The organism is Luteimonas terrae, assembly GCF_004358165.1.
Lineage (GTDB): Bacteria > Pseudomonadota > Gammaproteobacteria > Xanthomonadales > Xanthomonadaceae > Luteimonas > Luteimonas terrae.
In genome coordinates this window covers 673,593-731,263 of sequence record NZ_SMTG01000002.1, presented here as the reverse complement: position 1 = coordinate 731,263, position 57,671 = coordinate 673,593, and the positions used below count along the sequence as shown (strand labels likewise).

General features: G+C 68.3%; 50 protein-coding genes (2 of these 50 cut by a window edge). 16 read left to right on the top strand and 34 right to left on the bottom strand.

Annotated features, from left to right (window positions below; genetic code table 11):
* The 4 genes in view from E2F49_RS03610 to ndk are tightly spaced (each overlapping or abutting the next) and all read right to left on the bottom strand, a layout consistent with a single transcriptional unit that may run on beyond the window.
* Positions 1-91, bottom strand: partial view of a helix-turn-helix domain-containing protein gene (locus tag E2F49_RS03610; RefSeq protein ID WP_133392644.1) — the beginning only. 755 nt of this gene lie to the left of the window's left edge; 91 of the gene's 846 nt are visible here — the first part of the coding sequence; its start codon is at positions 89-91; its stop codon lies beyond the left edge, outside the window.
* A complete protein-coding gene (pilW, locus tag E2F49_RS03605; protein WP_165971109.1) occupies positions 88-906 on the bottom strand; it encodes a type IV pilus biogenesis/stability protein PilW in 819 nt (272 codons plus the stop codon). Before pilW ends, E2F49_RS03610 begins: the two co-directional genes overlap by 4 nt.
* On the bottom strand, positions 887-2,074 hold the full coding sequence (rlmN, locus tag E2F49_RS03600; protein ID WP_133392642.1) for a dual-specificity RNA methyltransferase RlmN: 1,188 nt from the start codon (positions 2,072-2,074) through the stop codon (positions 887-889). Before rlmN ends, pilW begins: the two co-directional genes overlap by 20 nt.
* Entirely contained in the window at positions 2,071-2,496 is a 426-nt protein-coding gene (gene ndk, locus E2F49_RS03595) for a nucleoside-diphosphate kinase (protein ID WP_133392641.1), read from the bottom strand. Before ndk ends, rlmN begins: the two co-directional genes overlap by 4 nt.
* Before the next feature lie 212 nt (positions 2,497-2,708).
* On the opposite strand from ndk, the gene E2F49_RS03590 reads away from it, so the two are divergent.
* From E2F49_RS03590 to E2F49_RS03580, 3 genes are all read left to right on the top strand, one after another.
* Complete coding sequence (locus E2F49_RS03590; protein ID WP_133392640.1) at positions 2,709-3,329, top strand: TetR/AcrR family transcriptional regulator; 621 nt, start codon at positions 2,709-2,711, stop codon at positions 3,327-3,329.
* Positions 3,330-3,381: 52 nt separating this feature from the next.
* The gene (locus E2F49_RS03585; protein WP_133392639.1) at positions 3,382-5,754 is read left to right on the top strand and encodes a 3-hydroxyacyl-CoA dehydrogenase/enoyl-CoA hydratase family protein; all 2,373 of its coding nucleotides are present in this window, start codon (positions 3,382-3,384) and stop codon (positions 5,752-5,754) included.
* A 91-nt stretch (positions 5,755-5,845) separates the two neighbouring features.
* Complete coding sequence (locus tag E2F49_RS03580) at positions 5,846-7,051, top strand: acetyl-CoA C-acyltransferase (RefSeq protein WP_133392638.1); 1,206 nt, start codon at positions 5,846-5,848, stop codon at positions 7,049-7,051.
* A 222-nt stretch (positions 7,052-7,273) separates the two neighbouring features.
* On the opposite strand, the gene E2F49_RS03575 is transcribed toward E2F49_RS03580, so the two are convergent.
* The 3 genes from E2F49_RS03575 to E2F49_RS03565 form a co-directional block, all read right to left on the bottom strand.
* A complete protein-coding gene (locus tag E2F49_RS03575; RefSeq protein WP_055249815.1) occupies positions 7,274-7,951 on the bottom strand; it encodes a YiaD family glycine zipper/OmpA-like lipoprotein in 678 nt (225 codons plus the stop codon).
* Between the two features lie 148 nt (positions 7,952-8,099).
* Entirely contained in the window at positions 8,100-9,563 is a 1,464-nt protein-coding gene (locus E2F49_RS03570; RefSeq protein WP_133392637.1) for a WS/DGAT/MGAT family O-acyltransferase, read from the bottom strand.
* Positions 9,564-9,616: 53 nt separating this feature from the next.
* Positions 9,617-11,032 carry a cryptochrome/photolyase family protein gene (locus E2F49_RS03565; protein WP_133392636.1) on the bottom strand — a complete coding sequence of 472 codons (1,416 nt, stop codon included), beginning with the start codon at positions 11,030-11,032 and terminating at the stop codon, positions 9,617-9,619.
* 185 nt (positions 11,033-11,217) lie between these two features.
* On the opposite strand from E2F49_RS03565, the gene E2F49_RS03560 reads away from it, so the two are divergent.
* On the top strand, positions 11,218-11,658 hold the full coding sequence (locus E2F49_RS03560; protein ID WP_165971108.1) for a SufE family protein: 441 nt from the start codon (positions 11,218-11,220) through the stop codon (positions 11,656-11,658).
* Positions 11,659-11,660: 2 nt separating this feature from the next.
* Positions 11,661-12,920, top strand: a complete 1,260-nt coding sequence (locus tag E2F49_RS03555) for an MFS transporter (protein ID WP_425481353.1) — start codon at positions 11,661-11,663, stop codon at positions 12,918-12,920.
* Between the two features lie 281 nt (positions 12,921-13,201).
* On the opposite strand, the gene dksA is transcribed toward E2F49_RS03555, so the two are convergent.
* Positions 13,202-14,212 carry an RNA polymerase-binding protein DksA gene (gene dksA / locus E2F49_RS03550; protein ID WP_133392634.1) on the bottom strand — a complete coding sequence of 337 codons (1,011 nt, stop codon included), beginning with the start codon at positions 14,210-14,212 and terminating at the stop codon, positions 13,202-13,204.
* Between the two features lie 112 nt (positions 14,213-14,324).
* On the opposite strand from dksA, the gene yidD reads away from it, so the two are divergent.
* The 3 genes from yidD to E2F49_RS03535 all read left to right on the top strand — a co-directional run bounded on the left by yidD (position 14,325) and on the right by E2F49_RS03535 (position 16,823).
* A complete protein-coding gene (gene yidD, locus E2F49_RS03545) occupies positions 14,325-14,561 on the top strand; it encodes a membrane protein insertion efficiency factor YidD (protein WP_133392633.1) in 237 nt (78 codons plus the stop codon).
* The gene (locus tag E2F49_RS03540; protein WP_133392632.1) at positions 14,558-15,910 is read left to right on the top strand and encodes a dihydroorotase; all 1,353 of its coding nucleotides are present in this window, start codon (positions 14,558-14,560) and stop codon (positions 15,908-15,910) included. The genes yidD and E2F49_RS03540 overlap by 4 nt, the downstream gene beginning before the upstream one ends.
* 76 nt (positions 15,911-15,986) lie before the next feature.
* Positions 15,987-16,823: a M23 family metallopeptidase gene (locus E2F49_RS03535; protein WP_133392631.1), complete on the top strand. Its 837-nt coding sequence runs from the start codon at positions 15,987-15,989 to the stop codon at positions 16,821-16,823.
* Positions 16,824-16,984: 161 nt separating this feature from the next.
* Here E2F49_RS03535 and folE2 read toward each other — a convergent pair whose 3' ends face one another.
* From folE2 to efp, 7 genes are all read right to left on the bottom strand, one after another.
* Positions 16,985-17,899, bottom strand: a complete 915-nt coding sequence (gene folE2 / locus E2F49_RS03530; RefSeq protein WP_133392630.1) for a GTP cyclohydrolase FolE2 — start codon at positions 17,897-17,899, stop codon at positions 16,985-16,987.
* Positions 17,900-18,032: 133 nt separating this feature from the next.
* Positions 18,033-18,707: a hypothetical protein gene (locus tag E2F49_RS03525; RefSeq protein ID WP_133392629.1), complete on the bottom strand. Its 675-nt coding sequence runs from the start codon at positions 18,705-18,707 to the stop codon at positions 18,033-18,035.
* The gene (locus tag E2F49_RS03520; protein ID WP_133392628.1) at positions 18,704-19,387 is read right to left on the bottom strand and encodes a phosphoglycolate phosphatase; all 684 of its coding nucleotides are present in this window, start codon (positions 19,385-19,387) and stop codon (positions 18,704-18,706) included. The genes E2F49_RS03525 and E2F49_RS03520 overlap by 4 nt, the downstream gene beginning before the upstream one ends.
* Positions 19,384-20,094: a bifunctional 2-polyprenyl-6-hydroxyphenol methylase/3-demethylubiquinol 3-O-methyltransferase UbiG gene (ubiG, locus tag E2F49_RS03515; RefSeq protein WP_133392627.1), complete on the bottom strand. Its 711-nt coding sequence runs from the start codon at positions 20,092-20,094 to the stop codon at positions 19,384-19,386. Before ubiG ends, E2F49_RS03520 begins: the two co-directional genes overlap by 4 nt.
* Before the next feature lie 10 nt (positions 20,095-20,104).
* Complete coding sequence (locus tag E2F49_RS03510) at positions 20,105-21,448, bottom strand: TRZ/ATZ family hydrolase (RefSeq protein ID WP_133392626.1); 1,344 nt, start codon at positions 21,446-21,448, stop codon at positions 20,105-20,107.
* A 2-nt stretch (positions 21,449-21,450) separates the two neighbouring features.
* Positions 21,451-22,212: a PA3715 family protein gene (locus E2F49_RS03505; RefSeq protein WP_243713394.1), complete on the bottom strand. Its 762-nt coding sequence runs from the start codon at positions 22,210-22,212 to the stop codon at positions 21,451-21,453.
* Between the two features lie 150 nt (positions 22,213-22,362).
* On the bottom strand, positions 22,363-22,929 hold the full coding sequence (efp, locus tag E2F49_RS03500; RefSeq protein ID WP_133392625.1) for an elongation factor P: 567 nt from the start codon (positions 22,927-22,929) through the stop codon (positions 22,363-22,365).
* A 93-nt stretch (positions 22,930-23,022) separates the two neighbouring features.
* Here efp and epmB point away from each other — a divergent pair, with 93 nt between their 5' ends.
* Together epmB and E2F49_RS03490 are read left to right on the top strand one after the other, a co-directional pair.
* Positions 23,023-24,066, top strand: coding sequence for an EF-P beta-lysylation protein EpmB (gene epmB / locus E2F49_RS03495; protein WP_133392624.1), 1,044 nt, complete (start codon positions 23,023-23,025; stop codon positions 24,064-24,066).
* A 24-nt stretch (positions 24,067-24,090) separates the two neighbouring features.
* Complete coding sequence (locus E2F49_RS03490) at positions 24,091-26,172, top strand: EAL domain-containing protein (protein WP_133392623.1); 2,082 nt, start codon at positions 24,091-24,093, stop codon at positions 26,170-26,172.
* A gap of 30 nt (positions 26,173-26,202) precedes the next feature.
* On the opposite strand, the gene E2F49_RS03485 is transcribed toward E2F49_RS03490, so the two are convergent.
* Positions 26,203-26,667 carry a nuclear transport factor 2 family protein gene (locus E2F49_RS03485; protein WP_133392622.1) on the bottom strand — a complete coding sequence of 155 codons (465 nt, stop codon included), beginning with the start codon at positions 26,665-26,667 and terminating at the stop codon, positions 26,203-26,205.
* Between the two features lie 154 nt (positions 26,668-26,821).
* Here E2F49_RS03485 and E2F49_RS03480 point away from each other — a divergent pair, with 154 nt between their 5' ends.
* Positions 26,822-28,501: a long-chain fatty acid--CoA ligase gene (locus E2F49_RS03480; RefSeq protein WP_055247994.1), complete on the top strand. Its 1,680-nt coding sequence runs from the start codon at positions 26,822-26,824 to the stop codon at positions 28,499-28,501.
* Positions 28,502-28,667: 166 nt separating this feature from the next.
* On the top strand, positions 28,668-29,582 hold the full coding sequence (locus E2F49_RS03475) for a crotonase/enoyl-CoA hydratase family protein (protein WP_133392621.1): 915 nt from the start codon (positions 28,668-28,670) through the stop codon (positions 29,580-29,582).
* A gap of 20 nt (positions 29,583-29,602) precedes the next feature.
* On the opposite strand, the gene E2F49_RS03470 is transcribed toward E2F49_RS03475, so the two are convergent.
* The 4 genes from E2F49_RS03470 to prfB form a co-directional block, all read right to left on the bottom strand.
* On the bottom strand, positions 29,603-31,756 hold the full coding sequence (locus E2F49_RS03470) for an ATP-binding protein (protein WP_133392620.1): 2,154 nt from the start codon (positions 31,754-31,756) through the stop codon (positions 29,603-29,605).
* A 10-nt stretch (positions 31,757-31,766) separates the two neighbouring features.
* On the bottom strand, positions 31,767-32,900 hold the full coding sequence (locus E2F49_RS03465; RefSeq protein ID WP_243713393.1) for a response regulator: 1,134 nt from the start codon (positions 32,898-32,900) through the stop codon (positions 31,767-31,769).
* 89 nt (positions 32,901-32,989) lie between these two features.
* On the bottom strand, positions 32,990-34,510 hold the full coding sequence (lysS, locus tag E2F49_RS03460) for a lysine--tRNA ligase (RefSeq protein WP_133392618.1): 1,521 nt from the start codon (positions 34,508-34,510) through the stop codon (positions 32,990-32,992).
* 133 nt (positions 34,511-34,643) lie between these two features.
* A protein-coding gene (prfB, locus tag E2F49_RS03455) for a peptide chain release factor 2 (protein WP_133392617.1) occupies positions 34,644-35,772 on the bottom strand; the annotation gives its coding sequence in 2 pieces (ribosomal slippage) (positions 34,644-35,696 and positions 35,698-35,772; 1,128 coding nt in all).
* A gap of 135 nt (positions 35,773-35,907) precedes the next feature.
* Here prfB and E2F49_RS03450 point away from each other — a divergent pair.
* Positions 35,908-37,878: a GGDEF domain-containing protein gene (locus E2F49_RS03450; RefSeq protein ID WP_133392616.1), complete on the top strand. Its 1,971-nt coding sequence runs from the start codon at positions 35,908-35,910 to the stop codon at positions 37,876-37,878.
* 33 nt (positions 37,879-37,911) lie between these two features.
* Here the strand turns inward: E2F49_RS03450 and E2F49_RS03445 are convergent, their stop codons facing one another.
* The 11 genes from E2F49_RS03445 to hrcA form a co-directional block, all read right to left on the bottom strand.
* Positions 37,912-39,243, bottom strand: a complete 1,332-nt coding sequence (locus E2F49_RS03445; RefSeq protein WP_133392615.1) for a hypothetical protein — start codon at positions 39,241-39,243, stop codon at positions 37,912-37,914.
* A gap of 122 nt (positions 39,244-39,365) precedes the next feature.
* On the bottom strand, positions 39,366-41,096 hold the full coding sequence (gene recJ / locus E2F49_RS03440; protein WP_133392614.1) for a single-stranded-DNA-specific exonuclease RecJ: 1,731 nt from the start codon (positions 41,094-41,096) through the stop codon (positions 39,366-39,368).
* Positions 41,093-42,055: a phosphoglycerate mutase gene (locus E2F49_RS03435; protein WP_133392613.1), complete on the bottom strand. Its 963-nt coding sequence runs from the start codon at positions 42,053-42,055 to the stop codon at positions 41,093-41,095. Before E2F49_RS03435 ends, recJ begins: the two co-directional genes overlap by 4 nt.
* A 4-nt stretch (positions 42,056-42,059) precedes the next feature.
* Positions 42,060-42,536: a transcription elongation factor GreA gene (gene greA, locus E2F49_RS03430; RefSeq protein ID WP_055247976.1), complete on the bottom strand. Its 477-nt coding sequence runs from the start codon at positions 42,534-42,536 to the stop codon at positions 42,060-42,062.
* Between the two features lie 13 nt (positions 42,537-42,549).
* Positions 42,550-45,810 carry a carbamoyl-phosphate synthase large subunit gene (carB, locus tag E2F49_RS03425; protein ID WP_133392612.1) on the bottom strand — a complete coding sequence of 1,087 codons (3,261 nt, stop codon included), beginning with the start codon at positions 45,808-45,810 and terminating at the stop codon, positions 42,550-42,552.
* A gap of 1 nt (position 45,811) precedes the next feature.
* Positions 45,812-46,933, bottom strand: a complete 1,122-nt coding sequence (gene carA, locus E2F49_RS03420) for a glutamine-hydrolyzing carbamoyl-phosphate synthase small subunit (RefSeq protein ID WP_133392611.1) — start codon at positions 46,931-46,933, stop codon at positions 45,812-45,814.
* A 151-nt stretch (positions 46,934-47,084) separates the two neighbouring features.
* Positions 47,085-47,810, bottom strand: a complete 726-nt coding sequence (gene dapB, locus E2F49_RS03415) for a 4-hydroxy-tetrahydrodipicolinate reductase (protein ID WP_133392610.1) — start codon at positions 47,808-47,810, stop codon at positions 47,085-47,087.
* A 1,028-nt stretch (positions 47,811-48,838) separates the two neighbouring features.
* A complete protein-coding gene (gene dnaJ / locus E2F49_RS03410; RefSeq protein ID WP_133392609.1) occupies positions 48,839-49,972 on the bottom strand; it encodes a molecular chaperone DnaJ in 1,134 nt (377 codons plus the stop codon).
* A gap of 150 nt (positions 49,973-50,122) precedes the next feature.
* Positions 50,123-52,039, bottom strand: coding sequence for a molecular chaperone DnaK (dnaK, locus tag E2F49_RS03405; RefSeq protein ID WP_133392608.1), 1,917 nt, complete (start codon positions 52,037-52,039; stop codon positions 50,123-50,125).
* Between the two features lie 133 nt (positions 52,040-52,172).
* Positions 52,173-52,706, bottom strand: a complete 534-nt coding sequence (gene grpE, locus E2F49_RS03400; RefSeq protein WP_055247965.1) for a nucleotide exchange factor GrpE — start codon at positions 52,704-52,706, stop codon at positions 52,173-52,175.
* Between the two features lie 64 nt (positions 52,707-52,770).
* Complete coding sequence (gene hrcA / locus E2F49_RS03395; protein ID WP_133392607.1) at positions 52,771-53,814, bottom strand: heat-inducible transcriptional repressor HrcA; 1,044 nt, start codon at positions 53,812-53,814, stop codon at positions 52,771-52,773.
* Between the two features lie 128 nt (positions 53,815-53,942).
* On the opposite strand from hrcA, the gene recN reads away from it, so the two are divergent.
* The gene (gene recN, locus E2F49_RS03390) at positions 53,943-55,628 is read left to right on the top strand and encodes a DNA repair protein RecN (RefSeq protein ID WP_133392606.1); all 1,686 of its coding nucleotides are present in this window, start codon (positions 53,943-53,945) and stop codon (positions 55,626-55,628) included.
* A 70-nt stretch (positions 55,629-55,698) separates the two neighbouring features.
* Here the strand turns inward: recN and fur are convergent, their stop codons facing one another.
* Positions 55,699-56,103 (bottom strand): ferric iron uptake transcriptional regulator, encoded by a 405-nt coding sequence (fur, locus tag E2F49_RS03385; RefSeq protein ID WP_055247960.1) that lies wholly within the window; start codon positions 56,101-56,103, stop codon positions 55,699-55,701.
* 133 nt (positions 56,104-56,236) lie between these two features.
* On the opposite strand from fur, the gene E2F49_RS03380 reads away from it, so the two are divergent.
* A complete protein-coding gene (locus E2F49_RS03380; RefSeq protein WP_133392605.1) occupies positions 56,237-56,626 on the top strand; it encodes an outer membrane protein assembly factor BamE in 390 nt (129 codons plus the stop codon).
* A gap of 7 nt (positions 56,627-56,633) precedes the next feature.
* Here E2F49_RS03380 and E2F49_RS03375 read toward each other — a convergent pair whose 3' ends face one another.
* Complete coding sequence (locus tag E2F49_RS03375; RefSeq protein ID WP_425481328.1) at positions 56,634-56,909, bottom strand: RnfH family protein; 276 nt, start codon at positions 56,907-56,909, stop codon at positions 56,634-56,636.
* Complete coding sequence (locus tag E2F49_RS03370; RefSeq protein ID WP_055247954.1) at positions 56,906-57,337, bottom strand: type II toxin-antitoxin system RatA family toxin; 432 nt, start codon at positions 57,335-57,337, stop codon at positions 56,906-56,908. The genes E2F49_RS03375 and E2F49_RS03370 overlap by 4 nt, the downstream gene beginning before the upstream one ends.
* 38 nt (positions 57,338-57,375) lie before the next feature.
* Between E2F49_RS03370 and smpB the strand changes: the two genes are divergently transcribed.
* On the top strand, positions 57,376-57,671 hold the 5' portion of the coding sequence (gene smpB, locus E2F49_RS03365; protein ID WP_055247952.1) for an SsrA-binding protein SmpB. It continues 211 nt past the right edge of the window; 296 of the gene's 507 nt are visible here — the first part of the coding sequence; its start codon is at positions 57,376-57,378; its stop codon lies off the right edge, out of view.

Here is a 57,671-nt window from a genome sequence, read left to right as displayed (position 1 = left end):
GCACCGACAGCCCGGCCTCCACGCGCGCGTCGCGCAGGCGTTCTCCGACCCCAGGCGATTCCGCTGGCATGGTCTGGTGCGAAGAACTCATGGTGCAGTGGTTTCCCTTGGCTGGAGGTTCGACGCGTGCGGAAACTCCGCCCGGAGACGTCGCTGGTATCGGTCGGCGGCCCCTGAATCGCCGAGCGCGGTCTCGATCTGTACCGCGAGTTGCAATGCTGCCGCAGTTGCGGGGGCGGCGGCAAGATGTCGTTGCGAAAAAGCACGCGCATCGAAGTAGCGCCGCTGTGAAAACAGGTAGCGCGACATCGCATCAAGCGCGACGACGTTCCCCGGATCACGCTCCAGCGCCGCGCGCAGGTCGCGTTCGACACGCGCGGTGTCGCCCGCGGTGATCGCGCAGGCACCGGCATTGGCGAGCGCACCGGCCGGATCGCCGTAGCCCGGATCGCGCAGCGCGGCATCGAAATACCCCAGCGCTTCGACGGCCCGACCATTGCGGCACAGCCACGTGCCGTAGTTGTTGAGGTAGGCACCGGATTCGGGCGCGCGATCGACGGCGGCCTTGTAATGCGTACCGGCCGCGGCGCCACGACCGCGCCGGTCCTCGATCACCGCCAGCAGCGTGTGCGCGTCGGCCGCGACCGCCTCGCCGCGCAACGCGGCCTTGGCGGCACTGGCGGCGGCGTCGAGATCACCGGCGCCGTAGTCGCGGCGGGCCAGCGCAAGCTGCTCGCGCGCGGCCTCGTTGCGACGGGATTCGGCCGTGCCGCGGGTGTTGTAGGTCTGGACTTGAGGCTTGTAATCGCTTTTCGCGCTTGGCTTGATAAACGAAAGCCGTGAACAGCCGGCCACGGCCAGCACCAGAAAGACGAGGACGACCGCCTCAGGCAGCCGCGTCGACACCCTTACCGCCCTGCGCTTCGATGCGCTTGAGATGTTCGGCCTGCCGGCGGGTCCGGTCGGCGACCTGGCCCTTGAGCTGGCCGCAGGCCGCGTCGATGTCGTCGCCGCGCGTCCGGCGCACCGGTGCGATGCGGCCCGACTCGTTGAGCAGCTTCTGGAACCGGCGGATCGTCGAATCGTCCGGGCGCTGGTAGCGCGTGCCCGGGAACGGATTGAACGGGATCAGGTTGACCTTCGCCGCGTCCTTCATCTGCAGGCGGTTGTCGAAGTCGCGCATCAGCCGGGCCAGCTCGCGCGCATGCTGCGGCTGGTCGTTGACGTCGCGCATCAACGTGTATTCGAAGGTGATCGACTCGCCGCGCTTGCGCTGCGCATAGCGCGCGCAGGCTTCCATCAGCTCGGCGATCGGGTATTTCCTGTTGAGCGGCACCAGCTCGGTGCGCAGCGCGTCGTTGGCCGCGTGCAGGGACACCGCCAGCGAGACGTCGCTGACCTCGCCGAGCTTGTCGATCATCGGCACCATGCCCGCGGTCGACAGCGTCACACGCTTGTTCGCCAGGCCGTAGCCGAGGTCGTCGCGCATGATGCTCATCGCGCGGACCACGTTGTCGAAATTCATCAGCGGCTCGCCCATGCCCATCATCACGACATTGGTCAGGCGGCGCTGCTTGTGCGGCACGTTGCCCAGGTGTCGCGCGGCCACCCAGACCTGGCCGATGATCTCGGCGGTCGACAGGTTGCGGTTGAAGCCCTGGGTCGCGGTGGAACAGAACTGGCAGTTGAGCGCACAGCCGACCTGCGAGGACACGCACAGCGTGCCGCGTCCCTTGTCGGGGATGTAGACGGTCTCGATGGCGTTCTTGCCGTCCATCGCGATCAGCCACTTGTGCGTGCCGTCGGCCGACGGCTTCTCGAACTGGATCTGCGGCACGCGCACTTCGGCATGCGCCTCGAGCTTGGCGCGCAGCGCCTTGCCCAGGTCGGTCATGTCGTTGAAGTCGGTGACGTACCGATGGTGGATCCACTTCATGATCTGGTGGGCACGGAAACGCTTTTCGCTGAGCACCTCGGCGAAAAAGCGCTCCATCCCCTCGCGGTCGAGGTCGAGCAGATTCTGCTTGGCGACGGCAACGTCGATGGCGACCCCGGTCACGATGGCATCACTCAGCGCGAGACGACTTCGTCGTTCTTGAAGAAGTACGCGATCTCGGTCTGCGCGTTCTCGACCGAGTCCGAGCCGTGGGCGGCGTTGGCGTCGATCGAATCGGCGAAGTCGGCGCGGATCGTGCCCGGCGCGGCGTCCTTCGGGTTGGTGGCGCCCAGCAGATCACGGTGCGCGGCGACGGCGTTCTCGCCTTCCAGCGCCTGGATCATCACCGGACCGGAGGTCATGAACTCGACCAGCGCGCCGAAGAACGGGCGCTCCTTGTGCACGGCGTAGAAGCCTTCGGCCTCTTCGCGGGTCAGCTGCTTGTACTTGGCGGCCACGATCTTCAGGCCGGCCTTCTCGAAGCGGCTGTAGATTTCGCCGATGACGTTCTTGGCAACGGCGTCGGGCTTGACGATGGACAGGGTGCGCTCGAGCGCCATCTGGATTCTCCGAAGAATGAGGCCGTCCGCTCCGGAACGACCGAGTGTATATGGAAAAACCCGCGAGGGGACGCGGGTTTAGCCAACAAGGCTGCGGCAATTCTAACGTATCTCACGCAACTTCCACACCCGCCCGTCCCGATCCGGTCATTGACGCGTCAGGCGCCCGCGCCCTAGCATCAAACAAGCGTTTGATCGGAGCAGGATCCTCGATGACGGGCACCGCCCAGTTCTCCACCAAGGACAAGATCCTCGGCGCCGCCGAGGAACTGTTCGCCACTCATGGCTTCGCCGGCACCTCGCTGCGCCAGGTGACCAGCCGGGCGGACGTGAACATCGCCGCCGTCAATTACCACTTCGGCAGCAAGGAGAACCTCGTCAACGAGGTGTTCCGCCGCCGCATGGACCAGATGAGCGCGCAGCGTCTCGCGCAACTGAAGAAGGCGCTGGCCGACTCCCCGGGCGAGATCGAGCCGATCATCGCCGCCTTCGTCGAGCCGGCGCTGGACATGGCCAGCGGCCGCGCCGGCAGCGGCGCCTTCGTGCGGGTCATCGCCCGGGCCTATGTCGAGAAGAACGATGCCTTGCGCAAGTTCCTCTCCGAGCAATACGGCCACGTGCCGCGCGAGTTCGCCGCCGCCCTCGCCGCCTGCGTGCCCGGTCTCGGCAAGGCCGAGCTCTACGGCCGCCTGGATTTCCTGGCGGGCGCGCTGACCTACGCGATGGCCGATTTCGGCCTCATCAAGCGCCCACCGGGCACCACCGAACATGCGCACCGCACCCGTATCGCCGGCGAGCTGATCCGCTTCGCCGCGGCGGGTTTCCGCGCCTGACCACCAGCCCGGCACGCGCCGGGTTTCCTTTCGAAACATAGGGATGGAGCAAATGTCCGAGAAATTGCTTGTACGTCGTGCCGCGGTCCTGGGCGCGGGAGTCATGGGCGCGCAGATCGCCGCGCACCTGACCAACGCCGGGATCGACACGGTGCTGTTCGATCTTCCCGCCAAGGAGGGAGACAAGGACGGCATCGTGCGCAAGGCACTGGCGAACCTGGCCAAGCTGAGTCCCGCGCCGCTGGCGAGCAAGTCGCTGGCCGAGGCCATCGTGCCGGCCAACTACGAGACCGGCCTGGCCGAACTCGAAAGCTGCGACCTGATCATCGAGGCGATCGCCGAAAAGATGGACTGGAAGCAGGACCTCTATCGCAAGATCGCCCCCCACGTGCCGGCGCATGCAGTGCTCGCCAGCAACACCTCGGGCTTGGGAATCAATGCCCTGGCGGATGTTCTTCCAGAAGAACTGCGCCATCGATTCTGCGGCGTGCACTTCTTCAACCCGCCGCGCTACATGCATCTGGCCGAACTCATTCCGGCCAGGACCACCGACAAGGCGGTGCTCGAAGGCCTCGAAACCTTCCTGACCACCCAGCTCGGCAAGGGCGTGGTCTACGCCAAGGACACCCCGAACTTCATCGGCAACCGGATCGGCGTGTTCTCGATCCTGTCGACGATCCACCACACCCAGGAGTCGAAGCTCGGCTTCGACGAGGTCGATGCCCTGACCGGCCCCCTGCTCGGCCGTCCGAAGTCGGCGACCTACCGCACCTCGGATGTGGTCGGTCTCGACACCATGTCGCACGTCATCAAGACGATGGCCGACACCCTGCCCGACGATCCCTGGCACCAGTACTTCAACGCGCCCAAATGGCTGACCGCGCTGATCGACAAGGGCGCGCTGGGCCAGAAGACCGGCGCCGGCATCTTCCGCAAGGCCGGCAAGGAAATCCTGGTCCTCGATCTCGAGAAGCAGGACTACCGCGCCGCCGACCGCCAGGCCGCCGACCAGGTTGTCGCGATCCTCAAGAACAAGAACCCGGCCGAGCGCATGGCCCAGCTGCGCGCCAGCGAACACCCGCAGGCGCAGTTCGTCTGGGCGATCCTGCGCGACCTGTTCCACTACAGCGCCGTGCATCTGGAAGACATCGCCGAGACCGCGCGCGACGTGGACCTGGCGATCCGCTGGGGCTACGGCTGGCAGCAGGGCCCGTTCGAACTGTGGCAGGCCGCCGGCTGGAAGCAGGTCGCCGACTGGATCGCCGAGGACATCGTCGCCGGCAAGACCATGAGCAGCGCGCCGCTGCCCGACTGGGTGTTCGACGGCCGCGAAGGCGTGCATGCCGCGGAAGGCAGCTACAGCCCGTCGCAGAACGCCAAGCTGCCGCGCTCCTCGCTGCCGGTGTATCGCCGCCAGCGCTTCCCCGACCCGCTGCTGGGCGAGCGTTTCGAGCCGGGTGAGACCGTCTACGAGAACGATGGCATCCGTCTGTGGACCGACGGCGACGACATCGGCGTGATCAGCTTCAAGACCAAGATGCACACCGTCTCCGACCACGTGCTCAACGGCATCCAGGAAGCGATCGGCATCGCCGAGCAGAAGTTCAAGGGCGTGGTGATCTGGCAGCCGAAGGAGCCGTTCTCGGCCGGTGCCGATCTGGCCGGCGCGCTGGGCCTCCTGCAGGCCGGCAAGGTCGACGCGTTCGAGGCGATGGTCGAGAACTTCCAGAAGACCAGCCAGCGCATCAAGTATTCGCTGGTGCCGGTGGTCGCGGCCGTGCGCGGCCTCGCGCTGGGCGGCGGTTGCGAGTTCCAGATGCACAGCGCGCGCACCGTCGCGCATCTCGAAAGCTACATCGGTCTGGTCGAAGCCGGGGTCGGCCTGCTGCCGGCCGGTGGCGGCCTGAAGGAGCTGGCCGTGCGGGCCTCCGCGGCTGCGGGTCCGAACGGGGACGTGTTCGCCGAGCTGAAGAAGACCTTCGAAACCATCGCCATGGCCAAGGTCTCCAACTCGGCGGTCAATGCCAAGGAACTCGGCCTGCTGCGCGAGGACGACATCGTGGTCTTCAACGCTTTCGAACTGCTGCATGTGGCCCGCCAGCAGGCGCTGGCGCTGGCCGAAGCCGGTTACCGCCCGCCGCTGCCCGCACGTGCGATCCGCGTCGCCGGCGACGTCGGCATCGCCACGTTCAAGATGCTGTTGGTCAACATGCTCGAAGGCCGTTTCGTCAGCCCCTACGACTACGAGATCGCCGAGCGCATCGCCACCGTGCTGTGCGGCGGCGCGGTGGACCGCAACGCGGTCGTCGACGAGGACTGGCTGATCCGTCTGGAGCGCAAGCATTTCGTCGAACTCGCCCAGCAGGAGAAGACCCAGGCGCGCATCGGCCACATGCTCAAGACCGGCAAGCCGCTTCGGAACTAGTGAGGACGTCAGGCGCGCTGCGCGCGCGAAGCGTCAGTCGAAGCACACCGGCTGACGCCCTCACCCCCTCACCTACTTACGAGACCATTCCATGAGCAAGCAGATCCAGGACGCCTACATCGTCGCCGCCACCCGCACCCCGGTGGGCAAGGCGCCGAAGGGCGTGTTCCGCAATACCCGTCCCGACGACATGCTGGCGCACGTGCTCAAGAGCGTCGTCACGCAGGCACCGGGCATCGACGTCAACCGCATCGACGATGCCGTGATCGGCTGCGCGATGCCCGAAGGCGAGCAAGGCATGAACGTGGCGCGCATCGGCGTGCTGCTGGCCGGCCTGCCCGATACCGTCGCCGCGCAGACCATCAACCGCTTCTGCTCGTCCGGTCTGCAGGCCGTCGCGCTGGCGGCCAACGAGATCCGTCTGGGCAATGCCGACCTGATGCTGGCCGGCGGCACCGAGTCGATGTCGATGGTGCCGATGATGGGCAACAAGGTCGCGTTGAGCCCCAGCGTGTTCAAGGACGACCACGTCGCGATCGCCTATGGCATGGGCATCACGGCCGAGAAGGTCGCCGAGGAATGGAAGGTCTCGCGCGAGGACCAGGACGCATTCGCCCTCGCCTCGCACCAGAAGGCGATCGCCGCGATCCAGGCCGGCGAGTTCAAGGACGAGATCAGCCCCTACGAGATCGTCTCGCACCAGCCCGACCTCGCCGGCAACACCGTGCAGCTGAAGAAGCTGCTGGTCGATACCGACGAGGGCCCGCGCCCGGATTCGTCGATCGAAGGTCTGGCCAAGCTCAAGCCCGTGTTCCGCAACGGCCAGTTCGGCGGTTCGGTCACGGCCGGCAACAGCTCGCAGATGAGCGACGGTGCCGCCGGCATCCTGCTCGCGTCCGGGCGCGCGGTGCAGGACTACGGCCTCAAGCCGCTGGCGCGCTTCGTCAGCTTCGCCGTCGCCGGCGTGCGCCCGGAAGTCATGGGCATCGGCCCGATCGCGGCGATTCCCAAGGCGCTGGCACAGGCCGGACTCACGCTGGACGACATCGACTGGATCGAACTCAACGAAGCCTTCGCCGCGCAGGCGCTGGCGGTGATCCGCGACAGCAAGCTCGACCCGGACAAGGTCAATCCGCTGGGCGGCGCGATCGCGCTGGGCCACCCGTTGGGCGCGACCGGTGCGATCCGCACCGCGACGATCGTCCACGGCATGCGCCGTCGCAAGAAGCGCTACGGGCTGGTGACGATGTGCATCGGCACGGGCATGGGCGCTGCGGGTGTGATCGAGGCGCTTTGAGCGTCCCGGCGTTGAAGTCCTGAAGATCAAAATGGGCCCCAGCTTGACCAGACATTCGTCTGTTGAAAGCCGCTGGGGCGATGTAGGGAAATTCGGACCACAGATGCCTTTACGCCGTCATCCCAGCGCACGCTGGGATCCATTTTGGCTTTCGCATCCATCTCGCAGAGACGAAAAAAGCCCCGGCAATGCCGGGGCTTTTTTTGTGAGAACCGCAGTCCTTTACGACTGCAGCGGAATCACGCGGATCTCGACGCGACGGTTCAGCGCGCGGCCCTGCTCGGTACTGTTGTCGGCCACCGGGCGGGTCTTGCCGAAACCGACGATCTCGAAGCGCTGGCGCAGCAGACCCTGACCGATCAGGTAGTTGCCCACCGAGTCGGCGCGCTGTTGGGACAGACGCTGGTTGACCGCGTCCGAACCGACGCTGTCGGTGTGGCCCGAGATCTCGACGATGGTCTGGTCGTACTCGGCCAGAGTGCGGGCGACATTGTTGAGCGCCGGGTAGAACTGCGACTTGAGATCGGCCTTGCCGAAGTCGAAGGTCACGCCGTCGGGCAGGTTGAGCTTGATGACGTCGCCGTCGCGGTCGACCTGGATACCGGTGCCCTGGGTCTGGCGGCGCAGTTCGGCTTCCTGGCGATCCTGGTAGACGCCGATCGCGCCACCGGCCAGGCCACCGACGCCGGCGCCGACCATCGCGCGCTGGCGACGCTCCGTGGCATCGCCGCCGCTGAGGAGGCCTGCGACGGCACCGATGCCCGCGCCGATCAGCGCGTTGTTGCGAGTGCGGTTCGGATCGTCCGGTGCGTTGGTCTGACCGGTGTACGTGGCGCAGCTCGAGAGCAACAGGGTGCTGGCGAGCGCGGTGGTGAGGCCTGCAGTGGTGAGTCGGCGCATGGTGTCGGTCTCCTGGTGTCCGGTGCGGGCGTGGATGCCCGAACGCTTGAAAGCGGGGCCGAAACTAGCGTGTTCAGAATGCACACGGGGTGACGGGTCGCGTTGCCGGACGGGCAGTGTTCAGCGCGAAAGGCGCAACCACGCGGCGCTAATCGAGCAGTGCCTCCGCCGATTCCGCGTCCAGCGCCCGCGCCCAGTCGCCCATCATCGCCAGATACAGCAACGCGTCGAACTCCTTGCGGAAGTGCGCGATCGCCGCGTCCGGATCGGGCACCAGCCGCGCGTCTGCGACCAGTCCGAAATGCACGCGGTTGTCGTAGCTGAGGATCGACAGACCGATGCCGATCGAGCCGGTCTGCGGCACCCAGAACATCATCTCGCGCAACGCGCAGCCGGCCAGATACAGCGGCTGCTGCGGGCCGGGCACGTTCGTCGCGACCGCCGAGGCCTTGCGGCTGAAGAGCTCCAGCGCGAGGCTCTGCGCCGATTGCGGCGCCATGCCCAGCGCAGCCAGCAGGCCGAAGGCGACGATCGCCTGCCGCGAGTCCTTGAGTTCGCGCATGCACTGCGCCACGCGTTCGAGCCTGCGCGCGGGATTCGCTTCGCCGACCGGCAGATCGAGAAACACGAGTCCGAAATGGTTGCCGAGCTTCTTCGCATGTTCGAGCGGCCGCAGGTTCACCGGCACCGTCGCGCGCAGGGTCAGGCCGTCGGGATCGTCCCCGCGCCCGCGCATGTAGCCGCGCAGTGCACCAGCCGCTGCCGCCATCAGGACATCGTTGACGGTGCAGTCGAAGGCGCGACCGACCGCCTTGACCTCGTCCAGGCACAGCGGCTCGGCCCAGGCCACGCGCTTGCTTACGCCCAGTTCGCCGCGCAGCAGGGACGGCGGATCGTCGGGCAAGGCCAGCGCATACAGCAGCTCGCGCGCGATCTCGCCGCCCTCCTTCGCCAGCACGCTGGCCAGCGTCGGATCGCGGTACATCGCCATGCCGCGATCGAGCACCTTGCCGCCGAGTTTCGTGTACCGCGCCACCGCGCCGACGCGTCGTTCGACACCTGCGCCATCGGTCTTGAGCCATGCCTGCGGCAACGTTTCGGCAGGTGCGGGGTGGCGTTCGGTATCGGTCAGCGACAGCAGCACCTGCACCAGGGCGATGCCGTCGGCGTAGCAATGGTGGATGCGCGCGATCATCGCCGAACCGCCGGCGTAATCCTCGACCAGATGGAACTGCCAGCGCGGCTTGCCGGGGTCGAGCGGCGTCGAGGCGAGTTCACCGGTGAACGCTTCCAGCGCGCGCTTCTCGTCCTGCTCGCGCCCCGGCAACGCCGCACGGCGGACGTGCCAGTCGAGATCGAAGCGGGCGTCCTCGATCCAGGTCGCGCCAGTCGCGGCATCGACCGCCTTCTGCCGGAAGCGCGCGTAAGCGAGGAAGCGTGCCTCGACCAGCCGGCGCAGCGTCTCGACCGGCATGCGCTCGTCGAACACCAGCACGGCGGTGATCATCATCGGGTTGGTCGGACGCTCCATGCGGAGCCACGCGGTGTCGACCCGCGTCATGGGCTGGCGTCGCAGGCGCTTGCGGCGCGGTGGCGCGGCGGACTCGGCCATCTTCCCTCCCGTGAAGTCGACCGTCCGAGTGGATCACGCCGCTGCGGCGGCGGTCAACGCGAGGCCTGGTAGGCGGCCAGTGCAGCCTCGCGCCCAGCCGCGAGATCGACGATGGGCTGCGCGGGGTAGCCCGGCGCAACCGCCTCGAGCAGCTTGGGATCGGTCCAGGGACTCGCGCGCAACGGCATCGGCAGGTCGGCCAGCTCGGGGACCCAGCTTGCGATGTAATCGCCGCGCGGGTCGAACTTCTCGGCCTGGGTCACCGGGTTGAACACGCGGAAGTAAGGCGAGGCATCCGCACCGGTGCCACCGATCCACTGCCAGCCCAGCGTGTTGTTGGCGAGATCGGCGTCGACGAGCGTGTCCCAGAACCAGCGCGCGCCCTCGCGCCAATGGATGCGCATGTGCTTGCACAGCCAGCTGCCGACGATCATGCGCACGCGGTTGTGCATCCAGCCCACGTTCCACAGCTCGCGCATGCCCGCGTCGACGATCGGCACACCGGTGCGGCCGCGACGCCAGGCCTCGATCTGCGCGGAATCCGCGCGCGCCCACTGGAATCGTTTGAACCGCGGATTGAAGTCCTGCTCGGTCGTCTTCGGAAAATGGTGCAACAGGTGATGCGAGAACTCGCGCCAGCCGAGTTCGCGCACATAGGCATCGATGTCGGGGGCGGTGGCGGCGGTACGCTCGGTGTCCAACGCGGCCACGACGCGCCAGGGTGCGATTTCGCCGAAATGCAGATGCGGCGACAACCGCGAGGTACCGGCCTGGTCGGGCCGGTCGCGACTGGCGCGATAGCCGCGCATCGCGCCATCGATGAAGACCTCCAGCGCCTCGTGTGCGCCGGCTTCGCCCGGCTGCCACAGCTGCCAGAACCCGGTGTCCCAGGGCAGCGTGGCGGCCAGGTGCAGGTCGTCGAGCGCGACGCCCGACGGCCCGCTGTCGACCTTCGGCAACATCCGCGGCGCCGTCCAGGCCTCCGGCAGCTGCCACTCGCTGAGTGCCTTGCGCCAGAACGGCGTGAACACCTTGTAGGGCCCGCCCTGGCCGGTCTGCAGCGACCACGGCTCGAACAGCAGTGCGCCGTTGTGGCTGTCGGCCTGTACGCCCGATTCGCGCAGGCTGCGCTTGATCGCCGCGTCGCGGGTTTCGATCAGGGGGTCGTAGCGACGGTTCCAGAACACCGCCTCGGCATCGCAGGTCTGCACCAGCGACTGCAGCGTCGCCAGTGTCGGACCGTGGAACAGCCGCAGCCGGCTGCCACGGCGGCGCAATTCGGTATCGAGCGCCGCAAGCGAACGGTGACGCCAGGCATTGGACGCCGCGCCGGGCGCCCAGTCGCCTTCCTCGTCCGGCGCGTGGATGTAGACACAGACCGGCGCTAATCCCGCGTCGAGGGCGGCACGCAATGCAGGATTGTCATCAAGCCGCAGATCGTTGCGGAACCAGACGATGGCGTGTCCCATTGCGCTCCTTTGCGCGCGGTTGCTCGCGGGCACTTTAAGCTGAACAAGCGTGATCGCCATGCATGATTTGCAGGGCAGCCTTGGGACAACGCGTTTCGGGGTCAGGGCCGGCCAGCCGGGCGCCCCTCGGCGTGATCGGCGACAATCGGCATCGAGCACCCTTCGCAATCCGAGATCTTTCCCCCGTGACTGCCACTCCCTTCCCCATGGAGCCGACGCCGGCCGAGGCGCAGCGCGCCATCGCCGACGAGTTCGCCTTTTTCGGCGACTGGTCCGAGCGTTACCAGTACCTGATCGACTTGGGTCGCAAGCTGCCCGCCTTTCCCGACGACGCCAGGACCGAGGCCAACCGCCTGCACGGCTGCCAGTCCATGGTGTGGATCGTCCCTTCCGGCGACGCCGACCGCCTCGACTTCGCCGCGGCCAGTGATTCGGCGATCGTGTCGGGCCTGATCTTCCTCGCGCTGCGCGTGTACTCGGGCCGCACCGCACGGGAAATCGTCGACACCGATGCCGACTACATCGGCGACATCGGTCTGGCCAAGCACCTCTCGCCCACGCGCAGCAACGGGCTGGCCGCCCTGCTCGCCTTCATCCGCGAGCACGCCCGCCGCACGCTGGCGTGAGCATCTCGCCGCCGGAGCCGGACGAACGCGGCGACGCCGACACCAGTCGCGCGGCGCCGCTGCGCAATCGCAATTTCCGCGCCCTGCTGGGCTATCGCATCTTCACGATCCTGTCGTACCAGATCGTCGCGGTCACAGCCGGCTGGCACATCTACGCCGAGACCGGTAATCCGTGGATGCTGGGCCTGATCGGCCTGGCGGAAGTGCTGCCGTATTTCTGCGTCGCGCCCTTCGCCGGGTATCTCGTCGACCATCTGCCGCGTCGCAAGCTGGGCATGGCGGCGGCCGCGGGTCTGGCGGTCACGCCGCTGCTGCTGGCGCTGTTGACGCTGGACCTGTTCGAGCACGGCATCTGGCTGCTCTACCTGCCGATCATGCTGACCGGCATGGTCCGCGCCTTCCTCGGCCCGGTCTACAACGCGCTGTTCGCGCGCGTGCTGCCGCGTGCGCAGTTCGCGCGCGGCGCGAGCCTGGGCAGCATCGTGTTCCAGAGCGCGATGGTGCTGGGCCCGGCGATCGGCGGTCTGCTGATCAAGCCGTTGGGCGTTCCGGGCGTATTCGCGCTCGCCGCGTTGCTGGCGCTGGTGGTGATCGTGTTCCTGGCGCGCATGGGCGTGACCGAACCGCCGCAGCAACTGCAGCGCGAGCCCGTGTTCGCGAGCATCGCCGAGGGTGCACGCTTCGTGTTCGGCCACCAGTTGCTGCTGGCCGCACTGGCGCTGGACATGTTCGCAGTGCTGTTCGGCGGCGCGATCTCGCTGGCTCCCGCCTTCATCCACGACATTCTCCATCACGGACCCGAAGGACTCGGCATCCTGCGCAGCGCCCCGGCTCTGGGCTCGGTGGCGATGGGCATCTGGCTGGCGCGTCATCCGATCCAGCGCAACGCGGGCCGTTTCCTGCTGTGCGCGGTCGCCGGCTTCGGCTTGTGCATGATCGGCTTCGGCCTGTCGACGGCGTTCTGGCTGTCGGCGTTCTTCCTGCTGCTGTCGGGCATGTGCGACGGCGTGTCGGTGATCATGCGCTCGACCATCATGCAGCTGTCCACACCCGACCACATGCGCGGCCGGGTGTCGTCGATCAACGGCCTGTTCGTCGGCTCCTCGAACGAGATCGGCGCGTTCTACATGGGCTCGATGGCGCGCCTGCTGGGCCTGGTGCCCGCTGTCGTGCTGGGCGGCTTCGTCACGATGGGTGTGGTCGCGACGACTGCCTTAAAAGCGCCGCGGCTGCGCAGTTTGGATCTGCGGGAGTTGCAGTAAAGCGTTTGTTCCACTGCGATCGTTCGAGAATCCGTACGAATCGAAGTCCGGATTTCGGAACGTCAGCGCGGGATTTCGTCCGGGGGCTGCGAGGAGCGGACCAGGATGGCCCGCGGCGGTGAGTCAGTCATGGATGGCTGACCGAACCGACTAGCAGCCCCCGGATGGAAGCCCGCTCTCGCCGGAGAGGACGCTCTTCACTGCCTGTGTCGGACTCGCGCAGGCCAGCAATGAAAAAGCCCGCTTGCGCGGGCTTCTCCTGACACTCAAGCAAAAAGCGATCAATCGCCCATCTGTTTCTGCAGGTGCTCCCAGCGCTCCTGCTCGTCGATCGTGCGCTCGGCGGTCAGACGGGCTTCGAGACGGTCCAGACCGATCTCCTCGCCCGAGTCGACGCTGTAGCCGTACTCGCCCGAGTCGACGCGCTTGAGCGTGCTGTCGATCTTGCCGATCAGCTTGCGGTAGCGGTCGCGGGTGCGGAGTTCGAGCGAGTTCTCGGTCTCGCGGGTCGCACGCTCGGCTTCGTCGCCGACGTCGCGGACTTCGTCCTTGAGGTTCTCGATCGTCTGCTTGGATTCCTCCACCAGGTCCGCACGCCAGTTGAGCAGCCGCTGGCGGAAGTACTCGAGCTGCAGCGCACTCATGTACTCCTCGTCGGCGGTGGGCTTGTAGCCCTGCGGGAGGATGGGACGACCTGTTTCTGCATCGGTCTTGTACTGCACGACCTTCACCTTCGTTCTGGGCGCCGGCTCTTGCTGGCGCGCAACGCCCGCGACGGCCACCTTGCCGGCCGGACGCGGACGCGTTGTGGGAGTGGATGCCGGCGCCGGCTTCGGCGCGGAGGCCTTGGCCGGCGTAGCGGCCGCCTTGGGGGCCTCCACCTTCGGAGCGGCGGCGGGCTTGTCGCTGATCGACTTCGCCGGTGCCACCTTCTTGGCGACGGGCTTGCTCGACGCAACCGGAGCGGCTGCGGTCTTGGGCTTCGTCGCCGGCTTGGCAGGCGCGGCCTTCGCCGGTGCCGGCTTCGCCGTTTTCTTCGCGGGTGCCTTCGCCGGTGCCGCCTTCTTCGCGGCGGGCTTGGGCGGTGCGACCTTCTTCGCAGGCGCCTTGGCCGGCGCCTTCTTCGCGACCGGCTTGGCCGGTGCGGGCTTGCCCGCGGCCTTCTTGGCCGGCGCTGCCTTCTTCGTGACTGTCTTCTTCGTAGCCGGCGCAGCCTTCTTCCCGACGGCTGCCTTCGCGGCGGGCTTTGCGGCCTTCTTGACGGCCTTCTTTGCGGGTTTCTTGACTGCCACGTGCTGCGATCCTTGTCATTCCCTTGGGCGGGGAAGCGGCGTGTTATACCCTGCATAACCCTGCAGCGGCAACCGTCCCGACCACCGTGTTCATCGCCTCCGCCGACCTGTCGTGATCGCGCGTCTGCTCATCCTTCTTCTGCGCGGCTACAAGCGCTTCATCAGCCCCCTGCTCGGCCCCCGCTGCCGCTTCCATCCGAGCTGTTCGTCGTACGCGATGGTCGCCATCGCCCGCTTCGGCGTGCTGCGCGGCGGCTGGCTGGCGCTGCGCAGGGTGTCGCGTTGCCACCCCCTGCATCCGGGCGGGTACGACCCCGTGCCGATGCCGAAACTGGACCCCAAGCCATGACCTCGACCCTGATCCGCAACGCGCGCCTCGTCAACGAAGGCCGTATCACCGAAGGCGACCTGCGCATCGGCGCCGATGGCCGCATCGCCGAGATCGGCGGCGCGCTGTCGGCGCGGACCGGCGAGACCACCGTCGATGCCGCAGGCCGCTGGCTGCTGCCCGGCATGATCGACGACCAGGTGCACTTCCGTGAGCCGGGCATGGAGCACAAGGCCGACATGGCGACCGAGTCGGCCGCGGCCGTCGCCGGCGGCCTGACCAGCTTCATGGACATGCCCAACACCAGTCCGCCGACGCTCAGCGCCGACGTGCTGCAGGACAAGTACGACCGCGCCGCGGGTCGCGCGCGCGCGAACTACGGCTTCTACATGGGCGCCAGCAACGACAACCTCGACCACGTGCGGCGCATCGACCCGCTGACCACGCCGGGCGTCAAGGTGTTCATGGGCGCCTCGACCGGCAACATGCTGGTCGACAACCCAGAGACGCTCGACGGCATCTTCCGCGAGACCCCGGTGCCGATCATCACGCATTGCGAGGACACGCCCACGATCGATGCGATCCAGCGCGAGTACGTGGCGAAGTACGGCGACGACATCCCCGCCGCGTGCCATCCGGACATCCGCTCGCGCGAGGCCTGCATGAAGTCCACGCAGCTGGCGCTGTCGCTGGCGCGCAGACACGACACCCGCCTGCATGTCCTGCACATCTCGACGGCCGAGGAACTGGCGCTGTTCGAACGCGGGCCGCTGGTCGATGCGGCCGGCAGGGTGCGCAAGCGCATCACCGCCGAGACCTGCATCCACTTCCTGCGTTTCGACCGCGCCGACTACGCGCGCCTCGGGCATCTGATCAAGTGCAACCCGGCGATCAAGGATGCGTCCGACCGCGAAGCGCTGCTCCGCGCGTTGGCGGACGACGTCATCGACGTGCTCGCGACCGATCACGCGCCGCATCTGCTGAGCGAGAAGGAGAACCCCTACACGCGTGCGCCGAGCGGTCTGCCGCTGGTGCAGTTCGCCCTGGTCGCCGCGCTGGAATGCGTGCACGAAGGGCATTTCGACATCACCCGCGTGGTGCAGAAGTTCGCGCATGCACCGGCGCAGCTGTTCGATGTCGCCGAGCGCGGCTTCCTGCGCGAGGGGTATTTCGCCGATCTGGTGATGGTGGAGGACACGCCGTTCACCGTGACCCGCGAGCAGGTGCTGTCGCGCTGCGGCTGGTCGCCGTTCGAAGGCACCACGTTCCGCTCGCGCATCGCCTCGACCTGGGTCAACGGGCGTCTTGCATGGGATGGATCTCAGCTGGTCGGCGAAGCTGCGGGACAGCGTCTGGCGTTCGCGCGCTGAGTCGATGCAGGCCACCGGGCTTTCATCTCCGGCTGCGTACGCTGCGCGGCCGACTCTTCCGCTGACGGACATCCGCATGCCGCTGTTCCGCCCTGCCCTCCGCCGCCTGGTGCTGGTGGCATCGCTCGCCCTGCTCGTGTCGCCCGCATCCGCGCAGGACGCCGGCGACGTGCGTTTCCCCGAACAGGTGCAACAGGGCAGCCTGGTGATCGGCAAGGTGCCGGCCGGCAGCCGCGTGCAGTACCGCGATCGCGCGTTGCGCGTCAGCGGCTACGGCACGGTGGCGCTCGGTGTCGCTCGCGACGAGACCGGGCCAGTGCAATTGGACATCACGCGCGCGGACGGCAGCCGCCAGTCGGCCTCGATCGCGATCACGCCGCGCGACTGGCCCGTCGAACGCGTCAACGGTGTGCCGCCGGCGACGGTCAACCCGCCGCCTGCGATCGCCGAACGCATCCGTCGCGAACAGGCCCAGGTCACCGAAGCGCGCGTGCGCGACGACGATCGCGTCGACTTCGGTAACGGCTTCATCCGCCCGGTCGAGGGCCGCATCAGCGGTCGCTTCGGCCGCGCGCGGTCCTACAACGGCCAACCCGGCGCGCCACATTCGGGCATGGACATCGCCGCGCCCACCGGCACGCCGGTCAAGGCGCCGGCCGCCGGCATCGTGACCTTCGCCGGTCCGGACCTTTATCTCACCGGGGGCACGTTGCTGCTCGACCACGGCTACGGCATCAGCTCGAACTTCCTGCACCTCTCGCGCATCGACGCCAAGGTCGGCGACCGCGTCGAACAGGGCCAGGTCATCGGCGCCGTCGGCGCGACCGGGCGCGCGACCGGACCGCATCTGCACTGGGGCATGAACTGGTTCGATGTGCGGATCGATCCGCAGCTGGTGCTGGAGAGGCCCTGAGCTTCCACGTCATCCCGGCGGCTTTGAGCAGCCGAGTGGCTGGTCAGGCCGGGATCCGGTGACTGCGACTCGTCAACAGCGATGAAATGCGCTGGATCCCGGCGTTCGCCGGGATGACGGTGATATCGGCTGACTCGAGGTTTCGCGCCGATCAAACTTGCTCAAGGCCCGCTCACCCGCGCCACCGCGTCGTGCGCATGCAGGCTCTCGAAATGCGAGACCTTGGCGTCGAAGCACGCGATGCGCGGATCGGTCGACAGTGCAGCCGCGACGCGGCGCGCCGCGTCCTCGCAGAACATCAGGTTCTCGGCGTTGAGGCTGGCGAAGGCCTGCTCGTCCTCGCGCTTGACCGCGGTCTGCACCGGCGTGCCGAGCGCGTGTTCCAGCGCATCGACGATCGCGAGGATCGGAAAGGCGTCCACGCTGTCGGCCAGGACCAGGCGCACGTCGGCGCGGCTGCGCTGGGCGTGGGGGGTCGCGGCCAGGCCACGTGGAGATTCGAGCCAGTCGCGCACAGCGTCGTAGCCGGCGGTGTCGGTGTTGAAGTCGCCGGCGAAGCGCGCGGCATTGAGCTGGCGCGAGAGCGCGGCCGATGCCGGGCAGGTGCTCGAATACTCGACCGACAGCGACAACGTCAGCGCCAGACCCGCCGGCCCGAGCACCGCGTCGATTTCGACCGGATAGGTCTTCCAGCCACTGTGCGCGCTGGCGAGTGCCGGGCGCCGCAACAGCTGGCCGTAACGCAGGGTCAGCTGCACACGGTCGGCCAGGCCGCGCTGCGACTCGATGCAGTCACGCAACACCGTCTCCAGTGCCGCGCGGTCCAGCGTGCGGCTCGACAGGGCGTCCTGCAGGTGCAGGTACAGGCGCGACATGTGGATACCGCGCGCATCGGGATCGACCAGGTTCACGCCGATGTCGGCCGAGGCCGGCACGGTGACCGCGCCGCCGTTCGCATCTTCGATGCGCAGCGGCAACGCGATGTTGCCCATGCCGACCCAGTCCAGCAGGCGTGCAGCCTGGGCCTTGTCGCCGGCGACGTCGGGAAGGCGGTCGGTGTTCGATGCGGTGCTCAAGGCGGACTCGTGGGGAAGACGAAGGCAGGATCGGACGGGCGCGTCAGGCACCCGTCGCGCCCATCAGTTTAGCGGCTCGCCTGCCGTGCCCTCCGCAACGCTGCGTTTCTCCGTCCCGCGCGGGATGCTGCGTTCAGCGCGAACGCGCGGCGCGCCAACTCGACCAGAGCACGCGCGGCCCCGGCACCGGACGGCTTTCGCCGTCGCGCGCGAGGATGCGCAGTCGCGACTGCGCGATCGCATCGGCGATCCGGCGCGGGCGGGTGCCGCCGTCGCGCGGCGGCCATGCAGCGAGCAGATGCGCGGCCAGCGGCTGGTCCACACGCACGAAGGCCTGCATGGCAAGCAACGGGGCGGCGCTGATGCGGCCGTCGCCGCTGTCGGGACTGCGGTCGCCGAACAGCTTCGTCTCGCAGGCCGCGACCGCGAGCGCCAGGTCCTGCAGCTGCGCGAGATTGCGCGCGGTATCCGCAGGATGCTCGCGCGTGGCCGGCAGCAGGCGCAGCGCAAGCGCCAGGGTCTGCCACGGCGCATCGACGCGCTGCAGTTGCGTGGCCAACGGATGGCGGCGCGCACCCTTGGCCCAGCCCTGCAACTCGTCCTGCCACCACGCGAGCTTGGCCAGGCCCGGCGTCGCATCGATACCGGCCCAGGCCGCATCGCCGAACTCGTCGAGCAGCGAGAACCACGGCGCCGCGCGCTCGCGCAGCGCAGGCGGCACGAACGCCATGCCGATGCGCCATTCGGGCCAGCGCGCCTGCCACTTGCCGACGAAATCCTCGTCGCCGGGACGGAAGTCCGCGCTCACGCCGGCCAGCCGGCAGGTTCGAACAGGGCGTCGACGGACGCATGCATCACGTCGCCCTGCCAGGCGACCGGATCGTCGTCGTCGAGTCGATAGCCCCACAGCGCGACGATCGACGGCATGCCGGCCGCGCGCGCAGCGATGATGTCGCGGGCGTCGTCGCCGACGTAGACACACTCGCCCGGCGCGATGCCGATGGCCTCGGCGGCGTGCAGCAGCGGCAGCGGATGCGGCTTCCGTTCGGCCAGCGTGTCGCCGCCGACCAGCACCGCGCAGCGGGCCTGCCAGCCGAGCTGCGGCAGGATGCGCGCGGCCAGATATTCGGGCTTGTTGGTCACGATGCCCCAGCGCGTACCGGCAGCCTCGAGCCCGGCCAGCATCGGTTCGACGCCGTCGAACAGCAGGCTGTGGCGACCCAGCTCCTCGGCGTAGACCGCCAGGAATTCGGGCACCAGTGCGACGACGCTCTCGGCATCGAGGTCGGGAAACGCGACCGCGGCCATCGCCCGCGCGCCGCGCGAGACGACCGGGCGGATGTCGGACAGCGCCAGCGGCGGCCGGCCACGATCGGCCCGCATGCGGTTGACGGTGGCGAGCATGTCCGGCGCGCTGTCGAGCAGCGTGCCGTCGAGATCGAACAGCGCACCGACAGGAAACGCGGTGCGGACGGACGGCGTGCTCACTGCGGCTTCTTCGCCCAGGCGAGGTAGTTCACGTCGGTACGCGGAATCAGGCGCGCGCCGTTGCGCCACGGCTCGTACATCAGGCCGGTGACGTCCTGCAGGTCCAGACCCGCCACGCGCAGCCAGCCGCCGAGTTCGGACGGCTTGATGAAGGACGCGTACTGGTGCGTGCCGCGCGGGAGCAGACGCGCGACGTACTCGGCGCCGACGATCGCCAATGCGAACGCGGCCGGCGTGCGGTTGAGCGTGGATACGAACAGGCTGCCGCCCGGCTTGAGCAGTGTGGCGCATGCCTGCAGGATCGCCGCCGGGTCCGGCACGTGCTCGAGCATCTCCATGCAGGTCACGACATCGAAGCTGCCCGGCTGCTCGGCCGCCAGCGCCTCGACCGCCTGCACGCGGTAGTCGACCTGCACGCCGCTTTCGAGGCCATGGAGCTTGGCGACCTTGACCAGATCCTCGGCCAGATCGATCGCGGTCACGCGCGCATTGCGCTGCGCCATCGCCTCGCTCAGCAGACCGCCGCCGCAGCCGACATCGAGCACGCGCATGTCGTCGAGCCGTGCACGCTCGCGCACGTAGTCCAGACGCACCGGATTGAGCGCATGCAGCGCCTTCTGCGGGCCGTCGGCATCCCACCAGCGGTTGGCGAGCGCGCCGAACTTGTCGAGTTCGACCTGGTGGAAGTTGTCGCGGGGAGCGTTCATTCGTTCGGCCTCATGCGCCCGTGCGCAGACTTGAGATGCGGTCGCGCCATTGGCGCGCATTCGCGGTGATGGCGTCGACGTCGAAGCCGACCAGGGTGCGCGATCGCAGCTTCGGCTGGCCGGCGATCCAGACATCGCTCACCTGGTGTCGCCCGGTCGCGTAGACCAGCTGCGAGACCACGTGGTGCAGGGGCTGGGTTTCCAGCGGCGACAGGTCCACGCAGACCAGATCGGCCTGCTTGCCCGGTTCGATCGAGCCTATGCGCTCGCCGAAGCCGATCGCCTTCGCGCCGCCCAGCGTGGCCGCCCGCAGTGCGGTAAAGGCATCGAAACCGGCGGCGTCGTTGGCGACCGCCTTGGCCAGGATGGCCGCGGTGCGGGTCTCGCCGAACATGTCGAGATCATTGTTGCTGGCCACGCCATCGGTGCCGATGGCAATGGTCACGCCCGCACGTTCCAGCGCGCAGGCCGGGCAGAAGCCCGAGGCCAGCTTGAGGTTGGACTCGGGACAATGCACCACGCTGACGCCACGCTCGGCGCACAGGTGGATCTCGCCCTCGGTGAGCTGGGTCATGTGCACCGCGATCAGGCGGTCGTTGACCAGGCCCAGGCGATCGAGACGCGCGATCGGCCGCTGGCCGTACTGCTCGATCGACTGCTGCACTTCCTGCGCGGTCTCGTGCAGGTGCAGATGCACCGGCAGATCGAGCTGGTCGGCGAGCATGCGCACGCGCTCGAAATTCGCGTCGTTGACCGTATACGGCGCATGCGGCGCGAAGGCCATTGCGATCAGCGGATCGTCGCGCCACTGGTCATGCACTTCGCCGGCACGCTCGAAGTACTCGTCGTCGCTTTTCGCCCACGCGGTCGGGAAATCGATGACCGGCAGGCCGATGCGCGCGCGGAAGCCGTGGCGCTTGTAGACCGCGGCCTGCACGTCGGGGAAGAAGTAGTTCTCGTTGACGCAGGTGGTGCCGCCGCGAATCATCTCGGCCAGCGCAAGGGTGATGCCGTCGGCGACGAACTCCGGCCCGATGACGGCGCCTTCGATCGGCCAGATGTGCTCCTGCAACCAGACCTTCAACGGCAAGTCGTCGGCGATGCCGCGGAGCAGCGTCATCGGATTATGCGTGTGTGCATTGACCAGGCCCGGCAACACCGCCGAGTGCGGGCGCGACACGGTTTCGACCGGCGCGAACTTCTGGCGCGCCTCGGCGATCGGCAGCACCGCGACGATCTCGCCGCGATGCACGGCGACCGCGTGGTCGTCGAGCACGACCGCATGCGGTTCGACCGGTACCACGTGCGCGGCTTCGATCAGCAGGTCGATGGTCTGGGGGACACCTTCATGCATGCTCATTCGTCCGATGGGGCCTGGGTCCAGAAAAAGCCATTCTGCAGCGCGCTCGTGTCGTACCGCGACCCGTCGTAGCGCAGCACGCGACTGTCGCGCCGTTGCGACGACGTCTCGCGATCGCTGCCGGTCACGGTCTCGGTACGCGCCACGTTGGACTGCACGCGCAGATCGGCGAAGCCGTGGTGGGCGGTCGGCTGCACGGCGATGGTGAAGCGCGCTTCCTCGGTCACCAGACGCTGGCCCGGCGCCCAGCTGCAGGGTTCGCCCTCGACGCGCGCCCAGAAATCGAGGTTGGAGGTAAAGACCGGCCGCAGCGTCTCGCCTTCGCGGACGTAGAGCGTCATCTCGTCGTTGGCGCGTCCATCCGGACAACTCGGGCCGGGCGCGGCACTGCGCAGCACCACGCCGAAGGCACGGACGCCCTTGGCCAGGTCATAACGCGCCGTATCCAGCAGCAGACCGTCGCCGGTCAGCGCGAACGCGGCGTCTTCGGCGAGGTCGGTCTCGTGCACGGCCAGCAGTCGCGCATCCTCGGCGCCCAGCATCGCGACGACCAGCCGCAACTGGCGCTCGCCGATCCTGTCCGACCCCGGCATCGGATAGGCCACCGCCGCCAGCGCGAGCGAGGCGTCGTAGGGCCAGACCCGGCAGGCCTGGGCCACGATGGGCGCATCGTCACCCGCCGGCAACAGACCAGCCTCGCTCAAGGCAAAGATGGTCTGCAGCGGACAGGCGTCACGCGGCGACGCGTCGTCCGCCACGGCAGCGCCTGCAACCGCGGACAGGAGCGCGAGCGCGCCTGCCCGGCGGCGCCAGCGGGCTGGCGCATTACACACAGGCACTGGATCCCTGCCCACGCAGGGATGATGGATCCGCGACGCAAATCGCTCTGCGATTTCGCTGCGGATCAATCACTTGACGCGGCTGACGTACTCGCCCGAACGCGTGTCGACCTTGATCACTTCTTCCTGGGCGACGAAAAGCGGCACGCGCACCACGGCGCCGGTTTCCAGCGTCGCCGGCTTGCCGCCAGTGCCGGCCGTGTCGCCCTTGACGCCCGGGTCGGTCTCGGTGATCTGCAGTTCGACGAAATTCGGCGGCTGCACGGCGATCGGCGTGCCGTTCCACAGCGTGACCACGCACAGCTCTTCGCCCTTGAGCCACTTCTCGGCGCCGCCCATGCCGGCCTTGTCGGCCTGGACCTGCTCGAAGGACTCCTGGTTCATGAAGTGCCAGTACTCGCCGTCGGCGTAGAGAAACTGCATGTCGGTGTCCATGACATCGGCCACTTCCACCGAGTCGGTTGCTTTCATCGTCAGCTCGACGACGCGGCCGCTCTTGATGTTGCGGTACTTCATGCGCGTAAACGCCTGGCCCTTGCCCGGCTTCACGTATTCGGTGTCGGTGATGACGCACGGCTCGTTGTTGACCAGGATCTTCTGGCCGTTCTTGACGTCGTTCATGCCGTAACTGGCCATTGCTCGCTCCTGCTGGGCCGGCCGTGCCGGCGTCTACAATATGGGGTTCACCGCCCGCGACACGCGCGTACGGCCTTCTGGATCCAATCGCACATGATACCCGCAGCCCCCCTTCCGATGCAGCCGCGCCGCTGGCAGCAGGCCTGGCGCGAGGCCGTCCGCGATCCGCGCGAACTGCTGGCCCTGCTGGGCCTGCAGGACGCCGCGCTGGCGGTGTCCGAAGAGGCGGCCGTGCAGTTCGCGCTGCGGGTGCCGCGCGGCTTCGTGGCGCGCATGCGGCATGGCGACCCGCACGACCCGCTGCTGCGCCAGGTGCTGCCGCTGGACGCCGAACTGCGGGCCGCGCCGGGATTCGGGCTGGATGCGGTCGGCGATGGCGCGGCCAAGGCGGGCCACGGCGTGATCCACAAGTACGCAGGGCGCGCCCTGCTGGTGGCGACCGGCAGCTGCGCGGTGAACTGCCGCTACTGCTTCCGTCGGCACTTCCCCTATGCCGAGGAGACCGCGGCGGCCGGCGGCTGGCGCGCGGCGCTGGCGGTGATCGCGGGCGATCCGACGATCGAGGAAGTGCTGCTGTCCGGTGGCGACCCGCTGTCGCTGGCGACGTCCAAGCTCGCCGAGCTGACCGACGCGCTGCGCTCGATTCCGCACGTGCGTCGCCTGCGCATCCACACCCGCCTGCCGATCGTGCTGCCCGAGCGCGTCGACGACGAGCTGTGCGCCTGGCTCGCCGCCCTGCCCTGGCCGGTCGCGATCGTCGTCCATGCCAACCACGCCAACGAGTTTGACGCCTCGGTCGACGCGGCGATGCGCGCCCTTCGCGACGCCGGCGCGGTGCTGCTGAACCAGGCCGTCCTGCTGCGCGGCGTCAACGACACGGTCGACGCGCTGGCCGCGCTGGCCGAACGCGGCTTCGCCGCCGGCGTGCTGCCCTACTACCTCCACCAGCTCGACCGCGTGGCCGGTGCCGCCCATTTCGAGGTCGACGACGCGACCGCACTGGCCCTGCATGCGGCGCTGGTCGCACGCCAGTCCGGCTATCTGGTGCCGCGCCTCGTGCGCGAAGTGGCGGGCGATGCGTCCAAGCGCGCAGTTCTCCCGACAGGCGATGGACGGATCACCCCCTCCATGGCATAAGGCGGTCTGCCCACGGAGACCCGCATGTCGACAAAAGCCGACACCGCCCTGCGCCTGCTGATCGTCGACGACCGCGTCGAGGATGCCGAGGCACTGGCCAGCGGACTGCGGAATGCCGGCATCGCGGTGCGGCCCTTGCGGCCCGAATCGGACGAGGATCTGGGTCGCATCATCGGCAGCCAGTCGCCGGACGTGGTCATCGCCGCCCGCAACGCGACCGCGCTCCCGTTCGCACAGGTCATGCAGCGCATCGCCGACAGCGGCCGCGACCTGCCGGTGATCGCGCTGGTCGATGCGCTGGTCGAAGCCGACTACGTCGACGCCATCCAGTCCGGCGCACGCGCCGTCGCCCTGCGCCACGCGCCGCAGCAACTGCTGGCCTGCGTGCGCGACGCTTGGGCCGATCGTGACGCCCGCCGCGGCCTGCGCCGCCTCGAAGCGCGCGTGCGTGAGACCGAGCGCCGTTGCGACGCGCTGATCGATTCTTCGCGCGACCCGATCGCCTACATCCACGAGGGCATGCACATCCGCGCCAACGCGGCGTATCTGGAAATGTTCGGCTACGAGAGCTTCGAGGACATCGAAGGCATCTCGCTGCTGGACATGGTCGGGCCGCAGCACGTGGAGTCCTTCAAGGCGCTGCTCAAGTCGATGAGCAAGGGCGAGCCGCCACCGCCCCGGCATGAGATCGAGGCGCGCGACATCGACGGCAAGGCGTTTCCGGCGTCGATGGAATTCGCGACCGCGCAGTACGAGGGCGAACCCTGCCTGCAGGTGATCTTCCGCCGCCGCGAGGAAATCGATTCCGATCTCGTGCTGGAACTGGCCGAACTGCGCAACCGCGACCAGGTGACCGGCCTGCTGAACCGCCCGACCTTCCTGCGTGCGATCGAGGATGCGGTCGACGATGCGGCGCAGTCCGACAGCCAGTACGGCTTCCTGATGCTCGAACCCGACCATCAGCAGCAGCTGCTGGCCGACATCGGCCTCCACCACGCCGACGATCTGCTCGCGGCCACGGCCGAGCGCCTTGAATCGCTGGTCGGCGAAGACGCGACGGTCGCGCGCTACGGCGGCCACACGCTCGCGGTGCTGCTGCGCGGCCACGACTACCACGCGACCGTGGACACCGCCGAGCGAATCCGCGCCGGCTTCGCGGACCATGTGTTCGAGATCGGCGAGCGCTCCAGCGTCATCACCGTGAGCATCGGCGGCGTCCAGGTCGGCGAGAAGATCGCGAACGTCGCCCAGGTGCTGGGGCGGGCCAGTGCCGCACTCGAATCGGTGTCCGGCTCGGGTGGCAACCGCTGCGAGGTCTTCGATCCGAGCGCGGTCGACCGGGTCGAACAGGAACGCATCGAGGCCTGGGTCGCGCGCCTGCGCGGCGCACTCGACAACGACGGTTTCGTGCTGCATTACCAGCCGGTCATCAACCTGCAGGGCGACAACGCCGCGGTCTACGAGATCCTGCTGCGCCTCGACAACGGCGATGGTGAACTGATCGCGCCCGGCACCTTCCTGCAGATCGCCGAAGACAACGGCATGCTCGGCGAGATCGATCGCTACGTCGCCGGACGCGCGATCGCCGCGATCGCCCAGCGCCTGCGCGCCGGCCAGCCGACCACGCTGCTGGTCAAGGTCAGCCAGGCCTCGCTGGACGGCAACGCGTTTGCGGATTTCGTGGGCGAGCAGCTCGCCGCCCACGAGGTGCCCGGCGAGTACCTGGTGCTGCAGTTGCCCGAATCGAAGGTGTTCACCCATCTCAAGGCGACGCAGGCCTTTGCCGCGCGTATCGCCGGCTTCGACGGGCGTTTCGCGCTGGAACAGTTCGGCGTGGGTCTCGATTCCTTCCAGCTGCTGAGCCATCTGCAGCCGCACCTGCTCAAGCTCGATCGCAGCTTTACCGACGACTTGCCGGGCAATGCGGAGAACCAGGAACGCATCGGCGAGATCGCGCGACGCGCACGCCAGGTCGGCATCCGCACGATCGCCGAGTTCGTGCAGGACGCGGCGAGCATGTCGATCCTGTTCGGTGCCGACATCGACTACGTGCAGGGCAACTTCCTGGCCGCCGCCGGCCCGGGCATGCATTACGACTTCGAGTGATCGCATCGCCGCGCACGGGCGCGGCACGTTTCACTGCAGTGCGGGCGTCCACTCGAGGCTGGTGATCCGCCAGGTGTCGCCGCGCAGGCGCCAGCCACTTTCGATGCGCCACGCCTGCGCGCTGTCGGGCAGCAGTGCCGCGCCGTCGCCGCCGGTCAGCGCCGCGCGCGTGCGCACGCGTGCCCGGTCGGCGCCCTGCAACTCCACGTCCAGCGGCCCCGTGACGACGCCGATCCGCTGATGCCGCAGCATCAGCACGGCCGCGGTCTGGCGTGCGCCGCGGCGATCCATGCCTTGCGGACCGATGAAATCCTCGTCGAGCAGATCGGCGACATCCGATGCGCTGCGCGCTTCGATCGCCGCCTGCAGCGCGGTCACCTGCGCACGGATCGCCTCCTCCGGCGCGTCACGCTTGCAGCCGGAGAACGCAACCAGCACGAGCGTCATCGCCAGCAGCATCAGCCAGCTTGCGAACCTCGGTCGGGGCTGTGGCATGCGCATGTTTTCCGTTGTGTGCCGGGATGTCGAAGGGCGGCGCATCGCGCCGCAACGCGCCTTGCCTCCCCCTAGAGCCTATGCTCCAATCGACCGAATTGCACAGGTACGGTCACCAGTTCGAGTGACGGCCTTCAATCAGGGAGAGGATTGCATGACCGATCAACGTCCGTGGCTGGCGAACTATCCTGCGGGCGTGCCTGCGGAAATCGATCCCGAGCAGTACGCCTCGGTGCCGGCGGTCCTCGACGAGGCCATCGCCAAATTCCGCGACCGCCCCGCGTTCTCCAACATGGGACGCACGATCACCTACGGCGAACTGGACGCGCGCAGCCGCGACTTCGCCGCCTACCTGCTCGGCGAACTGAAGCTCAAGAAGGGCGATCGCGTCGCGATCATGATGCCCAACTGTCTGCAGTATCCGATCGCCACGTTCGGCGTGCTGCGTGCCGGCCTGACGGTGGTGAACACCAACCCGATGTACACCGCGCGCGAACTGCGCCACCAGCTGGTAGATTCCGGCGCGGCCGCCGTGCTGGTGATGGACAACTTCGGCAAGACCGTGCAGGACGTGCTGGCCGACACCCAGGTCAAGCAGGTCATCACCACGGGCCTGGGCGATCTGCTCGGCTTTCCGAAGGGCGCGATCGTCAATTTCGTGCTCAAGCACGTCAAGAAGATGGTGCCCGACTACACCATCCATGGCGCGATCCGCTTCAACGACGCCATCGCGCGCGGCGCGAAGCACGAACTGCCGAAGATCTCCACGTCGCTGGAGGACATCGCATTCCTGCAGTACACCGGCGGCACCACCGGCGTGGCCAAAGGCGCGATGCTCACGCACCGCAACCTCGTCGCGAACATGCAGCAGGCCTCGGCCTGGATCGGACCGCTGGCCCGCGAAGGCCAGGAGACGATCATCACCGCGCTGCCGCTGTACCACATCTTCGCGTTGACGGCGAACGGCCTGGTCTTCATGCGCCTGGGCGCGAAGAACATCCTGATCACCAATCCGCGCGACATGCCCGGCTTCGTCAAGGAACTCAAGCGCGAGCCCTTCACCGCGATCACCGGCGTCAACACGCTGTTCAACGGCCTGCTCAACACGCCCGGCTTCTCCGACATCGATTTCAGCCCGCTGCGCCTGACGCTGGGCGGCGGCATGGCCGTGCAGCGCGCGGTCGCCGAACGCTGGAAGCAGGTGACCGGCGTGACCCTGGTCGAAGCCTACGGCCTCACCGAAACCTCGCCGGCAGCCTGCATCAATCCGATGGATCTGGCCGAGTACAACGGCTCCATCGGCCTGCCGGTGCCGTCGACCGAAGCCTGCATCAAGGACGAGGCCGGCAACCAGCTGCCGGTCGGCGAAGTCGGCGAGCTGTGCATCCGCGGCCCGCAGGTGATGCGCGGCTACTGGCAACGTCCGGAAGACACGACCGCCGCGATCGATGCCGACGGCTGGCTGCACACCGGCGACATGGCGAAGATGGACGACAAGGGGTTCTTCTACATCGTCGATCGCAAGAAGGACATGATCCTGGTGTCCGGCTTCAACGTGTATCCCAACGAAGTCGAGGACGTTATCGCGATGATGCCCGGCGTGCTGGAGGTCGCGGCGATCGGCGTCCCCGACGACAAGTCCGGCGAAGCGGTGAAGGTCGTCATCGTGCGCAAGGATCCGTCACTGACCGCCGATCAGGTCAAGGCGCATGCGCGCGAGCACCTTACCGGCTACAAGCATCCGCGCATCGTCGAGTTCCGCACCGAGTTGCCGAAGACCAACGTCGGCAAGATCCTCCGCCGCGAACTCCGCGACGAGCCCGCAAAAACGTGATGAACTTCCCAGATTCGTGTTGACGAATTTGGCATTCAGCGTTTAGCTCATTGAAATCCTTGCCCTTTTCGCCCGATGCGCGCATAGAAGCGCGCATCGGGCGAAAACTTTACATGGACGCCCGCCGGGCGCCCGACCGGCGGTGGTCCGCTACAGGGGATTACCAATGAACAACGTCGAGCTGCTGCACGGCGACACCACCGCCGCCCTCTCCACCATCCGCATCGAGCACGACGCGTCCAATGATTCCCATTGGTGCTTCATGCATGCGCAGCAGGCGTTCTCCGATCCCACTTACCGGGCATGTTTCTCGCCCGCGCTCCTGCGCGAACTGCGCCTGTTCGCGCAGCAGACCATCGATGGCATCTCCCGCCGCGCCGCCGAAGAACCGGGCCACGTGTCGCACATCGTGCTCGGCTCGGATGCGCACGTGTTCAACCTCGGCGGCGACCTCAAGCTGTTCGCATCGCTGATCCGCGACCGCAACCGCGAGGGCCTGCTGCGTTACGCCAGCGAGTGCGTCGACAACATCCATCTGCTGCACACGCGCCTGCACCGCAACGCGCACACGGTCGCGCTGGTCGAAGGCGACACGCTCGGCGGCGGCTTCGAACTCGCGCTGGCCTGCCAGACCATCGTCGCCGAAAGCGGCGTGCAGATGGGCTTCCCCGAAGTGCTGTTCGGCCTGTTCCCGGGCATGGGCGCCTACTCGCTGCTGGTGCAGAAGGTCAGCCCGAAGGTCGCCGAGGAGATGATGCTCAACGGCCGCATGTACACCAGCGACGAGCTGCACGCGATGGGCATCGTCGACGTGCTGGTGCCCAAGGGCGAAGGCACGCGCGCGGTGCATGAAGTGATCCGCCAGAACCGGCGCATCGCCGCGGCACGCCTCGCGTTGCACGACGTGCGCGAAGGCGCGCATCCGGTCTCGCACGAAGAACTCATGCGCATCACCCGCATCTGGGTCGACACCGCGCTCCAGCTGGGCGAGCGCCAGCTGCGCACGATGGAACGTCTGGTGCGCGCGCAGCTGCGTCGCCCGGATGCGGCGGACCAGGACAAGGCCGTCGACGTCGGCTGATCGGGCAACGGACGCCCGGGTCAGGGCTTCTCCGACCCGGGCATGCCAGCGCGCGGCATATCGCCGCGCTCGCGCAGGGCCACCAGCGCCTGGTCGAGCTGCTGACCGAGCGTCTGCAGCAGACCGCTCCAGTCCTTGAGCAACTGCTCGGACCGCATCTTCATGCCGGTCGACGCGGTGTCGGCCAGGCGGATCGCGCCCATATTGCCGGCCGCGCCCTTGAGCGCGTGACAGGCATCGCGCGCGCCGTCCCAGTTGGCCGCCCGCGCGGCTTCCTCGAGATCGACGAGACACTTGCGTGCATCGCGCGCGCATTCGCCCAGAAACCGCTGCACGAACACCTCGCCCAGGCCCATCTCGCGCAGTTCGTCGAGGATGTGCTGGGAAATGATGCTGCCGTCGACGACGCGTGGCGCCGCCGGCGGCGCGGCTTCGGCCGCTGCAGGCGCGGCGACGCCCAGCGCGATCTCGGCCAGCTTCTCGAGCAACCGCTCGGTGACGATGGGTTTGGTCAGATAGGCGAACGCGCCGGCCTTCATGCAGGCCTCGCGCGCGTCCGAGGTTGCATCGGCGGTGAGCACGATGAAGGGCGTGCGGCGGCCGCTGCCGGCTTCCATGAAGCGCGTCTGCCGAATGATGTCGAGTCCGTCGGCACCAGGCATGTGCAGGTCGGTGATCACCACGTCGAAGGTCTGCGCTTCCAGCGCGATCAACACATCGTCGCCGTCATCGACGATGTGCGGACGATGGCCCGCCTTCTCGAGCAGGCGACGCAGCACCATGCGGTTGGCGGGCTGGTCGTCGGCGACGAGGATCCGCATCGGCTCGACACGCGCGCGATGGCGCACGAAGGGATCGGCGAAGGCGATGACGTTGCTCGCGCCCTCGGACGCGGCGACCTGCGCCTGCGCGACCAGCCCCAGCGGCACTTCGATCCAGAAATGCGAGCCTTCGCCGAGCCGGCTTTCGACCTGGATGCGACCACCCATCAGCTCCGTCAGGCCCTTGGCGATCGTGGTGCCCAGACCCGTGCCGCCGAAACGACGGCCCAGGCCGGTCTCGACCTGTTCGAACGCATCGAAGATGCCGGCCAGCGCCTCGGGCGGCATGCCGATACCGGTGTCGCGCACCGAGAAGCGCAGGCGCACCTGCTGCGGCTCGACATCGCCGGCAAGCGTGTCGATCTCCAGCGCGACCTGCCCCTTCTCGGTGAACTTGATCGCGTTCGAGAGCAGGTTCACCAGCACCTGGCGCAGCTGGTTGCTGTCGCCGTGCAGCAGGGTCGGCACCGCGTCGGCGACCTTGACCTCGAAACGCAGCCCCTTGGCATGCGCGCTGGGCATCAGCATGACCTGGATGCCGCGCACGAGTTCGGTCAGCGAGAAATCGGCATGCGTGCTGCGGTACTTGCCGGCCTCGATCTTGAAGATGTCGAGCACGTCGTCGACCAGCACCTGCAGCGCCTTGGCCGAGGTCTGGATGACGTGCGCGCTGTCGCGCTGCTCGGCGGTCAGCGGCGTGGTCACCAGCAGATCCGACATGCCGATGATGCCGTTGAGCGGCGTGCGGAACTCGTGGCTCATGTTCGCCAGGAACCGGCCCTTGGCCTCGCTGGCGGCCTTGGCCGCGCGCGTCGCTTCGGTCAGCGCGCGCAGCAGCGAACTCAGGTACAGCGGCACCGCGACCAGACCGGCCAGCAGGCCCAGGGCCAGCGACAGGTTCTGCTGCCAGTACGGCGTGATCGCGACCGCGGTCCCGAAGGTCACGAACGCGAAGCCGATCGCGGCGTACAGATATCGCGGACCGAAGCGCAGGCCGTTGCCGACGGTGACCCACATGATCACCACGTACAGCCAGGCCAGCAGGTCGCCGAGCAGGAACAGTCCCACGCCCATCAGGCTGTAGTCGGCGACCATGCCGAGCACGCGACGGGGATGCGAGACGCCCGGACGCCACAGCAGCCAGCCGACGATGCCGGCCGCGACGGTGAACTCGATCGCCAGATACGCTTCCGACAGCCACAGCGCGCGTGCGACGTCCGGCTTGCCGCCGACGAAGATCTGCAGGTAGGCGTAGATGACGACGAGCATCACCAGACGCACGGTGGCCTGCCCGTGTTCGCTGTCGGGACGGTCGGCCAGACGCGTGCGCAGCCAGCCGATGACGGCGTTCATCCCGCGGAACTCACTGCAGCGGTCCGACGGGCCGCCCGCCGAACTGCGCGCAGATCTGCTGCAGGCGCGGCACGTTCGACAGCATCGCTTCGACGCAGCGCGGATCGAAATGGCGGCCGCTGTTCTCGCCGATGTAGGCCAGCGCCTCCTCGATCGACCAGCCCCGCTTGTACGGGCGCTTGGACATCAGCGCGTCGAACACGTCGGCGATCGCGACGATGCGCGCCTCCAGCGGAATCTGCTCGCCGGCAAGGCCGTCGGGATAGCCGGTGCCGTCGTAGCGCTCCTGGTGGCGCAACGCGATCAGCGCGCTGAGCTGGATGAAGCGGTTTTCGCTGTTGCTCAGCAGCTCGTAGCCGATCTGCGGATGCTCGCGCATGGTCGCCATCTCCTCGGCCGTCAGCGGACCGGGCTTCATCAGGATGGCGTCGGGAATGGCGATCTTGCCGATGTCGTGCAGCGGCGCGGCCAGCTCGATCATCCGCACCTCGTCCTCGAACAGGCCCATGGCCTCGGCGACCATGCCGGCCACCGCAGCCACGCGTTCGAGGTTGGCGCTGGTGCTGGCGTCGCGATAGGCGATCGCACGCGCCAGCCGGGTCAGGGTCTCGCGCTCGCGCTCCTCGACCTCGTGCATGCTCTTGAGCAGACGCTGCTCCAGCGACAGCGCACGCTGCTTGACCGATTCGGACTGCTGGCGCAGCTGCAGCAGGTTGCGGCAGCGGGCGCGCAGTTCGCGCGGGCGCACCGGCTTGACCAAGAAATCGATGACGCCCGCTTCCAGCGCGGCCTGGCGGATCGGCTCGTCGCCGACCACGGTGACCAGCACGATCGGCACGTCGCGATGCAGCAGCGGGCGGCGGAAGCGGCGCGCGAACTCCAGGCCGTCGACCACCGGCATGCGGTAGTCCAGCAGCAACAGATCGGGGCGGTGGTCGTCGCACCAGCGCAGGGCGTGTTCGGGGTCGCCGAAGTCGAACACTTCCAGCTCGGGACTGATGTCCTCGAGGATGTGGCGCAGCATGGTCCGCGCGGACGTCTGATCGTCGACGATGACGATGTTCATGCCGTGGGCCTCCTCACAATCGCTCCCCTGCCTCGCATCATTGCGGGCGATGCCGATGTGAAGCAAGTCCCGCGCCATTCATGCGGACTTTCCTGACACCGGGGCTACAGGCATCCCGATGTTCCGCGCCCGGCCCCGTGACTGCCGTCACAGGGCACACCCTGACCTCAGGCGTCGGTCTGCGGGCGCATGTACGGGAACAGCAGCACGTCGCGGATTGAAGACGAGCCGGTCAGCAGCATCACCAGCCGGTCGATGCCGATGCCCAGGCCACCGGTCGGCGGCAGGCCCACCTCGAGCGCGCGGATGTAGTCGGCGTCGTAGTGCATGGCCTCGTCGTCGCCACCTTCGCGCGCATCGACCTGGGCGCGGAAACGCGCAGCCTGGTCCTCGGGGTCGTTGAGCTCGGAAAAGCCGTTGGCGATCTCCTTGCCGCCGATGAACAGCTCGAAGCGGTCGGTGATGCCGGCCTCGCTGTCGGACTCGCGCGCCAGCGGCGACACCTCGACCGGGTAATGGGTGATGAAGGTCGGCTGGATCAGGCCGGTCTCGACGGTCTTCTCGAAGATCTCCAGCAACAGCTTGCCCCAGCCGTAGCCGGCCTTGACGTGCACGCCCAGCCGCGCGCAATGCGCGGCCAGCGCCTCGCGGTCCCGGCAGTCGGCGACGCTGATCTCCGGATTGAGTTCGCGCACGGCTTCTTCGAGCTTCCAGCGGCGGAAGGCCGGGCCGACGTCGATCGCATTGCCGTCCCATTCCAGCGCGGTGGTGCCGACCGCCTGCGTGGCGACATCGCGGATCAGCGACTCGGTCAGGTCCATGACCTCTTCGTAGGCGACGTAGGCCTCGTAGAGCTCGAGCATCGTGAACTCGGGGTTATGCCGGGTCGACACGCCCTCGTTGCGGAAGTTGCGGTTGATCTCGTAGACGCGCTCGAAGCCGCCGACCACCAGCCGCTTGAGATACAGCTCCGGCGCGACGCGCAGGAACAGGTCGAGATCGAGCGCGTTGTGGTGCGTCGCGAACGGCTTGGCCGCGGCGCCACCGGCGATGTAATGCATCATCGGCGTCTCGACTTCGAGGAAGTCGCGGGTGTCGAGCCACTGGCGGATCGCGCCGATGATGCGCGAACGCTTGACGAAGACCGCACGCGCATCTGGCGAGACGATCAGGTCCACGTAGCGCTGGCGGTAACGCTGCTCGACGTCGCTCAGACCGTGCCACTTGTCGGGCAACGGACGCAGCGACTTGGTCAGCAGGCGCAGCGACTCGGCCTTGACCGACAGCTCGCCGGTCTTGGTGCGCATCAGTGTGCCCTCGGCCGCGACGATGTCGCCGACGTCCCAGCCCTTGAACGCGTCGTAGCGCTCGCCCAGCGTCGCCGACTGCAGGAACAGCTGCAGGCGACCGCTGACGTCCTGGATCTGCGCGAACGCGGCTTTGCCCATGATGCGCTTGGCCATCAGACGGCCGGCCACGGCGACACGCACGCCCTCGGCCTCCAGCGCTTCGCCGGTCCAGCGCTCGGCATCTGCATAGACGGTCTGCAGCGCACCTGCCTCGTCACGACGGCGGAAATCGTTCGGGAATGCCACGCCCTGCCCGCGCAGCGCCGCCAGTTTGCCGCGACGCTCGGCGATCAGGTTGTTCTCGTCGGCGGTCGGTGGCGTGGCGGGCTGCTGGGTCATGGGGGTCTCGAAAAGCGGAATCGGAACAACGGTGGGGGCGACGACGACGGGCGACTTCGCCCGGAAACGCCATGCCGGCATCGGCGGGCATGGCGGTGGAACATCCGGTGACCGCGCATCGCGCGGCCCGGACTCAGTTGGCGTCGACGCGTTTGGCGCCGGCTTCCAGGCCCGACTTGAGCGCGGCCTCGACGAATTCGTCGAGATCGCCGTCGAGCACCTTCTGCGTGTCGGAACGTTCGACGCCGGTGCGCAGATCCTTGATGCGGCTCTGGTCGAGCACGTAGTTGCGGATCTGGCTGCCCCAGCCGATGTCGGACTTGGTCGCTTCCAGCGCGTCCTTCTCGGCGTTGCGCTTCTGCAGCTCCAGCTCGTAGAGCTTGGCGGCCAGCATCTTCATCGCGTTGTCGCGGTTCTGGTGCTGGCTGCGGCCGGTCTGGCAGGCCACGACCGTGTTGGTCGGGATGTGCGTGATGCGCACCGCCGACTCGGTCTTGTTGACGTGCTGGCCACCTGCGCCAGACGAGCGGTAGACATCGGTGCGCAGGTCGGCCGGGTTGATGTCGATCTCGATGTTGTCGTCGATCTCGGGCGAGACGAACACCGAGGTGAAGCTGGTGTGCCGGCGGTTGTCCGAATCGAACGGCGACTTGCGCACCAGGCGGTGCACGCCGATCTCGGTCTTCAGCCAGCCGTAGGCGAAGTCGCCCTCGATGCGCACGGTCGCCGACTTGATGCCCGCGACTTCGCCACCGGAGACTTCCATCAGCTCGGTCTTCCAGCCGCGGCTTTCGGCCCAGCGCAGGTACATGCGCAGCAGGATCTCGGCCCAGTCCTGGGCTTCGGTGCCGCCGGCGCCGGCCTGAATGTCGACGAAGGCCGCCGCGCCGTCGAGTTCGCCGGAGAACATGCGCTGGAATTCGAGCTTGTCGACCTCGGCGCCGAAGCGCTCGACGTCGTCGACCACCGCCTGCGCGGTGTCCTCGTCGCTCTCGGACTCGGCCAGTTCCAGCAGTTCGATCGCGCCGTCCAGGCCTTCGGTCAGGTTGCGGATGCCGTTGACGGTCTTGTCGAGCGTCGAGCGCTCGCGGCCCAGCGCCTGTGCGCGCTCGGGGTCGTTCCAGATGTTCGGGTCTTCGAGCTCGCGCTCGACTTCTTCCAGACGCTCGCGACGGGCGTCGTAGTCAAAGATACCCCCTCAGCGCATCCAGCCGACCGCGAAGGTCGACGATGCGCTGGCGGACGGGATTGGTTTCGATCATGGGCCAGGGTGGTCCGGTGAAACCCGCGATTCTAGCAAGCCCGCACCCGCGCGTCCGCGCGCGCCGCGCAAGCCGTCACGCTTGCCGGTAGACTGCGCGCTGCCATTGGGGGCACTGGCAAGGGGATCGACCGAGATGACGACGCGCGACCGGCGCGGCGGGCTGCTGGCCGCCGTGCTGCTGATGGCGGTGGCGCCTGCGATGGGGGCACCGCCCGTTGCCGAGCCCGACCCGCCGCTGACGGCGCAGGTCGAGCGTTGCTTCGCACTGCGCGAGTCGCGCCCGGCCGAAGCGGTCGCGATCGCGCATGCCGCGCTCGCCGGCAGCGACGTGCCCGCCCCCGACGCGATCAAACTGCAGACCTGCCTCGCCCGCGCGGCCGCGCTGACCGGCGACGCCCTGACCGCGATCGACGCGGTCGACCGCATCGAATCGCTGCTCGCCAGCGATCCGCAACCGCCCGAGTTCGCCCTGCGCGCCCTGTCCAATGCCGGGGCCGCCCTGCACCTGGCCGGCGACGTTCCGCGCGCGTTGGCGCTGTATACACGCGCCTTCGAAGTCGCAGAGGCCGGCGAGTCCGACCTGGCCCAGGTCAAGATGCTCAACAACGTTGGCAACATCCACAGCGAGGAGATGGAAGACTTCGACGTTGCCGAGACGATCTACGCGCGCGCGCAGGGGATCGCCGACGCGCGCGGACTCTCCGAGCCGATCCTCGGTTACAACCGCGGCCTCAACCATGTGCGCGCCGGCCGTCGCGACGCGGCGCGGCGGGCGTTCGACGCCGCCCTGCCCCAGGCCTCGGGCACGGATCTGGGCGTGGTGGAGCAGCGCATCCGCGCCGAACTGACCGCGCTCGACAGCCGCGGCATCGCCGCTCTGCCGGCGCTCGCGCGTCTGGCCGATGGACAACGCGCCAGCGACCCGTCCGGCGCGGCGGTCACCCTGATGCGGATGTCGACGCTGGCGCTCGAGGCCGGCCTCGCCGCGCAGGCCCTGACCCACGCTCGCGCGGCCGCGGAACTGGCCCGGCTCGGCGAGTTCCGCATCGAGTACCGCGACGCCCTGCGCGGCGAGGTGGCCGCCCTGCGTGCGCAGCGTCTGTTCGAGGCCGCGATCGATGTGCAGCAGACCCTGCGCGATGTCGAGGTGCGCGCCCTGCGCAGCCAGAATCTGGGCACGCTCGCCGGACTGCAGGCGCGCCTGCAGGACCGGCACAGCGCCGGTGAACTCGCGCGGCTGCACGAGCAACGGCGCATCGACACGCTCGAACAGGCACACGCACGCCGCCTGCGCTCGGCGGCGATGGCCGGCCTGATCCTGCTGGTGGTGCTGATGCTCGCGTTCGCGGCGTACCAGCGTCGCGTGAACCGGCGTCTGTACCGGCTCAGCTCGGTCGACAGTCTCAGCGGGCTGCTCAATCGCGGCGCCGCGACCCGGGCCCTGCGTGCGATGTCCGGCGCGGCGGACGGCGACCGGCGCCCGGTCGTCTTTCTGCTCGACGTCGACTATTTCAAGCACAGCAACGACCAGCACGGTCACAGCACCGGCGACGCGATCCTGGTCGAGATTGCCGCGCGCTTGGGCGCCTGCTGCCGGCCGGGCGATCTGGTCGCCCGCTGGGGCGGCGAGGAGTTCCTGGTCGCCTGTCCCGCACTCGACCTGCGCCGCGCAGGCGAAATCGCCGAGCGTCTGCGCGCGGTGGTGGCCGATGCGCCGTTCCCCATCGAGGACGGCGCGGTCTCGCTGTCGGTCTCGATCGGCTTCGCCTGCTGGCCGGACGCCTCCGGCGCCGGCAGCGCCCGCCGCGATCGCTGGCGCGACGCGGTGGACCTGGCCGACCGCGCGCTCTATGCGTCCAAGCGCGGCGGACGCGATGCTTGGACGGGTCTGTGGTGCAAGCCGGCCGCGCCCGACGTCCGCGCGGTGCTGCGCGAACCCGAAGCCGCCATCGCGGACGGCCGCGTCCAGGCCGTCAGCAGTCGCACGCCGATCCACTGGCGGGCCGCCGAACCGGCCGGTGCACCGGCCGGCTGGCAGGCGCGTGGCACCGCCACCGACGGTGGCCACGAATCGCCGGCGCCGGTGCCGGCCCCGGCGCTCTGATCCCCGCCCGGACTCAGGTCCGGGCGTTGCGACTCAGCGACGGTCGAACGAGAGGCGGTAATTGCCGCCGGTATCGCCGTCGACCGACGACGACTCGATGACGTAGGTGCCCGTCTCGAGACGCTGGACGATGCGGGCGTTCAACGCGCCGCCGCCATCGTCGTCGCTGGCGATCTCGTTGCCGTCGCGGGTCAGGCGCAGATAGCTGTCGATGTCGTCGGAGTCCATCGCGATCGTGTACTCGCCGGCGCTGCGCACCGACACCGTCCAGCGATCGGTCATGCCCGGCAGCAGGTTGGCGGTCGTCGGCCGCCCGACCGGCAGCGTGCCGCCGCCCGCACCTTCGGGCACTTCGGTGGCCGCGAGCGCCAGCGTGTACAGACCGGCGCCGGCCGAGGCCGCATCGGCGCGCAGCGTGTAGGTGCCCGGCTCGAGCAGCAGCGAGATGCGCGCGTCGAGATTGTCGCCGCCGTCGTCGTCGGTCTTCTCGACGCCGTTGCCCGACAGGTGCAGCAGCGGGTCGATCTCTTCGCTGCGCATGTCGATGCGCACCACGCGGCGCGCCGGCAGCGTGAAGGTGTACGGATGCGCCGTGCCCTCGTAGAGGCCGGTGACCGTGCCACCGACGGTCAGCTCGCCGCCCTCGCGCAGGCCGCCCGGCGGCAGTTCGCGGGTCGCCACGCGGATCTGGTACATGCCGTTGACGCGTTCGCTGCCGTAGCCCTCGGCCGTCAGCGTGTAGGTGCCGGGGGTGAGCCGCGCGCTGATGCGGGCGTTGCTGCCCTCGCCGCCGTCGTCGTTGCTCAGCGACGTGCCGGGGCCGTCGAGCTTGAGCACCGCGTCGAAATCGTCGGACAGCATGTCGATGGTGTAGAAGCCGGCCTCGTCGATCTGCAGCGGCAGCTGGCGCCTGGAATCGGTCCAGTCGCTGATCGATGCGCCCACCTTCAGCGTCTCGCCGCCGTAGGCTTCGATCGCCGCGGCCTGCAGCGTGAAGGGTCCATAGGACGAGGCATCGACGCCGCTGACGGCGATGGTGTAGCTGCCGGCGCGCTTGGCGCGGATCACCATCGATGCGACCTCCGAATGCGCGTTCGACGCGCCGACGAGATCGCCCCCCTGGAACGCGGTCAGGCGGCCACGCAGCGCGCCTTCGAGCTTGAACTGCGCCACCTGGCCTTCTCGCAGATCGACGCGGTAGAGCTGGCTGCGCGAGCCGTCCTGGTGGTTGAGGCTGGACCGGCTGGTGATTTCGCCGCGGCGCTCGCCGCCGAGCGTCACCGGTTCGGGGTCGGCCGCGGTTGCATGCAGCGCGGGCGCCATGGCCAGCGCGATCGCGAGAGCCAGCGTGTGGACAGTCTTCAAGAACTTCTCCCTGTGCCGAAGTGGGCAGCCATGCGGGGGACAAGGCCGCGAACGGGCCGCTTGCGCGGTGGCCTATTCTGCATCCGCATTCACGTTTGCGCACGTGCGCGGCGGGCCGAAACTCAGGCGATGGCCAGGGCTTCCCGGTGTTCGACGACCAGCTGGACGGCATCGCCGCCACGGTAGTCGTCCGGCGCCAGACGGTAGACGACGCGCTCGCGCGCGGACGGTGCGATCTCGCGCCACCCACCGAAGTGGATCGCCGACAGCGGCCGCGGATGCCCGTCGAGCCGCAGCGTAAGTTTCAGATGCCGGCTGCCGACGATCTTCCAGTCGACGACCGCGAACTCCCCGTCGAACAGCGGCTCGGGGAAGCCCTGCCCCCACGGCCCGGCGTCACGCAGATGCGCCGCATGCACGATGTCGAACTCCTCGCCGCGCAGCGCGCCGTCGGTGAGCAGCTCCGCGCGCAGCAGCGCGGGATCGAGCATGCGGTCCACGGCTTCGCCGAACGCCGCGGCAAACGCATCGAAGCGATCGCGCTGCAACGTGAGGCCCGCGGCCATCGCATGGCCGCCGAAACGTTCGATCAGCTGCGGATGCGCCACGTCGACCGCCGCCAGCACGTCACGGATGTGCAGGCCGGGGATCGAACGCGCCGAGCCGCGCAGCTGCTCGCTGTCGGGTTCGGCCGGCGCGAAGGCGATCACCGGCCGGTGCAGCATGTCCTTCATCTTCGAGGCGACCAGACCGACCACGCCCGGATGCCAGTCGGCATCGAACAGGCACACGCCGGCGCCGGCCGGCTCGACCGGCGTGCGTCGGGCGACCGCGGCCTCGGCGTCGTCGAGCATCGACTGCTGCACGGCGCGACGTTCGGCGTTGATCTGGTGCAGCGTGTCGGCGAGTTCGCGCGCATGCGCGGCATCGTCGCTGAGCAGGCACTCGATGCCGATCGCCATGTCTTCCAGACGTCCGGCGGCATTGATGCGCGGACCGATCGCGAAGCCGATGTCGGCCGCGGTCAGGCGCGCGGCCTCGCGGCCGGAAATCTCGATCAGTGCCTGCAGACCGGTGCAGCCGCGCCGGCTGCGCAGGCGGCGCAGGCCGGCCGACACCAGGGCGCGGTTGTTCGCATCCAGCGGCACCAGATCGGCCACGGTGCCGACCGCGACAAGGTCGAGCAGGCTGCCGAGATCGGCCTCGGCCGCGCGTGTATCGCCCTGCCCGCGCAGCCGCGCGCGCAGCGCCATCAGCACGTAGAAGATCACGCCCACGCCGGCCAGCACCTTGCTCGGGAACGTGTCGCCCGGCTGGTTCGGATTGACGATCGCATCGGCGCCCGGCAACGCGTCGCCGGGCAGATGATGGTCGGTCACCAGCACGCGCCAGCCCAGCGCCTTCGCAGCCCGGATACCGGCATGGCAGGCGATACCGTGATCCACGGTCACCAGCAGCGACGGCGACAGGTGCGCCAGCGATTCGACCAGCGCGGGCGACAGGCCGTAACCGTGCGTCACCCGGTTGGGTACCGCATGCACGATGTCGCGCGCGCCGAGCATGCGCAGGCCGCGCACCGCGACTGCGCACGCCGTCGCGCCGTCGCAGTCGAAATCGCCGACGACGAGGATGCGTTCTCCGCTGGCGATCGCATCGGCGAGCAGCGCGGTGGCCGCGTCGATGTTCGACAGCCCGTCGGGCGGCAGCAGCTGCGCAAGCTTCGGCTGCGCACTCGCCAGATCGTGCGCACCGCGGCCGGCGTAGATCCGGCGCAACAGCGGCGGCACCGTCGACGGCCAGCCCTCGCCGACCACGGATTCGCGGCGACGGATGGTCGGTGCCTGCCGGCTCATGCGTCGCGCTCGGGCGTCGGTGGCACCCATGCGCTGCGCCACAGGCGCAGACGATGCCAGCGGCGCAGCGTCCGCACGCACCCGTCTTCGTCGTCGAGCACCAGGGTGGCAATCCGCCCGGCCGCCAGCGCCGCGAGCGCCGGCCGCAACCAGTCGTCCTGCAGCCGGCGCAGGTCGCGCATGCCGACGAGGTCGAACAGCGCCGCATCGCGCACATCCGGCCACGCCGCCGGCAGCGGTCCGGCCGACGCGGAGATCGACGCCAGTGCGTACAAAGTGGCGTCATCGGAGCACACGCTGGCATGTCGGCTGTGGGTGTCCGTGCGTGCATCGGGCAGCGTGCCGCCACCCCAGAACCACAGTGCATTGACCGGCGGCTTGCCGGCCGCCGCACGCGTCGCGTTCCAGGGATGGTTGTGCAACAGGATCTGCGCCTCGTTGCCGAGCGCACGCCAGCGGCGCGCATCGACACCGCCGTCCTCGTGTTCGGCCAGATCGGTGCCGAGCGCTTCGGACGGATCGGGGAACGCGGGAAAACGGGTGTCAGCCGGCAGGCGCAGGTACCAGCGCGTCGGCGACGGCGCGTCCAGTACCAGACCGGACTCGGCGAACATCGCCTGCAGGTCGGGCAGCAAGGCCTCGACATCTGCAGTCGTCATGCCGAGCGTGTCGCCGTGGCCCATCAGGCGTACGCCGTTGATGTCGGGACGCAACCACGCGGGGTCGGCCCGCAACCAGGCATCGCCGCCCGCTGCAGCATCGCCCACATCGACCTGTCGCGACAACGCCGCGAGCGGCCAGCTGCCCTCGGGCAGATCGACATGACGCGCCAGCTGGGCACGGCGGCCGGCCGCCTGCAGATCGACATCCGCACGGCCAAGCGCGCGCGCGATGTCCTGCTGCCAGCGTTGCGCGCCGAAGCGCGCGGCTGCGGGCAGCAGGAAGGTGGCCGCGCTCATCGACTCAGCCGATGTACTCGACGCTGACGATGTCGTACTCGCGCGAACCGCCGGGCGCATCGATGCTGATGCTGTCGCCTTCGTGCTTGCCGATCATGGCGCGCGCGACCGGCGAGGAAATCGCGATCAGGCCCTGCTTGATGTCGGCTTCGAGGTCACCGACGATCTGGTAGCGCTTCTCTTCGTCGGTCTCGCTGTCGGCGATGACGACCGTCGCGCCGAACACCACCTTGTCGCCGGCATTGAGCTTGGCGACGTCGATCAGATCGGCATGCGACAGCTCGCCCTCGAGCTGCTTGATGCGGCCTTCGATGAAGCTCTGCTGTTCGCGGGCGGCGTGGTACTCGGCGTTTTCCTTGAGATCGCCGTGGGCACGCGCCTCGGAGATCGCTTCGATCACCGCCGGGCGCTTGACCGACTTCAGTTCTTCGAGTTCTTCGCGCAGGCGCTGGGCGCCGCGCAGGGTCATGGGTGCACGCATGGAATGACTCCTGTCAGTTCGTGGCTGCCGCGCCGTCGAGCTGCGCGTGCAGTTCCTGCAGCGCCCAGACCGGGCCGCTGCCGCGGAATTCGAGGGAATGCAGCAGCGCCTTCGCACCGGCGACGGTAGTCGAATAGGTCACGCGGTGCTGCAGCGCCTCGCGGCGGATCGAGAACGAGTCGGCGATCGCCTGCTTGCCCTCGGTGGTGTTGACGATGTACGCGATCTCGCCGTTCTTGATCAGGTCGACGACGTGCGGACGGCCTTCGACGACCTTGTTGACCAGCTCGCACTCGATGCCGTGCTCGCGCAGCCACGCACCGGTACCGGCGGTCGCGACGATCGAGTAGCCGCGGGCGATGATGTCGCGGGCCACCGGCAACACGCGCTTCTTGTCCGGATCGCGCACCGAGACGAACACCTTGCCGCTGGTCGGTGGTGTCTTGATGCTCGCCGCTTCCTGCGCACGCGCGAACGCGGCGCCGAAGCTCTCGCCCACGCCCATGACCTCGCCGGTCGAGCGCATTTCAGGGCCCAGGATCGGATCGACGTTCTGGAACTTGGCGAACGGGAAGATCGCTTCCTTGACCGAGTAGTAGGACGGCACGATTTCCTTCGTCGCGCCCTGCTCGGCCAGCGTCTTGCCGGCCATGCAGCGCGCCGAGATCTTCGCCAGCGGCTTGCCGATCGCCTTGGACACGAACGGCACGGTGCGCGAGGCACGCGGGTTCACTTCCAGCAGGTAGATCGTCTCCTCACCCTCGTCACTGGTCTGCACCGCGAACTGGGTGTTCATCAGGCCGACGACCTTGAGCTTGCGCGCAAGCGCCACGACCTGTTCGCGCAGGCGGGCCTGCACGTCGTCGGACAGCGAGTACGGCGGCAGCGAGCAGGACGAATCGCCCGAATGCACGCCGGCTTCCTCGATGTGCTCCATGACGCCGCCGATCAGCACGTTGCCTTCACGATCGGCGATCACGTCGATGTCCACTTCGACCGCGTTGTCGAGGAAGCGGTCGAGCAGTACCGGCGAGTCGTTGGAGACCTTGACCGCATCGCGCATGTAGCGCGCGAGGTCGGCATCGGCGTGCACGACTTCCATCGCGCGGCCGCCGAGCACGTAGCTCGGGCGCACGACCAGCGGATAGCCGATCTCGCGCGCCAGCACCAGCGCTTCCTCTGGATTGCGCGCGGTGCGGTTCGGCGGCTGCTTGAGGCCCAGTTCGTCGACCAGCTTCTGGAAACGCTCGCGGTCTTCGGCCAGATCGATCGAGTCGGGCGAGGTGCCGATGATCGGCACGCCGTTGGCTTCAAGCGCACGCGCGAGCTTGAGCGGCGTCTGGCCGCCGTACTGCACGATCACGCCCTTGGGCTTCTCGACCTCGACGATCTCCAGCACGTCTTCGAGGGTGAGCGGTTCGAAGTACAGGCGGTCGGAAGTGTCGTAATCGGTCGATACGGTTTCCGGGTTGCAGTTGACCATGATGGTCTCGTACCCGTCCTCGCGCAGCGCGAGTGCCGCATGCACGCAGCAATAGTCGAACTCGATGCCCTGGCCGATGCGGTTGGGACCGCCACCGAGCACCATAATCTTGTCGCGACCGGTCGGCTGCGCTTCGCACTCGTCCTCGTAGGTCGAGTACAGATACGCGGTGTCGGTCGCGAATTCGGCAGCGCAGGAGTCGACGCGCTTGTAGACCGGACGCACGCCGAAGGCGCGACGCAGGGCGCGGATCGCCTGCTCGTCGGTACCGAGCAGCTGCGACAGGCGTGCATCGGAGAAGCCCTGGCGCTTGAGCGCGCGCAGGCGGGTCCTGTCGAGCGCGTCGATACCGGCGGCGGCGACGGCGTTCTCGGTCGCGATCAGCTCCTCGATCTGGTCGAGGAACCACGGATCGACATAGGACAGGCCGTAGACATCCTCGACCGACAGACCGGCGCGGAAGGCATCGGCCAGGAAGAACAGACGTTCCGGACCGGGCTCGCGCACTTCGCGGCGCAGCGTCGCCATGTCGTCGTCGCTGGTCAGATCGAGACCGGTGGGGTCGAAGCCGACCTTGCCGGTTTCCAGCCCACGCAGCGCCTTCTGCATCGATTCCTGGAAGGTGCGGCCCATCGCCATGACTTCGCCGACCGACTTCATCTGCGTGGTCAGGCGCGCATCGGCGGCCGGGAACTTCTCGAACGCGAAGCGCGGAATCTTGGTGACGACGTAGTCGATCGACGGCTCGAACGAGGCCGGGGTCTTGCCGCCGGTGATCTCGTTCTTGAGTTCGTCAAGCGTGTAGCCGACGGCCAGCTTCGCCGCGACCTTGGCGATCGGAAAGCCCGTGGCCTTCGAGGCCAGCGCCGACGAACGCGACACGCGCGGGTTCATCTCGATCACGACCACGCGGCCGGTGGTCGGGCTGATGCCGAACTGCACGTTCGAGCCGCCGGTGTCGACGCCGATCTTGCGCAGCACCGCGATCGAGGCGTTGCGCAGGCGCTGGTATTCCTTGTCGGTCAGGGTCTGCGCCGGCGCGACGGTGATCGAGTCGCCGGTGTGCACGCCCATCGGATCGAGGTTCTCGATCGAGCAGACGATGATGCAGTTGTCCGCGGTGTCGCGGACCACTTCCATCTCGAACTCCTTCCAGCCCAGCACCGATTCCTCGACCAGCACTTCGGTGGTCGGCGAGAGTTCGAGGCCGCGGTTGACGATCTCGACCAGCTCCTCGCGGTTGTAGGCGATGCCGCCGCCCGAACCCCCGAGCGTGAAACTCGGACGGATGATGGTCGGATACCCGACGCGGGTCTGGATGTCGAGCGCTTCTTCCAGCGTGTGCGCGACTTCGGCCTTCGGGCATTCCAGGCCGATCTCGCCCATCGCCACGCGGAACAGCTCGCGGTCTTCGGCCATGCGGATCGCGTCGCGCTTGGCGCCGATCAGCTCGACGCCGTACTTCTCGAGCACGCCGTGGTCGGCAAGATCGAGCGCGCAGTTGAGCGCGGTCTGGCCGCCCATCGTCGGCAGCAGCGCGTCGGGCTTCTCCTTGGCGATGATCTTCTCGACCGTCTGCCAGTTGATCGGCTCGATGTAGACCGCGTCGGCGGTCTCCGGGTCGGTCATGATCGTCGCCGGATTGCTGTTGACCAGCACCACGCGATAACCCTCCTCGCGCAGCGCCTTGCACGCCTGCGCGCCGGAATAGTCGAACTCGCAGGCCTGGCCGATGACGATCGGGCCGGCGCCGATGATGAGGATGGTCTGGATGTCGGTGCGCTTTGGCATGTCAACGCGCCTCCATCAGCGCAACGAACTTGTCGAACAGCGGGGCCACGTCGTGCGGGCCGGGGCTCGCCTCCGGATGGCCCTGGAACGAGAACGCGGGGGCGTCGGTCAGGGCGATGCCCTGGTTGGTGCCGTCGAACAGCGAACGGTGGGTCACGCGCACGTTGGCCGGCAGCGTGGCCTCGTCGACCGCGAAGCCGTGGTTCTGCGAGGTGATCATCACGCGGCCGCCGTCGAGGTCCTGCACCGGATGGTTCGCGCCGTGGTGGCCGTGCGGCATCTTCAACGTCTGCGCGCCAGCGGCCAGCGCCAGCAGCTGGTGGCCCAGGCAGATGCCGAAGGTCGGAATTTTCGCGTCGAGAAAAGCGCGGATCGCGTCGATCGCATAATCGCAGGGCGCCGGATCGCCAGGGCCGTTGGACAGGAACACGCCATCGGGCTCGAGCGCCAGCACGTCGGCGGCGGACGTCTGCGCCGGCACCACCGTCAGTTCGCAGCCGCGCTCGGCGAGCATGCGCAGGATGTTGGTCTTCACCCCATAGTCGTAAGCCACGACCTTGAACTTCGCCTGTGCCTGCACGAAGGCGTTCGCGTCGAGATCGAGCTGGCCGTCGGTCCAGCCGTAACGCTCGGTCGTGCTGACGACCTTCGCCAGATCCATGCCCTTCAGGCCCGGGAACTTGCGCGCCGCTTCGAGCGCCTGCTCGACATCGACATCGCCCGCCATCACCGCACCGTTCATCGACCCGCGGTCGCGCAGCAGGCGCGTCAGCTTGCGGGTGTCGATCTCGGAGATCGCGACCACGCCACGTGCGCGCAGCCACTCGGGCAGCGACGCTTCGCTGCGCCAGTTGCTCGGGCGGCGCGGCACGTTGCGGACGATCAGGCCGGCCGACCAGATCTTCGACGCTTCGTCGTCCTGGTCGGTGCAACCGGTGTTGCCGATGTGCGGATAGGTCAGCGTCACCAGCTGGCGCGCGTAGGAAGGATCGGTCAACACTTCCTGGTAACCGGTCATCGCGGTGTTGAACACCACTTCGCCGACCGACAGGCCGGGGGCACCCACGGAAACGCCCTCGAACACGGTGCCGTCTTCAAGGACGAGGATTGCGGAATCTGTCACGAGGTCTTCGCCTACGTCAGGTTGCAGGAAACCGCCAGAGCGGTGGAAACCGGTCCGGGGGTCTGGGGGTTCAGGCGAGCGGGAATTGTACGGGTCCGACCCGTTCAGCGCCAGCGATCGGCACACTGCATTCAGCGGAACGGGCGACAGTTCAGGCGAGCGCGGACACCAGCAGGTCGGCGATCGTGTGGCGTCCTGGCGCGCGTCCGGGCAGCCGCGTGGCCACATGCAGCGCGCCCCCGGCGAAGATGTCGCGATTGGTCGCGCGATGCACCAGCTCCACACGTTCGCCGATTCCGGTGAACTGGACCAGATGCTCGCCGACGATGTCGCCGGCGCGGATCGAGGCGTAATGCGGATCCGCGCCTTGCCCGGCCGCAGCCTCGCCGAGCGTCAGCGCGGTGCCCGAGGGCGCATCCACCTTGCGCGTGTGATGCGATTCGACGATGTCGCAATCCCATCCGGGCAACAGCGCCGCAGCGCGCGCGACCAGATCCTGCAGCACCGCGACACCGAGACTGAAGTTGGACGCCCACAACACCGGAATCGTCGCCGCGGCGGCGTAGAGCGCCGCGCGCTGTCCATCGTCCAGGCCGGTGGTGCCCGAGACCAGCGCCGCCTTGCGCTTGACGCAGGTCGCCAGCAGCACGTCGAAGCCTTCCGGCAGGCTGAAGTCGATGGCCACGTCGAACTCCGGTACGCCGCCGAGCTCGGACGCACCGAAGTACGGCACGCCGTCGACGACCCGCTGCTTCGGTGCGCGGCCGGACACCGCGGCGACGACGTGCAGATCGTCGCGGCCGGCTGCCAGCCGCAGTAGCACCTGGCCCATGCGGCCGGAGGCGCCGTGGATCAACACGCGCGGCCGCACGCTCATGCGCGCACCGCCGGCGCGGCTCGACGAACACAGGGACTGGACGGAACGGTGTCTGCGTGCATGCCGGCATTCTAGCGATGCCGCGGCGCGGCTGTGCGGCATCGCGCCTGGCGCGGGCACCGACGGCGCGGTTGTCGTGCATCACGCACGCGATGCACCGCGTGGCGCTCGCCACGTTGCCGATCGGCGACGTCGCGCTGCAGGACCTATCGTGCAGAAGCGAATCACCTCGCGAATCGATTCGCGATGCAGTGTTCCATGGAAGGCCCATCGCATGCCTGCGCGGCACGCGTGCGGCGGCGCAGGCACCGACGCTTGCGCAGGTCAATGCCTGCTTCGACACGCTTGCGCGCCGCTGGCGAGAATTTGACCAGCCATGCGCGCGCCGCTTGCCGTGCGGTTTCGCGTCGCTTGTCCACAGACTTGTCATCGGATCATCCACAGTCCCTGTGGATGACGCGCCCGCTAGCGGCCTGCGTCGACGCAGTCAAACGTGCGCGATGGCCGGCACGCCGGTTGCGCGAACCGGAACGCGCTCGCGCGTCCGTCGATGCGCGATGGCGTGCGCGGGTCAAGCAGTCTCCGCAGCCGGCATAGCGCAGGTGGCGAAAAAACCACCGCGGATTGCGCGGGCCGCTGCGACGCGGCGCGCGCGGCTTATCCACATGTTTGTCATCAGACCATCCACATCCCGTGTGGACAGTGCGCCGGCTAGGCGAGCAGCGCGGGCGCGTCAAGCGCCATACCGCGCGAAATCCCGTTATGACGCCGTTCGTAGATGGCGGCGGCCGCGGCATGGCCCACCGGTCGATGTGCCGGCGGTCACGCTGGCGATGCAATGACCAGCGGACCGCGTGCCAGTGCGGACATGCACTTGGCACGCCTATCCACAAGATTGTCGACAGGCCATCCACATGTCCTGTGGATGGGTGAGACCTGCATCGGCAAGTCCTCGAACCCAAGGTCCAGTTGGCAGAAACACGAACGCCCGGCATTGCCGGGCGTCGTGCATCACACAATTGCGCGGTTCAGGACGTCATGCGCTCCCAGAAGCCCTTGACCCCGTCCATGAAGGTGCTGGACTTGGGCGAATGCCGGCGCGCGTTCTCGCCGGTGAACGTGGTCTCGAACTTCTCGAGGATCTCGCGCTGCTCGGCGGTGAGATTGACCGGTGTCTCGACGACGATCTTGCAGTACAGGTCGCCCGGCCCTCGGCTGCGCACCGATTTGACGCCCTTGTCGCGCAGGCGGAACACCTTGCCGGTCTGGGTCTCCGACGGCACGCGGATCTCGGCTTCTCCGCCCAGGGTGGGCACGCGCACCGTGTCGCCCAGCGCGGCCTGCGAAATGCGCACCGGCACTTCGCAATGCAGGTCGTCGCCGTCGCGCTGGAAGATCGCATGCGGGCGCACACGCACTTCGACGTAGAGATCACCGGGCGGCGAACCGGCAGGACCCGCCTCGCCCTCGCCCGCCAGCCGGATGCGGTCGCCGGTGTCGACGCCTGCAGGCACCTTCACCGAAAGCACCTTCTCGTCTTCGACGCGGCCCGCGCCGTGGCAGGTCTTGCAGGGCTTGGCGATGATCTGACCCTGGCCGTCGCAGTGCGGACAGGCCTGCTGCATCGTGAAGATGCCGCGCTGCATGCGCACCTGGCCACGACCGGCGCAGGTCGAGCAGGTCTCGCGCTTGCCGTCTTCCGAACCGCTGCCGTCGCAGGTGTCGCATGCGGCGAGCGTAGGCAGCTCGACGCGCTTCTCGACACCGGCCACGGCGTCCTCGAGATCGAGCTCCATCACGTAGCCGACGTCGGCGCCGCGACGCGGACCACCGCGTCCGCCACCACCGAAGATGTTGCCGAAGATGTCGCCGAAGATGTCGCCCATGTCGGCGCCATGACCGAAGCCCGGGCCGGCGTTGCCGCCGCCCATGCCATGTTCGAACGCGGCGTGGCCGTGCTGGTCGTACATGCGGCGCTTGCCGCCGTCCGACAGCACCTCGTAGGCCTCCTTGCACTCCTTGAACGCGGCTTCCGCGGCGGCATCGCCTGGGTTGCGGTCAGGGTGGTGCTTCATCGCGCAGCGGCGATAGGCCTTCTTGAGTTCGTCCTCGGTGGCGCTGCGGCTGACGCCCAGCACTTCGTAGTAGTCGCGTTTGCTCATTGTTCTTCGCATCGGTCGGCCGCAATGCGGCCTGTGAGCGGTGACCCCGGAAGGCCGCCTGCAAGGCGTCGTGCCAGCCGTGGGCTGACGGCACGACGGGCGCCTCGCGCCCGTCGTGCACCGACACCTGACGTCGCTTGCGCGAACGCCTTACTTCTTCTCGTCGTCCTTGACCTCGGTGAACTCGGCGTCGACGACGTCGTCGGACCTGGGCGCATCGCCCGGGGCCGCACCGGCGTCACCCTGGCCCGCCGCACCGGCCGCTGCGAACAGCTGCTGGGCGACTTCCTCCAGGTGCTTGGACTTGGCTTCGATCTGGCCCTTGTCGTCGCCCTTCATCGCGGTTTCGACCTCGGCGATCGCGGCCTCGGCGTTGCCGATCACGTCACCCGGCACCTTGTCGCCGTTGTCCTTGATCGCGCTGCGGGTCGCGTGCACCAGCGCATCGGCCTGGTTGCGTGCGCCGACCAGCTCCTGGAACTTCTTGTCGTCCTCGCGATGCGCTTCGGCATCGGCGACCATCCGCGCGATCTCGTCGTCCGACAGGCCCGAGCCGGCCTTGATCTCGACCTTCTGTTCCTTGTTGGTCTTCTTGTCCTTGGCCGACACGTGCAGGATGCCGTTGGCGTCGATGTCGAACGACACCTCCACCTGCGGCATGCCGCGCGGCGCCGGGTCGATGCCGGTCAGGTCGAAGCGGGCCAGCGACTTGTTGAAGCGGGCCTGCTCGCGCTCGCCCTGCAGCACGTGCACGGTCACGGCCGACTGGTTGTCGTCGGCGGTCGAGAACGTCTGCGAGGCCTTGGTCGGGATGGTGGTGTTCTTCTCGATGATCTTGGTAAACACACCGCCCAGGGTCTCGATGCCGAGGCTCAGCGGGGTCACGTCGAGCAGCAGCACGTCCTTGACGTCACCGGCCAGCACGCCGCCCTGCACCGCCGCGCCGATCGCCACGGCCTCGTCCGGGTTCACGTCCTTGCGCGGCTCCTTGCCGAAGAAGTCGGCGACCGCCGCCTGCACCTTGGGCATGCGGGTCTGGCCACCGACGAGGATGACCTCGTTGATGTCCGAGCCGCGCAAGCCGGCATCGTTGAGCGCGATGCGGCAGGGTTCGATCGACTTCTTGATCAGGTCCTCGACCAGCGACTCGAGCTTGGCGCGGGTCAGCTTGATGTTGAGGTGCTTCGGACCCGACGCATCGGCGGTGACGTACGGCAGGTTCACTTCGGTCTGCTGCGAGGACGACAGTTCGATCTTCGCGCGCTCGGCCGCATCCTTCAGGCGCTGCAGCGCCAGCGGATCCTTGCGCAGGTCGATGCCCTGGTCTTTGTTGAACTCCTCGACGAGGTAATCGATGACGCGCGCGTCGAAGTCTTCGCCGCCCAGGAACGTGTCGCCGTTGGTGGCCAGCACTTCGAACTGCTTCTCGCCGTCGACTTCGGCGATCTCGATGATCGACACGTCGAAGGTGCCGCCGCCGAGGTCGTACACGGCGATCTTGCGGTCACCGCCCGACTTGTCGAGGCCGTAAGCCAGCGCGGCCGCGGTCGGCTCGTTGATGATGCGCTTGACGTCGAGACCGGCGATGCGGCCGGCGTCCTTGGTCGCCTGGCGCTGGCTGTCGTTGAAGTAGGCCGGCACCGTGATCACCGCTTCGGTGACCTTCTCGCCCAGGTAGTCCTCGGCGGTCTTCTTCATCTTCTCGAGGATGCGCGCGGAGACTTCCTGCGCCGACAGCTTCTTGCCGTCGCTGGTCGACACCCAGGCGTCGCCGTTGTCGTGCTCGAGGATCTTGTAGGGCACAAGGCCAATGTCCTTCTGGACCTCGGCATCCTTGAACTTGCGGCCGATCAGACGCTTGACCGCGAAGAAGGTGTTGTTGGGGTTGGTCACGGCCTGGCGCTTGGCCGACGCGCCCACCAGCACTTCGCCGTCCTTGGTGTAGGCGACGATCGACGGCGTGGTGCGGTCGCCTTCGCTGTTCTCGATGACCTTGGCCTTGCCGCCGTCCATGATCGCCACGCACGAATTGGTCGTGCCGAGGTCGATGCCGATGATCTTTGCCATTGCGGGGATTCCTCTGGGAAATGTGTTGTCTGGGTGACGGCGGGGCCGTCGATGCCGGATATCTGGGGACACGCAACACAGCGTTCAAGCGGTGTCGCGCATCGGAAACAGGGGCCGCGTCGCGGCCCGGCGGTCAGTCGGCCTTGGCGACGACGACCATGGCCGGGCGCAGCAGGCGCTCGTTGAGCAGGTAGCCCTTCTGGAACACCTGGGCGACGGCGCCCGGCGGCACGCCCGGCACCTCGACGATGCTCATCGCCTGGTGGTGCTCGGGGTTGAACACGTCACCCGGCGCCGGCGCGAGCGTCGACAGGCCGTTGGTCTCGGTCGCCTTCGTCAGCTCGCGCAGCGTCAGTTCTACGCCACTGCGCAGCGGATCGGTGTCGGAGGCACTGGCCAGGCCCGCCTCGAGCGCGTCGAACACCGGCACCAGCGCCGCGAGCAGGCGCTCATTGGCGAAGCGGCGGGCATTCTCGACTTCGCGGGCCAGGCGCTTGCGCTGGTTCTCCAGGTCGGCGCGCTCCAGCAGCACCTGGGCGCGCAGCTGCTCGAGTTCGGCGCTCAGGCGCTCGACCTGATCGGCCAGTTGCTGCTCGACCGGGGCCTGGGCCTCGCCGTCGACGTCGTGGAATTCGGGGGTCTGCTGCTCGTGCGGGTGCTGGGTCATGTCCGGTTCCGGGGCGGTCGTCTGGCCGCCGACGGCACCAGCTATGGGGCCGGCATCCCGCGATTCAAGACTCCGGATGCAAGGCGGCACCGAGCACGCTGGCGGTGGCCTGCACCACCGGGATCACCCGGTCGTAGGCCATGCGCGTGGGGCCGATCACGCCGAGCACGCCCAGGGTGCGCCCGCCTGCGCCATAGGGCGCGGTCACCAGCGACATGCCCTCCAGCGGCGCGAGGCCGGTTTCCTCTCCGATGAAGATGCGCACGCCCGGCGCGCGGATGGTGCGTTCGAGCAGCTGCAGGATCTCGCGCTTGCGGGCGAATGCCTCGAACAGCTCGCGGAGGCGGTCGAGGTCCGACAGGTCCTGCACGCCGATCAGCCGGTTCTGCCCGGCCAGCAGCATGTCGTCGTCGCCGGGCACCAGCGCCTGTTCGGCCAGCTCCATGGTCTGCGACAGCAGCGCTTCCATCTCGTCGCGGGCGTTGCGCAGTTCCTCGACGAGGGCGGTGCGGATGTCGCCCAGCGGACGGCCGACGAACTGCTGGTTGAGGTAGTTGGCGACACGTTCGAGTTCGGCGGTCTCGAAGCTGCGCCGGGTCTGGAAGATGCGGTTCTGCACCTCGTGGTCGGCGAAGACGATGATCGCCATCACCCGCTGGCCATCGAGCGGCACGAAATCGATGTGCCGGAACGCGAGCTGCTCGCGGCGTGGCACCGAGACCACGCCGACGAAATGGGTCATCGCCGACACGAGCTCCGATGCGCTGCCGAGCAGCGACTGCTGCCCGCCGATGGCGCCCAATTCGCCGCGCAGGCGTTCGAGCTCGGGCGCGCGCAGTGGTTTGACCTGCAGCAGCGAATCGACGAACACCCGGTAGCCCTGCGCGGTCGGGATGCGGCCGGCCGACGTGTGCGGCGAGGCCAGCAGACCGGCCTCTTCGAGATCGGACAGGATGTTGCGGATCGTCGCGGCGCTGACGTCCAGGCCCGCATGCCGCGCCAGGGTCTGCGAGCCGACCGGTTCGCCGTCGTGGATGTGCCGCGCGATCAGCGTGCGCAGCAGCTGGCGCGCGCGGGGGTCGAGCGGATGGCGGGCGTCGGACGACATGCAGGCGGTATACGGTTCCGCCCGGGGCGATGCAAGCGTGTTGCCGGATTCTCCGACGGTGAGACGAGGCGCGTGTATCCAGCAGTCCGCTCACACCCTCGCCATGCAGCAAGGCACAATCCGCACCCATGCTGACCCATCTCGCCATCCGCAATTTCGCCGTCGCCAGCCAGTCGGACCTGGAGTTCGGCACCGGCCTGACCGTCATTTCCGGCGAGACCGGCGCCGGCAAGTCGCTGCTGGTCGATGCCCTGGGCTTCCTGTCGGGCCAGCGCGCCGACAGCGGCATCGTGCGCCATGGCGCCGAGCGCGCCGAGCTGCACGCCGAGTTCTCGCTCGACGACGCGGCGCCCGCGCTGCGCTGGTTGCGCGACAACGAACTCGACGACAGCACGCTCGGTGATGGCCGGACCTGCCAGCTGCGCCGCACCCTGCGCGCCGATGGCGGTTCGCGCGCCTGGATCAACGGACGCCCGGCGACGATCGCCCAGCTCGGCGAACTGGCCGGTCATCTGGTCGAAATCCACGGCCAGCACGAGCACCAGGCCCTGCTCGCCCGCGGCAGCCAGCTCGCCCTGCTCGACGCGCAGGCCGGCAACGGCGCCCTGCTGGCCGATGTGCGCGCCGCCGCGCAGGCCTGGCGCGCACTCGCCGACGAGCGCGAGGCGCTGGCCGGGATCGGCGACGTCGGTGAGCGCCGCGACTGGCTGCGCCATCAGCTCTCCGAACTCGAGGACCAGGCGCTGGCTGCCGATGCGGTCGCCGATCTGTTCGCCAGCCACCGTCGCCATGCGAACGCTGCCGGGCTGATCCAGACCTGCGACACCGCGCTCGAACGCATGCGCGGCGAGGACGACTTCGGCCTGCCACAGGCGCTGCAGGCGCTGCGTCACGATCTGGGCCGGATGCGCGCGCACGAGCCGCGCCTGGGTGAAGTCGACGCGATGCTCGACGCCGCCGCGATCCAGCTCGACGAGGCCACGCGCCTGCTCGAACAGGTCCGCGACGATCTCGACATCGATCCCGACCAGCTCGCGACGCTCGAATCGCGCCTCGGCCGCCTGCACGAACTCGCGCGCAAGCATCGGGTCACACCCGAGGAACTGCTCGACGTGCAGACGCGGCTGTCGGACGAACTCGACCAGCTCGACGGCGCCGGCGAGCGCCTGCAGCAGCTCGACGGCGAAATCGAAGCAGCGTTCGCCCGCTGGCGCAGTGCGGCCGGAACACTCGGCACTGCGCGTCGCAAGGCCGCCAAGGCGCTGTCGTCGGCGACCACCGCGCTGATCCACGAACTGGGCATGGGTGGCGGCGTGTTCGAGGTCGCGATCGAGGCGATCGAGGCGACCCGTCCCGACCCGCAGGGCGCCGAGCGCGTGGAGTTCATGGTCTCGGCCAACGCCGGCCAGCCGCCGCGCGCGCTGCGCAAGGTCGCGTCCGGCGGCGAACTGTCGCGCATCTCGCTGGCGATCGAAGTCGCCGCGCTGGGCCACGATGCGGTGCCGACGATGGTGTTCGACGAAGTGGATTCGGGCATCGGCGGCGCGGTCGCCGACATCGTGGGCCGCAAGCTGCGCGCGCTCGGCGCCAGCCGCCAGGTGCTGTGCGTGACCCATCTGCCGCAGGTCGCGGCCAAGGGCCATGCGCATTACCGCGTGCACAAGGCCGCCAGCGAAGGCGCCACCGAGAGCCACGTCACCCGGCTCGACGAACGCGCGCGCGCCGAGGAGCTGGCGCGCATGCTCGGCGGCGTGGAGGTCAGCAAGGAAGCCCGCGCGGCCGCGCGCAAGCTGCTGGCGACCGCTGACGCATGAGCGCACGGCGCGTCGTCGAGCGCGCCTTCTGATCCGTTTGAGGGATGGCGGGCAGACGCCCGCCGGACGATCAGCGCTTCTTGCGCACGTAGAGCACCAGCGAGTGCTCTTCGAGGATATAGCCGTACTGCTCGGCGATCTGCCGCTGCAGGGCTTCGATCTCTTCGCTTTCGAACTCGATGATCTTGCCGCTGTCGACATCGACCATGTGGTCGTGGTGACCGCCGCGATCGAGTTCGTAGACCGCGTGGCCGCCTTCGAAATTGTGCTTGAGCACCAGGCCCGCGGCCTCGAACTGGGTGAGCACGCGATACACCGTGGCCAGACCGATCTCGTCGCCCTGCTCGAGCAGCTGGCGATAGATGTCTTCGGCGGTCATGTGCTGGCGCGGGGTGCGCTGTTCCAGCAGCTGCAGGATCCGCATCCGCGGATGGGTGACTTTCAGTCCTGCCTTGCGCAGGTCGAGCGATTCCATGGGCGTCTCCAGAACAGGCCGGGAAAAACGGGCCGGCGGTCCACTGGCGGTTGAACGCCAGCTGCCTGGATCGCGGTCGCGGCGTGGCGCGCAGTGTATCATCGGCCGGTCATTCCAGGCCGTTCCCAACGACATGCACAAGCTTCTCCTCGTACCGGTCCTCGCGCTCGCCACCGCCGGCTGCGGCGTGCTCTACAAGCAGCCGATCTACCAGGGCAACCTGATCGATGCATCGGCGGTCGAGCAGCTGCAGGTCGGCATGGGCAAGCCGCAGGTCGAGGCGCTGCTGGGCACGCCGTCGGTCGCCGACCCGTTCCATCACCAGCGCTGGGACTACACCGCGTCCGAGCGCGCCAACCGTCGCGGCCGCACCACGATCAAGAACTTCACCGTGTTCTTCGAGAACGATCAGGTGACGCGCTGGGAAGGCGACTACTTCCCGAAGCGTGACGCGGAACTGGCCGCTGAAATGCGCAAGTTCGGCAACCTGCCGCGCGAGAAGGGCAACCAGCGCCGCCGCTGATCCTGCTTCAGGCGCCGCGGCTGGCCGCGGCGCGGCGCCGACGCGCGTCCTTGGGGTCGGCCTGCAGGCCGGTCAGCAGTTCGAGCCGGTCGCCATCGCGCAAACGTGCATCGGGCTGCACGCGCACCCCGTACACCGCCTGCCCGGCAATGCCCTCGAGCGCGGCCGGTGCAAGTTGCCGCAGCATCGCCAGCGCATCGGCCACGCAGGCGCCATCCTGGAGTTGCAGCGCCCAGTCCTCGTGGCGGCCGGGCCAGGCCCGCACCGCACGGATGCCGATCACGGCGACTCGCGTTCGGCGACGCGGACGAAGTCGTCGACCATGCGGTCGGCGAGACCTTTGAACCCCAGCGTCAGCGCCGGCAGCATCAAGCGGCTCTGCGGCTCGAATTCCAGCAGCAGCGTGACCTTGCAGGCGTTCGCGTCCAGTGCGCGGAAGGTCCAGCGACCATGCAGGGACTTGAACGGGCCATCGCGCAGCTGCATGTCGATGGTCTCGGGCGCGGTGAGCGTGTTCTCGGTCGTGAACCAGGTGCGTAGTGCGCCGAGCCCCAGATCGAGGCGCGCGACCATGCGGGTGTCGGTGGCTTCCTGGATCTCCGCCGCATCGCACCAGGCGAAGCGGCGGGGATAGGCGGCGACATCGTTGACCAGCGCGTACATGCGCTCGGCGGGTTGCCCGACGAGGGCACTACGTTCGATCTTGGGCATGACTCGCCTGGGGAACCTTCTTCGCGGACAATGGACGGATGAGCAAGAAAAGCGGTGGCAGCAAGGGCAAGGATAAGGCAAACAGCACGGGCACCATCGCGCTGAACAAACGCGCGCGCCACGAATACCAGCTGGAAGACAAGTTCGAGGCCGGACTGGCGTTGCAGGGCTGGGAACTCAAGGCGATCCGCGCCGGTCGCGCCAACATCGGCGAAAGCTACGCGATGGTGCTCAAGGGCGAGCTGTTCCTGATCGGCGCGCAGATCACCCCGCTCACCCAGGCCTCGACCCATGTGATCGCCGACCCGCACCGCACGCGCAAGCTGCTGCTGCA

Coding starts and splice junctions, on each gene's coding strand:
- ndk (WP_133392641.1), bottom strand. CDS start 2,496: ATGGCGCTCGAGCGCACCCTGTCCATCGTCAAGCCCGACGCCGTTGCC.
- E2F49_RS03590 (WP_133392640.1), top strand. CDS start 2,709: ATGACGGGCACCGCCCAGTTCTCCACCAAGGACAAGATCCTCGGCGCC.
- E2F49_RS03585 (WP_133392639.1), top strand. CDS start 3,382: ATGTCCGAGAAATTGCTTGTACGTCGTGCCGCGGTCCTGGGCGCGGGA.
- E2F49_RS03580 (WP_133392638.1), top strand. CDS start 5,846: ATGAGCAAGCAGATCCAGGACGCCTACATCGTCGCCGCCACCCGCACC.
- E2F49_RS03575 (WP_055249815.1), bottom strand. CDS start 7,951: ATGCGCCGACTCACCACTGCAGGCCTCACCACCGCGCTCGCCAGCACC.
- E2F49_RS03570 (WP_133392637.1), bottom strand. CDS start 9,563: ATGGCCGAGTCCGCCGCGCCACCGCGCCGCAAGCGCCTGCGACGCCAG.
- E2F49_RS03565 (WP_133392636.1), bottom strand. CDS start 11,032: ATGGGACACGCCATCGTCTGGTTCCGCAACGATCTGCGGCTTGATGAC.
- E2F49_RS03540 (WP_133392632.1), top strand. CDS start 14,558: ATGACCTCGACCCTGATCCGCAACGCGCGCCTCGTCAACGAAGGCCGT.
- E2F49_RS03535 (WP_133392631.1), top strand. CDS start 15,987: ATGCCGCTGTTCCGCCCTGCCCTCCGCCGCCTGGTGCTGGTGGCATCG.
- ubiG (WP_133392627.1), bottom strand. CDS start 20,094: ATGAACGCTCCCCGCGACAACTTCCACCAGGTCGAACTCGACAAGTTC.
- E2F49_RS03510 (WP_133392626.1), bottom strand. CDS start 21,448: ATGCATGAAGGTGTCCCCCAGACCATCGACCTGCTGATCGAAGCCGCG.
- efp (WP_133392625.1), bottom strand. CDS start 22,929: ATGGCCAGTTACGGCATGAACGACGTCAAGAACGGCCAGAAGATCCTG.
- epmB (WP_133392624.1), top strand. CDS start 23,023: ATGATACCCGCAGCCCCCCTTCCGATGCAGCCGCGCCGCTGGCAGCAG.
- E2F49_RS03490 (WP_133392623.1), top strand. CDS start 24,091: ATGTCGACAAAAGCCGACACCGCCCTGCGCCTGCTGATCGTCGACGAC.
- E2F49_RS03485 (WP_133392622.1), bottom strand. CDS start 26,667: ATGCCACAGCCCCGACCGAGGTTCGCAAGCTGGCTGATGCTGCTGGCG.
- E2F49_RS03480 (WP_055247994.1), top strand. CDS start 26,822: ATGACCGATCAACGTCCGTGGCTGGCGAACTATCCTGCGGGCGTGCCT.
- E2F49_RS03475 (WP_133392621.1), top strand. CDS start 28,668: ATGAACAACGTCGAGCTGCTGCACGGCGACACCACCGCCGCCCTCTCC.
- E2F49_RS03470 (WP_133392620.1), bottom strand. CDS start 31,756: ATGAACGCCGTCATCGGCTGGCTGCGCACGCGTCTGGCCGACCGTCCC.
- E2F49_RS03465 (WP_243713393.1), bottom strand. CDS start 32,900: ATGGCGCGGGACTTGCTTCACATCGGCATCGCCCGCAATGATGCGAGG.
- lysS (WP_133392618.1), bottom strand. CDS start 34,510: ATGACCCAGCAGCCCGCCACGCCACCGACCGCCGACGAGAACAACCTG.
- E2F49_RS03450 (WP_133392616.1), top strand. CDS start 35,908: ATGACGACGCGCGACCGGCGCGGCGGGCTGCTGGCCGCCGTGCTGCTG.
- recJ (WP_133392614.1), bottom strand. CDS start 41,096: ATGAGCCGGCAGGCACCGACCATCCGTCGCCGCGAATCCGTGGTCGGC.
- E2F49_RS03435 (WP_133392613.1), bottom strand. CDS start 42,055: ATGAGCGCGGCCACCTTCCTGCTGCCCGCAGCCGCGCGCTTCGGCGCG.
- greA (WP_055247976.1), bottom strand. CDS start 42,536: ATGCGTGCACCCATGACCCTGCGCGGCGCCCAGCGCCTGCGCGAAGAA.
- carB (WP_133392612.1), bottom strand. CDS start 45,810: ATGCCAAAGCGCACCGACATCCAGACCATCCTCATCATCGGCGCCGGC.
- dapB (WP_133392610.1), bottom strand. CDS start 47,810: ATGAGCGTGCGGCCGCGCGTGTTGATCCACGGCGCCTCCGGCCGCATG.
- dnaJ (WP_133392609.1), bottom strand. CDS start 49,972: ATGAGCAAACGCGACTACTACGAAGTGCTGGGCGTCAGCCGCAGCGCC.
- dnaK (WP_133392608.1), bottom strand. CDS start 52,039: ATGGCAAAGATCATCGGCATCGACCTCGGCACGACCAATTCGTGCGTG.
- grpE (WP_055247965.1), bottom strand. CDS start 52,706: ATGACCCAGCACCCGCACGAGCAGCAGACCCCCGAATTCCACGACGTC.
- hrcA (WP_133392607.1), bottom strand. CDS start 53,814: ATGTCGTCCGACGCCCGCCATCCGCTCGACCCCCGCGCGCGCCAGCTG.
- recN (WP_133392606.1), top strand. CDS start 53,943: ATGCTGACCCATCTCGCCATCCGCAATTTCGCCGTCGCCAGCCAGTCG.
- fur (WP_055247960.1), bottom strand. CDS start 56,103: ATGGAATCGCTCGACCTGCGCAAGGCAGGACTGAAAGTCACCCATCCG.
- E2F49_RS03380 (WP_133392605.1), top strand. CDS start 56,237: ATGCACAAGCTTCTCCTCGTACCGGTCCTCGCGCTCGCCACCGCCGGC.
- E2F49_RS03370 (WP_055247954.1), bottom strand. CDS start 57,337: ATGCCCAAGATCGAACGTAGTGCCCTCGTCGGGCAACCCGCCGAGCGC.